59 protein-coding genes and 1 pseudogene (2 of these 60 cut by a window edge) are annotated in these 55,651 nt (G+C 66.4%); 32 read left to right on the top strand and 28 right to left on the bottom strand.

Annotation, left to right across the window (positions count from 1 at the left end):
• From AU192_RS14275 to AU192_RS14245, 7 genes are all read left to right on the top strand, one after another.
• A protein-coding gene (locus AU192_RS14275) for an amidohydrolase family protein (RefSeq protein ID WP_064397147.1) crosses the window boundary here: on the top strand, positions 1–539 show its 3' end. It extends 757 nt beyond the left edge of the window; 539 of the gene's 1,296 nt are visible here — the last part of the coding sequence; the start codon falls outside the window, past its left edge; it ends in the stop codon at positions 537–539.
• Positions 540–679: 140 nt separating this feature from the next.
• Positions 680–1,858, top strand: coding sequence for an acyl-CoA dehydrogenase family protein (locus tag AU192_RS14270; RefSeq protein ID WP_064397145.1), 1,179 nt, complete (start codon positions 680–682; stop codon positions 1,856–1,858).
• 17 nt (positions 1,859–1,875) lie between these two features.
• Positions 1,876–2,634: an SDR family NAD(P)-dependent oxidoreductase gene (locus AU192_RS14265; protein ID WP_064397144.1), complete on the top strand. Its 759-nt coding sequence runs from the start codon at positions 1,876–1,878 to the stop codon at positions 2,632–2,634.
• Positions 2,631–3,851, top strand: coding sequence for a CaiB/BaiF CoA transferase family protein (locus AU192_RS14260; RefSeq protein ID WP_082695018.1), 1,221 nt, complete (start codon positions 2,631–2,633; stop codon positions 3,849–3,851). The genes AU192_RS14265 and AU192_RS14260 overlap by 4 nt, the downstream gene beginning before the upstream one ends.
• Before the next feature lie 5 nt (positions 3,852–3,856).
• Complete coding sequence (locus AU192_RS14255) at positions 3,857–4,651, top strand: enoyl-CoA hydratase/isomerase family protein (RefSeq protein WP_094286430.1); 795 nt, start codon at positions 3,857–3,859, stop codon at positions 4,649–4,651.
• Positions 4,644–5,789, top strand: a complete 1,146-nt coding sequence (locus AU192_RS14250; RefSeq protein WP_064397141.1) for a thiolase family protein — start codon at positions 4,644–4,646, stop codon at positions 5,787–5,789. The genes AU192_RS14255 and AU192_RS14250 overlap by 8 nt, the downstream gene beginning before the upstream one ends.
• Positions 5,790–5,870: 81 nt before the next feature.
• On the top strand, positions 5,871–7,028 hold the full coding sequence (locus tag AU192_RS14245) for an acyl-CoA dehydrogenase family protein (protein WP_064397139.1): 1,158 nt from the start codon (positions 5,871–5,873) through the stop codon (positions 7,026–7,028).
• A 65-nt stretch (positions 7,029–7,093) separates the two neighbouring features.
• On the opposite strand, the pseudogene AU192_RS14240 reads toward AU192_RS14245, so the two are convergent.
• The 3 genes and pseudogenes from AU192_RS14240 to AU192_RS14230 form a co-directional block, all read right to left on the bottom strand.
• Positions 7,094–7,988, bottom strand: a pseudogene (locus tag AU192_RS14240) (TIGR03619 family F420-dependent LLM class oxidoreductase).
• Positions 7,989–8,089: 101 nt separating this feature from the next.
• The gene (locus AU192_RS14235; protein WP_064397137.1) at positions 8,090–8,929 is read right to left on the bottom strand and encodes a mycofactocin-coupled SDR family oxidoreductase; all 840 of its coding nucleotides are present in this window, start codon (positions 8,927–8,929) and stop codon (positions 8,090–8,092) included.
• A gap of 116 nt (positions 8,930–9,045) precedes the next feature.
• Positions 9,046–9,660 carry a TetR/AcrR family transcriptional regulator gene (locus AU192_RS14230; RefSeq protein ID WP_064397134.1) on the bottom strand — a complete coding sequence of 205 codons (615 nt, stop codon included), beginning with the start codon at positions 9,658–9,660 and terminating at the stop codon, positions 9,046–9,048.
• A gap of 123 nt (positions 9,661–9,783) precedes the next feature.
• On the opposite strand from AU192_RS14230, the gene AU192_RS14225 reads away from it, so the two are divergent.
• The 3 genes from AU192_RS14225 to AU192_RS14215 all read left to right on the top strand — a co-directional run bounded on the left by AU192_RS14225 (position 9,784) and on the right by AU192_RS14215 (position 12,334).
• Positions 9,784–11,073, top strand: coding sequence for a cytochrome P450 (locus tag AU192_RS14225; RefSeq protein ID WP_064397132.1), 1,290 nt, complete (start codon positions 9,784–9,786; stop codon positions 11,071–11,073).
• Between the two features lie 143 nt (positions 11,074–11,216).
• Positions 11,217–11,834 carry a TetR/AcrR family transcriptional regulator gene (locus tag AU192_RS14220; protein WP_064397130.1) on the top strand — a complete coding sequence of 206 codons (618 nt, stop codon included), beginning with the start codon at positions 11,217–11,219 and terminating at the stop codon, positions 11,832–11,834.
• Positions 11,831–12,334, top strand: coding sequence for a hypothetical protein (locus tag AU192_RS14215; RefSeq protein WP_064397128.1), 504 nt, complete (start codon positions 11,831–11,833; stop codon positions 12,332–12,334). The genes AU192_RS14220 and AU192_RS14215 overlap by 4 nt, the downstream gene beginning before the upstream one ends.
• 21 nt (positions 12,335–12,355) lie before the next feature.
• On the opposite strand, the gene AU192_RS14210 is transcribed toward AU192_RS14215, so the two are convergent.
• Genes AU192_RS14210 through AU192_RS14200 form a run of 3 tightly spaced genes read right to left on the bottom strand, consistent with a single transcriptional unit; the run spans position 12,356 to position 15,308 of the window.
• Positions 12,356–13,348, bottom strand: coding sequence for a phosphotransferase family protein (locus tag AU192_RS14210; protein ID WP_174522789.1), 993 nt, complete (start codon positions 13,346–13,348; stop codon positions 12,356–12,358).
• A 38-nt stretch (positions 13,349–13,386) separates the two neighbouring features.
• Entirely contained in the window at positions 13,387–14,700 is a 1,314-nt protein-coding gene (locus AU192_RS14205) for an acyl-CoA dehydrogenase family protein (protein ID WP_064397124.1), read from the bottom strand.
• A 29-nt stretch (positions 14,701–14,729) separates the two neighbouring features.
• Positions 14,730–15,308, bottom strand: coding sequence for a TetR/AcrR family transcriptional regulator (locus AU192_RS14200; RefSeq protein WP_064397448.1), 579 nt, complete (start codon positions 15,306–15,308; stop codon positions 14,730–14,732).
• Positions 15,309–15,464: 156 nt separating this feature from the next.
• On the opposite strand from AU192_RS14200, the gene AU192_RS14195 reads away from it, so the two are divergent.
• Positions 15,465–16,214: an SDR family NAD(P)-dependent oxidoreductase gene (locus AU192_RS14195; RefSeq protein WP_064397121.1), complete on the top strand. Its 750-nt coding sequence runs from the start codon at positions 15,465–15,467 to the stop codon at positions 16,212–16,214.
• A gap of 18 nt (positions 16,215–16,232) precedes the next feature.
• Positions 16,233–16,700, top strand: a complete 468-nt coding sequence (locus AU192_RS14190; RefSeq protein WP_064397119.1) for a VOC family protein — start codon at positions 16,233–16,235, stop codon at positions 16,698–16,700.
• On the opposite strand, the gene AU192_RS14185 is transcribed toward AU192_RS14190, so the two are convergent.
• From AU192_RS14185 to AU192_RS14175, 3 genes are read right to left on the bottom strand one after another with little or no spacing between them, the layout of a single operon-like run.
• Positions 16,631–17,599, bottom strand: a complete 969-nt coding sequence (locus AU192_RS14185; protein ID WP_064397116.1) for a TIGR03564 family F420-dependent LLM class oxidoreductase — start codon at positions 17,597–17,599, stop codon at positions 16,631–16,633. The two genes, AU192_RS14190 and AU192_RS14185, sit on opposite strands and share 70 nt — an antisense overlap.
• Positions 17,600–17,611: 12 nt before the next feature.
• Positions 17,612–18,355 (bottom strand): hypothetical protein, encoded by a 744-nt coding sequence (locus AU192_RS14180; RefSeq protein ID WP_064397114.1) that lies wholly within the window; start codon positions 18,353–18,355, stop codon positions 17,612–17,614.
• An 11-nt stretch (positions 18,356–18,366) separates the two neighbouring features.
• On the bottom strand, positions 18,367–19,281 hold the full coding sequence (locus tag AU192_RS14175) for an NAD-dependent epimerase/dehydratase family protein (protein ID WP_064397112.1): 915 nt from the start codon (positions 19,279–19,281) through the stop codon (positions 18,367–18,369).
• Positions 19,282–19,337: 56 nt separating this feature from the next.
• Between AU192_RS14175 and AU192_RS14170 the strand changes: the two genes are divergently transcribed.
• Entirely contained in the window at positions 19,338–20,513 is a 1,176-nt protein-coding gene (locus AU192_RS14170) for an acyl-CoA dehydrogenase family protein (protein ID WP_064397110.1), read from the top strand.
• Positions 20,514–20,538: 25 nt separating this feature from the next.
• On the opposite strand, the gene AU192_RS14165 is transcribed toward AU192_RS14170, so the two are convergent.
• The 3 genes from AU192_RS14165 to AU192_RS14155 are packed head-to-tail and all read right to left on the bottom strand — an operon-like array spanning position 20,539 to position 24,210.
• Positions 20,539–22,230, bottom strand: coding sequence for a nitric oxide reductase activation protein NorD (locus AU192_RS14165; protein ID WP_064397108.1), 1,692 nt, complete (start codon positions 22,228–22,230; stop codon positions 20,539–20,541).
• On the bottom strand, positions 22,227–23,048 hold the full coding sequence (locus AU192_RS14160; RefSeq protein ID WP_064397107.1) for a CbbQ/NirQ/NorQ/GpvN family protein: 822 nt from the start codon (positions 23,046–23,048) through the stop codon (positions 22,227–22,229). The genes AU192_RS14165 and AU192_RS14160 overlap by 4 nt, the downstream gene beginning before the upstream one ends.
• 1 nt (position 23,049) lies before the next feature.
• Positions 23,050–24,210: a spirocyclase AveC family protein gene (locus tag AU192_RS14155; RefSeq protein ID WP_064397105.1), complete on the bottom strand. Its 1,161-nt coding sequence runs from the start codon at positions 24,208–24,210 to the stop codon at positions 23,050–23,052.
• Positions 24,211–24,314: 104 nt separating this feature from the next.
• On the opposite strand from AU192_RS14155, the gene AU192_RS14150 reads away from it, so the two are divergent.
• Positions 24,315–24,917, top strand: a complete 603-nt coding sequence (locus tag AU192_RS14150) for a TetR/AcrR family transcriptional regulator (protein ID WP_064397103.1) — start codon at positions 24,315–24,317, stop codon at positions 24,915–24,917.
• Positions 24,918–24,943: 26 nt separating this feature from the next.
• Here AU192_RS14150 and AU192_RS14145 read toward each other — a convergent pair whose 3' ends face one another.
• Complete coding sequence (locus AU192_RS14145) at positions 24,944–26,389, bottom strand: aldehyde dehydrogenase (protein ID WP_064397101.1); 1,446 nt, start codon at positions 26,387–26,389, stop codon at positions 24,944–24,946.
• Positions 26,390–26,583: 194 nt separating this feature from the next.
• Here AU192_RS14145 and AU192_RS14140 point away from each other — a divergent pair, with 194 nt between their 5' ends.
• From AU192_RS14140 to AU192_RS14125, 4 genes are read left to right on the top strand one after another with little or no spacing between them, the layout of a single operon-like run.
• The gene (locus AU192_RS14140) at positions 26,584–27,849 is read left to right on the top strand and encodes an aromatic ring-hydroxylating oxygenase subunit alpha (protein WP_064397099.1); all 1,266 of its coding nucleotides are present in this window, start codon (positions 26,584–26,586) and stop codon (positions 27,847–27,849) included.
• Between the two features lies 1 nt (position 27,850).
• A complete protein-coding gene (locus AU192_RS14135; RefSeq protein ID WP_064397097.1) occupies positions 27,851–28,189 on the top strand; it encodes a hypothetical protein in 339 nt (112 codons plus the stop codon).
• Complete coding sequence (locus AU192_RS14130) at positions 28,186–29,448, top strand: metal-dependent hydrolase family protein (RefSeq protein WP_064397095.1); 1,263 nt, start codon at positions 28,186–28,188, stop codon at positions 29,446–29,448. The genes AU192_RS14135 and AU192_RS14130 overlap by 4 nt, the downstream gene beginning before the upstream one ends.
• A gap of 22 nt (positions 29,449–29,470) precedes the next feature.
• A complete protein-coding gene (locus AU192_RS14125; protein ID WP_064397094.1) occupies positions 29,471–29,923 on the top strand; it encodes a MarR family winged helix-turn-helix transcriptional regulator in 453 nt (150 codons plus the stop codon).
• A 5-nt stretch (positions 29,924–29,928) separates the two neighbouring features.
• Here AU192_RS14125 and AU192_RS14120 read toward each other — a convergent pair whose 3' ends face one another.
• A complete protein-coding gene (locus tag AU192_RS14120) occupies positions 29,929–30,999 on the bottom strand; it encodes an NAD(P)H-dependent amine dehydrogenase family protein (RefSeq protein ID WP_064397092.1) in 1,071 nt (356 codons plus the stop codon).
• A gap of 80 nt (positions 31,000–31,079) precedes the next feature.
• Here AU192_RS14120 and AU192_RS14115 point away from each other — a divergent pair, with 80 nt between their 5' ends.
• The 8 genes from AU192_RS14115 to AU192_RS14080 all read left to right on the top strand — a co-directional run bounded on the left by AU192_RS14115 (position 31,080) and on the right by AU192_RS14080 (position 37,342).
• Positions 31,080–32,093, top strand: a complete 1,014-nt coding sequence (locus AU192_RS14115) for a ferredoxin--NADP reductase (protein ID WP_064397446.1) — start codon at positions 31,080–31,082, stop codon at positions 32,091–32,093.
• Between the two features lie 30 nt (positions 32,094–32,123).
• Positions 32,124–32,867, top strand: a complete 744-nt coding sequence (locus AU192_RS14110; protein WP_064397089.1) for an SDR family NAD(P)-dependent oxidoreductase — start codon at positions 32,124–32,126, stop codon at positions 32,865–32,867.
• A 45-nt stretch (positions 32,868–32,912) separates the two neighbouring features.
• On the top strand, positions 32,913–34,184 hold the full coding sequence (locus AU192_RS14105) for an aromatic ring-hydroxylating oxygenase subunit alpha (protein WP_064397087.1): 1,272 nt from the start codon (positions 32,913–32,915) through the stop codon (positions 34,182–34,184).
• A gap of 2 nt (positions 34,185–34,186) precedes the next feature.
• Entirely contained in the window at positions 34,187–34,516 is a 330-nt protein-coding gene (locus tag AU192_RS14100; protein WP_064397445.1) for a hypothetical protein, read from the top strand.
• 13 nt (positions 34,517–34,529) lie between these two features.
• Entirely contained in the window at positions 34,530–35,375 is an 846-nt protein-coding gene (locus AU192_RS14095) for a TauD/TfdA dioxygenase family protein (RefSeq protein ID WP_064397085.1), read from the top strand.
• Positions 35,376–35,530: 155 nt separating this feature from the next.
• Positions 35,531–36,820 (top strand): cytochrome P450, encoded by a 1,290-nt coding sequence (locus AU192_RS14090; RefSeq protein WP_064397083.1) that lies wholly within the window; start codon positions 35,531–35,533, stop codon positions 36,818–36,820.
• Entirely contained in the window at positions 36,817–37,008 is a 192-nt protein-coding gene (locus AU192_RS14085; protein ID WP_064397080.1) for a ferredoxin, read from the top strand. The genes AU192_RS14090 and AU192_RS14085 overlap by 4 nt, the downstream gene beginning before the upstream one ends.
• A 46-nt stretch (positions 37,009–37,054) precedes the next feature.
• Entirely contained in the window at positions 37,055–37,342 is a 288-nt protein-coding gene (locus tag AU192_RS14080) for a DUF1330 domain-containing protein (RefSeq protein ID WP_064397078.1), read from the top strand.
• A gap of 76 nt (positions 37,343–37,418) precedes the next feature.
• Here AU192_RS14080 and AU192_RS14075 read toward each other — a convergent pair whose 3' ends face one another.
• The 10 genes from AU192_RS14075 to AU192_RS14030 all read right to left on the bottom strand — a co-directional run bounded on the left by AU192_RS14075 (position 37,419) and on the right by AU192_RS14030 (position 46,680).
• Positions 37,419–38,198, bottom strand: coding sequence for an alpha/beta fold hydrolase (locus AU192_RS14075; protein WP_064397076.1), 780 nt, complete (start codon positions 38,196–38,198; stop codon positions 37,419–37,421).
• Positions 38,198–39,403: a cytochrome P450 gene (locus AU192_RS14070; protein ID WP_064397074.1), complete on the bottom strand. Its 1,206-nt coding sequence runs from the start codon at positions 39,401–39,403 to the stop codon at positions 38,198–38,200. Before AU192_RS14070 ends, AU192_RS14075 begins: the two co-directional genes overlap by 1 nt.
• On the bottom strand, positions 39,400–39,600 hold the full coding sequence (locus AU192_RS14065; protein ID WP_064397072.1) for a ferredoxin: 201 nt from the start codon (positions 39,598–39,600) through the stop codon (positions 39,400–39,402). Before AU192_RS14065 ends, AU192_RS14070 begins: the two co-directional genes overlap by 4 nt.
• Positions 39,597–40,799, bottom strand: a complete 1,203-nt coding sequence (locus tag AU192_RS14060) for a cytochrome P450 (protein WP_064397070.1) — start codon at positions 40,797–40,799, stop codon at positions 39,597–39,599. Before AU192_RS14060 ends, AU192_RS14065 begins: the two co-directional genes overlap by 4 nt.
• Before the next feature lie 66 nt (positions 40,800–40,865).
• Entirely contained in the window at positions 40,866–41,708 is an 843-nt protein-coding gene (locus AU192_RS14055; RefSeq protein WP_064397069.1) for an NAD(P)-dependent oxidoreductase, read from the bottom strand.
• Positions 41,705–42,523 (bottom strand): NAD(P)-dependent oxidoreductase, encoded by an 819-nt coding sequence (locus AU192_RS14050; protein WP_064397067.1) that lies wholly within the window; start codon positions 42,521–42,523, stop codon positions 41,705–41,707. The genes AU192_RS14055 and AU192_RS14050 overlap by 4 nt, the downstream gene beginning before the upstream one ends.
• Positions 42,523–43,380 (bottom strand): alpha/beta hydrolase, encoded by an 858-nt coding sequence (locus AU192_RS14045; protein ID WP_064397443.1) that lies wholly within the window; start codon positions 43,378–43,380, stop codon positions 42,523–42,525. Before AU192_RS14045 ends, AU192_RS14050 begins: the two co-directional genes overlap by 1 nt.
• 38 nt (positions 43,381–43,418) lie before the next feature.
• Positions 43,419–45,074, bottom strand: coding sequence for a thiolase C-terminal domain-containing protein (locus AU192_RS14040; RefSeq protein ID WP_064397065.1), 1,656 nt, complete (start codon positions 45,072–45,074; stop codon positions 43,419–43,421).
• Positions 45,071–45,370: a ferredoxin gene (locus AU192_RS14035; RefSeq protein ID WP_231984718.1), complete on the bottom strand. Its 300-nt coding sequence runs from the start codon at positions 45,368–45,370 to the stop codon at positions 45,071–45,073. The genes AU192_RS14040 and AU192_RS14035 overlap by 4 nt, the downstream gene beginning before the upstream one ends.
• A gap of 8 nt (positions 45,371–45,378) precedes the next feature.
• Complete coding sequence (locus AU192_RS14030) at positions 45,379–46,680, bottom strand: NADH-ubiquinone oxidoreductase-F iron-sulfur binding region domain-containing protein (RefSeq protein ID WP_064397061.1); 1,302 nt, start codon at positions 46,678–46,680, stop codon at positions 45,379–45,381.
• A gap of 36 nt (positions 46,681–46,716) precedes the next feature.
• On the opposite strand from AU192_RS14030, the gene AU192_RS14025 reads away from it, so the two are divergent.
• Positions 46,717–47,190: a hypothetical protein gene (locus AU192_RS14025; protein ID WP_064397059.1), complete on the top strand. Its 474-nt coding sequence runs from the start codon at positions 46,717–46,719 to the stop codon at positions 47,188–47,190.
• Positions 47,191–47,278: 88 nt separating this feature from the next.
• Here AU192_RS14025 and AU192_RS14020 read toward each other — a convergent pair whose 3' ends face one another.
• From AU192_RS14020 to AU192_RS14005, 4 genes are all read right to left on the bottom strand, one after another.
• Positions 47,279–48,187 carry an alpha/beta fold hydrolase gene (locus AU192_RS14020; protein ID WP_064397057.1) on the bottom strand — a complete coding sequence of 303 codons (909 nt, stop codon included), beginning with the start codon at positions 48,185–48,187 and terminating at the stop codon, positions 47,279–47,281.
• Positions 48,188–48,278: 91 nt separating this feature from the next.
• Positions 48,279–48,671: a Rieske (2Fe-2S) protein gene (locus AU192_RS14015; RefSeq protein WP_064397055.1), complete on the bottom strand. Its 393-nt coding sequence runs from the start codon at positions 48,669–48,671 to the stop codon at positions 48,279–48,281.
• Between the two features lies 1 nt (position 48,672).
• Positions 48,673–49,815 carry an amidohydrolase family protein gene (locus tag AU192_RS14010; protein ID WP_064397053.1) on the bottom strand — a complete coding sequence of 381 codons (1,143 nt, stop codon included), beginning with the start codon at positions 49,813–49,815 and terminating at the stop codon, positions 48,673–48,675.
• A 37-nt stretch (positions 49,816–49,852) separates the two neighbouring features.
• Positions 49,853–50,947, bottom strand: a complete 1,095-nt coding sequence (locus tag AU192_RS14005) for an amidohydrolase family protein (RefSeq protein ID WP_064397051.1) — start codon at positions 50,945–50,947, stop codon at positions 49,853–49,855.
• 281 nt (positions 50,948–51,228) lie between these two features.
• Here AU192_RS14005 and AU192_RS14000 point away from each other — a divergent pair, with 281 nt between their 5' ends.
• The 5 genes in view from AU192_RS14000 to AU192_RS13980 are tightly spaced (at most 19 nt apart) and all read left to right on the top strand, a layout consistent with a single transcriptional unit that may run on beyond the window.
• Positions 51,229–52,221, top strand: a complete 993-nt coding sequence (locus tag AU192_RS14000; RefSeq protein WP_064397049.1) for an acyl-CoA dehydrogenase family protein — start codon at positions 51,229–51,231, stop codon at positions 52,219–52,221.
• Entirely contained in the window at positions 52,221–53,396 is a 1,176-nt protein-coding gene (locus AU192_RS13995) for an acyl-CoA dehydrogenase family protein (RefSeq protein WP_064397047.1), read from the top strand. Before AU192_RS14000 ends, AU192_RS13995 begins: the two co-directional genes overlap by 1 nt.
• A gap of 1 nt (position 53,397) precedes the next feature.
• Positions 53,398–54,624, top strand: coding sequence for an acetyl-CoA C-acetyltransferase (locus AU192_RS13990; RefSeq protein ID WP_082695017.1), 1,227 nt, complete (start codon positions 53,398–53,400; stop codon positions 54,622–54,624).
• Between the two features lies 1 nt (position 54,625).
• Entirely contained in the window at positions 54,626–55,405 is a 780-nt protein-coding gene (locus tag AU192_RS13985; protein WP_064397045.1) for an enoyl-CoA hydratase/isomerase family protein, read from the top strand.
• A gap of 19 nt (positions 55,406–55,424) precedes the next feature.
• A protein-coding gene (locus AU192_RS13980) for an acyl-CoA dehydrogenase family protein (RefSeq protein ID WP_064397043.1) crosses the window boundary here: on the top strand, positions 55,425–55,651 show its start. It continues 1,072 nt past the right edge of the window; the window shows 227 of its 1,299 coding nt (coding positions 1–227); the start codon lies at positions 55,425–55,427; its stop codon lies off the right edge, out of view.

Below are 55,651 nucleotides of genomic sequence, written 5' to 3'. Positions count from 1 at the left end.
TCAAGGAGTACCCGACGCTCAAGATCGCGTTGAGCGAGGGCGGGACGGGTTGGATCCCATACTTCCTGGAGCGGGTCGATCGCACCTATGAGATGCACTCGACGTGGACGGGGCAGGACTTCGGGGGCAAGCTGCCCAGTGAGGTGTTCCGCGAGCACTTCCTGACCTGTTTCATCGCCGATCCGGTCGGGGTGGCCACCCGCAACGCGATCGGGATCGACAACATCTGCTGGGAGGCCGACTACCCGCACAGCGACTCGATGTGGCCCGGCGCGCCCGAGCAGCTCGACGAGGTGCTCACCGCCAACAACGTGCCCGACGACGAGATCAACAAGATGACGTTCGAGAACGCGATGCGCTGGTATCACTGGGATCCGTTCACCCACATCACCCGCGAACAAGCCACCGTGGGTGCCCTGCGCAAAGCCGCCGAGGGCCACGACGTCTCGATCCAGGCCCTGTCGAAGAAGGAAAAGACCGGCGCGTCGTTCGCGGACTTCGCGGCCAGCGCCAAGCAGGTGACGGGCAACAAGGACTAAAGAGGTCTGCAAGTATCGGAAGTTCCGGCCGCGGGGCCGGAAGGAGCGTCTATCAGTGCGCCGGTGCGGAAGCTGCGTTCACGCGCCGGCGCACTGCTCTGCGAGACGATGACAAGAGGAGAACCACCGTGCCCGGCGGGATGAGTTTCGAGCTGACCGAGGACCAGGAGCTGATCCGCAAGTCCGTCCGTGAGTTGGCGAGCAAGTTCGACGACCACTATTGGATGGAAAAGGACCTCGCGCACGAATTCCCGCGAGAGTTCTACGATGCGATCGCCAAGGGCGGCTGGCTCGGGATGACGATCCCCGAGGAGTACGGCGGGCACGGCCTGGGCATCACCGAGGCGACGTTGTTGCTCGAGGAGGTGTCGCGCTCCGGGGCCGCAATGAACGGCGCCAGCGCCATCCATCTGTCGATCTTCGGGATGCAACCCGTCGTCAAGCACGGCTCCGACGAGCTCAAAGCCGAGACGCTGCCGCGGATCGTCAACGGTGATCTGCATGTGTGCTTCGGCGTCACCGAACCGGGTGCGGGGCTGGACACCTCGCGCATTACCACCTTCGCCAAGCGCGAAGGTGACAAGTACCGGGTCAACGGGCGCAAGGTGTGGATCTCCAAAGCGCTGGAGTCGGAGAAGATTCTGCTGCTGACTCGGACCGAGACGCCGGCCGACCTAGAAAAACGCGGCGCCAAGAAGACCGACGGGATGACCCTGTTCCTCACCGACCTCGATCCCGACCACGTCGACATCCGGCCCATCAAGAAGATGGGGCGCAACGCGGTCAGCTCCAACGAGGTGTTCATCGACGACCTGATGGTGCCCGTCGAGCACCGGGTCGGCGAAGAAGGCAAGGGCTTCAAGTACATCCTGGACGGCCTCAACCCCGAGAGGATGCTGATCGCGGCTGAGGCGCTGGGCATTGGTCGGGTCGCGCTGGAGAAGGCCGTGAAGTACGGCAACGAGCGGCATGTGTTCAACCGGCCGATCGGCATGAACCAGGGCCTGCAGTTCCCGCTGGCCGACTCGCTGGCCCGCCTCGATGCGGCCGAGTTGGTGTTGCGCAAGGCCACCTGGCTCTACGACAACGGCAAAGCGTGTGGGCGCGAAGCCAATACGGCCAAGTACCTGTGTGCTGACGCCGGTTTCGGCGCGGCCGACCGGGCCCTGCAATTGCACGGCGGCATGGGTTACTCGGAGGAGTACCACGTTTCCCGCTACTTCCGCGAGTCGCGGCTGATGAAGATCGCACCCGTGAGCCAGGAGATGATCCTCAACTTCCTCGGCGAGCACGTTCTCGGGCTGCCGCGCAGCTACTGACGATGGAGTCCTGACTGATGGTCAACTATTTCGACTTGTCGGGCCGGTCGGCCCTGGTGACCGGCGGGGCCGGCGGTATCGGCTCGGCCGTCGCGCAGGCCCTGGCCGACGCGGGCGCCGCGGTGCTCGTCACCGACATCGATAAGGACGCCGCAGCTGCGGTGGCGCAACGCATTTCAGCCGGCGGTGGGCGCGCCGAGGCCGCCGCCCTTGACGTCGCCGACCGGGAGTCCGCCGACGCGGCTGCCGCACAGGCGGCCGCTCTGGCCGACGGTGCCCTGCACATCGTCATCAACAACGCGGGCGTGACCAAGCCGGCGATGTTCGAGAAGACGACGCAGGAGTCGTTCCGCCTGTTGTTCGACATCCACGTGATGGGCGCGTTCAACGTCACGCAGGCCGCGCTGCCGCACATCCCGACCGACGGCACCGGCCGCATCGTCAACGTCACCTCGGCGGCCGGCCTGACGGGCACGCTCGGCCAGGTCAACTACTCGGCGGCCAAGGCGGGCATCATCGGATTCACCAAATCCCTTGCGCGCGAATTGGCGACCAAGAAGATCATGGTCAACGCGCTGGCTCCGCTGGCCGCGACACCGATGACCGAGACCATCCGCACCAACGAGAAGTTCTCGGCGAACATGATGAACCGCATCCCGATGAAGCGGTGGGCGGATCCCGAGGAGGTCGCCGGCGCGTTCGTGTTCATGGCGTCCGACGCCGCGTCCTACATCACCGGACAGGTGCTGCCGGTCGACGGCGGAATGGTGATGTGAACGCCGCAGCGCCACTGAGCGGCGTCACGGTCGTCGCGATGGAGCAAGCCGTGGCGGCGCCGATGTGTACCCGGGTGCTCGCCGACTTCGGCGCCCGGGTGATCAAGGTGGAGAACCCCAACGGTGGTGACTTCGCCCGCGACTACGACGACGTCGTCAATGGCCCCGGTGGGTTGGCCGCGCACTTCGTCTGGTGCAACCGCGGCAAGGAGTCGGTGACGCTGAACACCAAGGCGCCCGAGGGCATGGACCTTCTGCACCGCCTGTTGGATCGGGCGGACGCGTTCGTGTCCAACCTCGCGCCGGGCGCCACCGCGCGGATGGGCCTGGCCCCCGCCGACCTGGCCACCCGTCATCCCAACGTGATTCCGGTCGAGATCGACGGGTACGGACCCGGTGGGCCGATCTCCCACAAGCGGGCGTACGACCTTCTCGTACAAGCGGAGTCGGGATCCTGCGCGGTCACCGGCTACCCGGGAATGCCGGCCAAACCGGGACCGGCGATGGCCGACTTCTCGACGGGCCTGTACGCGGCGATCTCCATCCTGGCGCTGCTGGTCGGACGAGGCAGGGGTAACGACGCGGCCACGAGTCCGTCGGTGGCGCTGAGCCTGTTCGACGTGATGACCGACGTGATGGGTTATCAGTTGACCTACACCCAGCATTCGGGCATCGACCAGGAACCGCTCGGCGTCGGCTCACCCGCGGTCGCGCCCTACGGGGCGTTCCCGACGCGGGACGGTCAGACGGTGGTGCTCGGCACCACCAACGACCGGGAATGGCAGCGGGTGGCCCGCGAGATCATCGACCGCCCCGACCTCGCCGACGATCCCCGCTTCGCCACCAACCCCGACCGGTGCGCCCACCGCGAGATCCTCGAGGAGGCCATTGGAACCTGGTGCGCTCAACGTGATCTCGCCGAAATTCAGAAGATCGCCGACGACGCCGGAATCGGTAACTCGCGGTACAACGTGCCCAGCGAGGTCGTCGCGCATCCCCACCTCACCGCTCGAGACCGGTGGCGCACGGTCGCGACCCCCAAGGGCGACATCCGCGCGCTGCGCCCACCGCCGGTGATCACCGGCTTCGAACAACCGATGGGGGCGGTGCCCGGTCTGGGTCAGCACACCGACGCCGTCCTCGGCGAATTGGGCCTCACGGCGGAGGATCTCGCGCGGTTACGCGCGGACGGAGTGATCGGGCCCGCGTACTCGTGAGCGATGTGCTGTTGACCTCCGACAGCGACGGGGTGCGCACCCTGACGCTGAACCGGCCGGACCGTAAGAACGCGATCAACGCGCAGCTGTGGGAGGAACTGGCCGATGCGCTGCGGGTGGCCGCCCGTGACACCGCACTGCGCGCATTGGTCATCACCGGTGCTGGTGGGGCGTTCTGCTCGGGCGCCGACATCGGCGTACCCGAGGACATCCACCCGCGGCACAAGCTGCGTCGGCTCACCGACGTCGCGCTCGCGCTGCACGAACTGTCCGTGCCCACCATCGCCAAGGTGACCGGGGTCGCGGTCGGGGCCGGCTGGAACCTGGCGCTGGGTTGTGACTTCGTGGTGGCGACACCGGAAGCGCGCTTCTGCCAGATCTTTTCGAAGCGCGGCCTGTCGGTGGACCTCGGCGGATCATGGCTGCTGCCGAAGCTGGTGGGTCTGCAACAAGCGAAGCGCCTGGTGCTGTTGGCCGACATGATCGACGCCGAGGAGGCCCGCGTGCTGGGCTTGGTCACCTGGGTGAGACCCACGGACGAGATCGACGGCTTCGTCGCGGATCTGGCGGCACGGCTCGCAGCGGGCCCACCGGTCGCGTTGGCGCAGAGCAAGGCGCTGCTCAACGACGGAGCCAACGCGACACTGCGGGAGGCGCTGGCCAACGAGGCCCGCGCCCAACCGGCCAACTTCGCCACCGCGGATTCGACGGAGGCCTATGCCGCGTTCGCCGCCAAACGTGAGGCCGTATTTACTGGTCGATGGGCGCTGGGGCCCGGATCGGAGAAGAACAATGCGTGAAACCGTGATCGTGGAGGCCGTGCGCACGCCGGTCGGCAAGCGCAACGGCGGATTGTCGGAGATGCATGCCGCCGACCTGTCGGCGATTGTGCTCACCGCACTGGTGGAGCGTGCGGGTATCGACCCCGAGATCGTCGACGACGTGGTGTGGGGTTGCGTGTCTCAGGTCGGCGACCAGTCCAGCAACATCGGCCGCTATGCGGTGCTGGCGGCGGGTTGGCCCGAGACGATCCCCGGCACCACAGTCAACCGCGCCTGCGGGTCGAGCCAGCAGGCGCTGGATTTCGCCGTCCACGCGGTGATGTCGGGTCAGCAGGATGTCGTCGTCGCCGGCGGGGTCGAGGTGATGAGCCGGGTGCCACTCGGTTCGGCGCGCGCCACCGGAATGCCTTACGGGCCCAAGGTCCTCGAGCGCTACGGCGACTTCACCTTCAACCAGGGCATCTCGGCGGAGTTGATCGCCCAGAAGTGGGGCTTCTCGCGCACTCGGCTCGACGAGTACTCGGTGCGCTCACACGAATTGGCCGCCGCCGCGCAGGACAAGGGCGCGTTCGAATCGCAGCTGATGCCGGTGTTCACCGACGGTGAGCCCGTAGTGGCAGACGAAGGTGTGCGGCGGGGTAGCACGGTCGAGAAGCTCGCGGGGCTCAAGCCGGCGTTCAAGGACGACGGCGTCATCCATGCGGGCAACTCGTCGCAGATCTCCGACGGTGCCGCAGCACTGCTGGTGATGGCCGCCGACAACGCAGTGGCGCTGGGCCTGAACCCGATCGCGCGCTACCGCGCTGGTGCGGTCACCGGCGCCGACCCGGTGCTGATGCTGACCGGTCCGATCCCGGCGACGGAGAAGGTTCTGCACAAGGCCGGAGTGGCCCTCGACGAGGTCGGTGTGTTCGAGGTGAATGAGGCGTTCGCGCCGGTGCCGCTGGCTTGGCTGGCCGAGACCGGCGCCGACGAAAACAAACTCAACCCGCTCGGCGGGGCGATCGCATTGGGACATCCACTCGGAGCGTCGGGCGCGGTGCTGATGACGCGGATGCTCAACCACATGCGCGACAACGGGCTTCGGTTCGGCCTGCAGACCATGTGTGAGGGCGGCGGAACCGCCAACGCGACGTTGGTCGAACTCATCGCCTAGCGACCATCGCCTAGCGGCTTGATGAACCCATCGCTGGCGATGGTGACCCAACACGTCGCCTGACTTCACGGGAGGACCCGCGTGCAGAGAAGCCTGTTCACCGACGACCATGAGGCGTTTCGCGAACTCGCCCGTGACTTCGTCGAAAAGGAAGTGGTCCCGCACTATCCCGAGTGGGAGAAGGGCGGGCGCATGCCTCGCGAGGTGTTCAAACAGATGGGGTCGCTGGGCATGCTCGGCATGGCCATCCCTGAGGAGTACGGGGGAGGCGGTACCTCCGACTACCGCTACAACGTTGTGCTGCAAGAGGAGGCGGCTCGCGCACTGGTCACGCTGTCGACCGTGCGCACCCAACTCGAGGTGATCCTCCCGTACTTCCTGCACTACGCCAACGAGGAGCAACGGAAGCGGTGGTTTCCCGGGCTCGCCGCCGGTGAGCTTCTCACCGCCGTCGCGATGACGGAACCGGGCACCGGATCTGACCTCGCCGGTGTGCGTACCACCGCGGTGCGCGACGGCTCCGAGAACGGGGACTGGATTCTCAACGGCGCCAAGACGTTCATCACCGGTGGTATGCAGGCCGACCTCGTGATCGTCGTCGCGCGGACCTCGACCGACCCGGACAACCGGCGCAAGGGGCTCACGCTGTTCGTCGTCGAGGACGGAATGCAGGGCTTCACCCGAGGCCGCGAGCTGGAGAAGATGGGCTGCAAGGTCCAGGACACCGCCGAACTCTCGTTCGTCGACGTCCGCGTGCCCGCGGCCAACATGCTGGGCGTAGAAGGCGAGGCCTTCAGCTACCTCGGCCACAATCTTCCCCAGGAGCGGCTCACCGTCGCGGTCGGATCGGTCGCGCAGGCGCGCTCGGCGATCGCGGCTGCCATCGAGTACACCAAGAGCCGCAAGGCGTTCGGGACTCCGGTGGCGTCATTTCAGAACACGAAGTTCGAGCTGGCGGCCTGCTCGGCGGAGGTGGAAGCCGCACAGGCGATGCTGGACCGCGCGGTGGCCCTGCACGTCGACGGCGAGTTGTCGGGCGCGGATGCGGCCCGCGTGAAGCTGTTCTGCACCGAGATGCAGCAGCGAGTGGTGGACCGCTGTCTGCAGTTGTTCGGCGGCTACGGCTACATGATGGAGTATCCGATTGCGCGGTTGTACACCGACGCCCGCGTGGCGCGCATCTATGCCGGCACCAGTGAGGTGATGAAGGTGATCATCGCCAAGTCGCTCGGCCTTTAGCGATTTCGGTGCACTACCGGTCGCTGAGCGACACGTAGTGCACCGAAATACGTAGTGCACCGAAATCACTGGGGAAGCTGCGGTTTGATCTCTTCGATGACCCACTGCGCGTAGTCGAGGTACTCGTCGACGCCGCTCACGGGTGGTAGGGGACCCGCACTGACGGTGACGCCTTGTTGCGCGAGCCAGCCCAAGCGGTCGACGATCTCGGCGGCGCTCATGCCCGGCCGGCCATCGGGGTCGTCCTGCACGGTGTGGCCTTCGCCCACCCGGTTCGTTTGCAGCCCGTGCACCACGTCGAACGGGCGTCCGTCGTAGCCCGGCTGGGACTTGATGAAGTCGAGGCGCTCGGCGATCTTGTCGGGCGGGGTGAGAAACGACCACCAACCCGACGCGTACTTCGCCGCCCTGCGCAGGGCCGCGTCGGCATCGCCACCGATCCAGATCGGCGGATGCGGCTTCTGAATCGGCTTGGGCTCGAAGGCGATGTCATCGAAGGACACATACGTGCCGTCGAAGCTGGGCGAGTCACTGGTCCACAGTTCGACGATCGCAGCCAGATATTCGTCGGCGATGCGGCCGCGTTCGCGGAACGGCACACCGAGCAGGTCGAATTCGCGTTCCAGCCAGCCCACTCCGAACGTCACCATCATGCGGCCGCTGCTCATCCAGTCGGCGGTGGCCAGCGACTTCGCCAGCACGATCGGATGCTGCAGCGGCAGTATCGTGATGCACGAATTGAGCATGATGCGCTCGTGGCACCGGCGAGATACGCCTGCGCGACAGTCGACTGCAGATAGTGCGGACCGGACAGTTCGACGTGGTCGTTGGGGATCGCGAATGCTCGGGCACCGCGATCATGTCGTAGCCCCACTCGTCGGCGCACTTGGCCATCCGCGTCTGGTCGGCACCCGTCACCGATGCTTCCCACGGCTGCATCATGGCCTTGAGCCGCAGCATGTGCGGGAGGTTGAACACAAGCTTCACACGGACTCCTATTACGGGATTTGGGTGCACTTCGAGTCGCTGAGCGATACGTAGTGCACCGAAATCGCCCCGGGCTACTTGAGCATGCTGCCCGCATCGATCGTCACGGGAAGGCCCGTGATGTAGCGCGACTCGTCCGATGCGAGGAACAAAACGGCGTTGCTGACATCCTCGGGCTCCACCCAGCCGACCGGTAGCACGTGCATGAACTGTGCGGCGACGGCGAGATCCTCGGGTCCGGGGTTCTCGAGGTCGGGGCGGAACAGCTTCATGGTCCCCTCGTTCATGAACAGCGGCGTGTTCACGTTCGTGGGACAGACGGCGTTGACTCGGATCGAGTGCTGACCAAGTTCGACGGCGAATGTGCGCATCAAGCCGATCACGCCATGTTTGGCGGCGATGTAGTGGCCGGTATGGGGGTAGGGCTTGAGTCCGCCGACCGAGCTGGTGAGGATGATCGAACCGCCACGCCGGGCGGAAAGCATGTGGGGGACCGCGGCTTTCACGGTTTTCCACACGCCGGAGAGGTTGACGTCGATCATGTCGCGCCAGTCGTCTTCGCTGGTCTTGTCCAGCGTTGCGCCGCCGTTGCCGATGCCGGCGTTGGCGACGACGATGTCGAGTCGGCCCAACTGTTCGACGCCGCCGTCCACGACCGCCTTGAGTGCGTCGTAGTCACGTACGTCGACCTCGGCGGTGACGATGCGCCGGTTCAGGTTCTTGACGAGGTCGGCCGTCTCGGCGAGGTCATCGGGTGTCGCCCAGGGGATGTCGTCGTTGCTGGAGATCTGCTTGCAGACGTCCACCGCGATGATATCGGCGCCTTCTGCGGCGAGGCGCACCGCGTGGCTGCGGCCCTGACCCCGTGCCGCGCCGGTCACGAACGCGACTTTGCCCTCGACTCGTCCACCCATGTGTCCACCTTCTGGCCGCTCGAATTGATTGGTCGATCGATCAGGAGCGTGGCACCGATCGGCCCACGTGTCAACAGTCGGCCCTCATGAGAGGTCTTGCGCCCGTGGATGTCGCGTCAGCCAGGCGGAGGCCGCGACCCGCCGGTGGTCAACGATTCCTTCAGCGATTGCATCCAGCGCTGCATGAAGTCGCGCATCTCGTCGTGTCCGAGCGTGACGCCGACCGCATCCTCGTTGCACAGGCTGCGCGCGATCTGCACGATCAGCATCGAAACGGCGACCGGCGGATAGTCGTCGAGATCGACGCCGTGAGCACGCAGGGCCACCGTGACCGCGGCGGTCTCGATGTCGCGTACGCGCTCGGCGTATGTCTTCAGTTCGGCACGAATCACCTTTCGGTGGTTCGCCAACGCCATGAACTCGGTATTCAGGCCGGTCCGACGCAGATCGCTGTTGATCAGCCACAGCGTGCGCAACGGGTCGTCGTCGGTGAGCGCCGCGCGCATGTTCTCCAGGGACGCCTCCGCGCCTGCCCGCAACACCTCGACGAACAGGTCGTCCATCGTCGGGAAGTAGTAGTAGACCAGCGCCTGTTTGACGCCGGCTTCGGCGGCCACGCGTCGCGACGTCGCCGCGGCGTAACCCTCGTCGCGCATGACCTTCGCCGTGGCCTCGATGAGGCGTTGCCGTGCTCCCGCTTCGGCTGGTTTCACCTTTTCGGCGCGCGGCATCAACGACCCCCCGCCCGGATGCTTGACCCTCTGTCACGGCCCGTGATAGGCATGGCGCATCCTAACAGTTTGATCGATCGATCAGACTGCTTGCGGGCGCCAGAACCGGAAGGACGGCCGTCGATGACCGATCTCGCCTCGGTGGACTACTTCTCCGACCATGCGATCAGTCAGGACCCCTATGACTACTGGGACCACCTTCGCGGGCAGGGACCGGTGTTTCGGGAACCCAACTACGGCGTCGTGGCCGTCACCGGCTACGCCGAAGTGGTGGCGGCCTTCAAGGATCACGACTCCTTCTCGGCGGTGAACGCGATTGGCGGGCCATTCCCGCCGCTGCCGTTCGTCCCCGACGGCGACGACATCACCGACCAGATCGAGGCGCACCGCCATCTGTTTCCCATCCACGAACACATGGTCGTGATGGACCCGCCGGCTCACGAGCGGGCCCGGTCGCTGCTGACCAAACTCCTGACACCACGCAGGCTCAAGGAGAACGAGGACTACATGTGGCAGCTGGTCGACAGGCAGATCGACCAGATCATCGGCTCGGACTCCGAAGAAGGGCGCTGCGAGTTCCTTTCCGAATACGCCAAGCCCTTCGCCACATCGGCAATCATCGACCTGCTCGGCGTGCCCGAGGAGGACCGCCCGGACTTCCTGGCCGCGCTCGGTGTCGAGGAGCGCTACGGCACCCGCGTCGGCGCGCTCGACGGCGCCCCGGTGGGGCGCGACCCGCTGCAGTATCTCGACGACAAGTTCGCCGGCTATCTCGCCGAGCGTCGCCGCGAACCGCGCGGCGACGTGCTGTCGGGGATGGCCACGGCGGTGTACCCCGACGGTTCGACACCGTCGCTGATCGAGGTGGTCAAGCCGGCGACGTTCCTGTTCGCCGCGGGGCAGGAGACCGTCACCAAGCTGCTCAGCGCGGCGGTGCAGACCCTCGGGGACCGGCCGGACTTCCAGCAGATGCTGCGCGAGCACCCCGAGCGGATACCGGCGTTCATCGAAGAGGCGCTGCGCATGCACTCACCGACCAAGGTCGACTTCCGGCTCGTCCGCAAGAGCACCACGCTGGGCGGGGTGCCGCTGAAGGCCGGCACGATCGTGATGCTGTGCCTCGGCGCGGCCAACCGAGACCCGCGCAAGTTCGACGATCCGCACGAGTTCCGACCGGACCGAAAGAACGTGCGCGAGCACATCGCGTTCGGTCGGGGGATCCACTCGTGTGCGGGCGCGCCGCTGGCGCGAGTGGAGGGCCGCATCACCGTGCAGAGGTTGCTCGAATGCATGCGCGACATCCGGATCAGCGAGTCGGCGCACGGTCCGGCCGGTGCGCGCCGCTACAGCTACGAGCCGACCTTTTTGCTGCGCGGGCTGACCGAGCTGCACATCGAGTTCACGCGTCGATGACCCCGCCGCTCGCACACCCCACCGAAACAGGCGCTGACCTGGCGATGTGACAGCGGTCTAAACCCAATTTGGCTGAGACGCTTGTCACAGCGCTCAAACCTACCTACTGTGTGTTCACTAGGTTGGTTGAACGAAGGAGTTCGGTGTCCGCCACGGAGTCCGCGCGGCCGTATGCCACGCTCCTCGCCAAGGGCGAGGATCGTCGTCAGCGCATCCTCGCGGTGGCCGAACGCCTGCTCGCACGCAATGGGTGGCGCAACACCTCGCTGGCCCAGATCGCCAAGGAAGCCGGGGTCACGCCCGCCGGTCTGCTGCACCACTTCGAGTCCAAGGAGCAGCTCCTCAACGCGGTGCTCGACGCCCGTGACGCCGACGACGCCATCCACGCCGACTACCGCTCCGGCGACCTCGTCACCGAGCTCGGCCGGGTCCCCGAACGCTTCGACCGCGCGCCCGAACTCGTCGGGACATTCACCGTGCTGCTGGTGGAGAACATCGCGCCCGACGCGCCGCTGCACGACCGCCTTGTCAAGCGTTACCGCGACGCGGTCGACATCATCACCGCGATCATCGAGCGCGGTCAGCGCAGCGGCAAGTATCGCCAAGACCTCGACGCGGCCACTAAGGCCGTGGAAATCCTCGCCTTCACCTATGGAATGGAGACCCTATGGTTACTCGACCCATCGATTCAATTGGCCGAGGTGTTCAAGGGGTACGCCGAGTCGCTGGGACGCGAATTGGCGCCGCGGAGCTCGACATGAGGTACCGGCTCGACATCGTCGCCCCGACGGTGACGGACGCGGTGAAGTATGCCGGCGGCTGGATCTACGACCGGGTGATGGCCGGGTGGGACGTCACCGTGCTCGTCGGTGGTGACGAAGACGTTCGCCCGTTGACGATCCTCGGAGCCGAGACCCTCGACCTGGAAACGGTTCTCGCCGAGTGGGAGGAACGGCCGCATCCGGCCACCGTCGCTGTCGCGGCCAACATGATCGACCGCGACGCGCGGGTTCTCCAGCATGTGCGCAACGCGCTCGATCAGGGGGCGACCGAGGTGACGCTGTGGGGTGAGCGGATGCCCGCCGAGCTCGACAGCAGCGTCGATTCCGTCGAGCACCGCCTGAGCGCGGCGGCCAGGGCGTTCAAGGCCAAGGCGCTGGCCGCGGCCGGCGATCCCGGAGCCGCCGAGGTCGGCGGCTGCGAGATGTTCCGCTGCGGGATGATGGTCTCCGTCGCCGCGGATCTGGTGCCCGCCAGCTGATTTCGGCGGGCGCCGGCGGCGTCAGCGGTAGTCGCTGGATTCGGCCAAGTCGGCGGCCGAGCGCATCAGCTCGACGATGATCGGGCCGTAGGCGAGCAGCTTCGGGTTGTCGCCCGCGCGCTGGAAACCCTGCTCGAGCACGATGGCAAGCTTCCACTTCGCCAGCACCAGGTAGTAGTCGAGGTCGTCGACCTGACGCCCGGACACCTTCGCGTAGTGCTCGACGACGGCCGCGCGCGAAGGCATTCCCCGCATGTCGACGTAACCCATCTCCGAGTCCGCCGGCGCCGCGGTGTCCTCCGGCCAGCTCTGCACCATCCAGCCCAAGTCCAGCTTCGGGTCCCCGACGGTGCCCATCTCCCAGTCGACGATCGCCGCGAGCCGGGCGGGAGCCCCGTGCCGATACATCACATTGGCGAACTGGTAGTCGCCATGCATCAGGCCGGGAACGTAATCCAGCGGGCGATGCGTGCGCAGCCAGTCGGTGGCGACCTCCAAGCCCTCGATCTCGCGGCCCTTGATCCGCTCGAAGAACGCCGTCCAGCGATCGACCTGGCGTTCGTGGAAGCCATCGGGCCGACCCAAATCGTCTAGCCCCTTTGCTTTCCAGTCGACTTGGGACAGAAGCGCGATGCCCTCGGCGAGTTGATAGGCCAGGTCCCCGCGCGCAGACAAGTCGGAATCGAACGGTTCGGGCCACTTCCGATCCTCAAGATCCATCGGCGACCAGCCGTCAACGAAACCCATCAAATAGAACGGGCGGCCGAGCACCGCGGCATCCTCACAGACGGCGACGGCCTCGGTATGGGGAACGTCGGTGCCGTCGAGCGCCTCGATGATGCGCCACTCCCGCAAAATTCCCTTGTCGCGATCGGGCGGGGCGTCGGGCGGCGGCATCCGAAGCACACAGCTGTGTTCCCCGCGCCGCAACTCGTAGATGACGTTCTGGGTACCGCCCGACAGGAACCGGGTCTGCAGCGGCTCACCCTTACCGGGCAGCTCGGCTGCGTCCATCCAGTCGGTCAGGCGCGCAACGTCTATCGCGGTGTCGCTCACAGGTTCCCCACTTCATTCTCTATGGTGGCGCCCAGGTATCTGGCGAATTTGGCCCTGGCCTTCTCCCGCTTGGCCGGAATCCACTCGCTCGGCCACGTGCCGGTGCTGGGCGCATAGTCGCGCAGCACCTGCTTGGCCACCGTCGTCTTGTGCACCTCGGTGGGCCCGTCGGCCAGCCCCATCACCGCGGCGCCGGTGACCATGCCCAGGAAGGGCATCTCGTTGGTGACACCCAGCGCACCGTGGACCTGCATTGCACGCCAGGCGATGTCGTGCAGCACCGTCGGCATCACCACCTTGACCGCGGCGATGTCCTTACGGACCTTCTTGTAGTCGTTGTACTTGTCGATCTCCCACGCGGTGTAGAGCACCATCAGCCGGAACTGCAGCAGCTGCGCGTACGAGTCGGCGATATAGCCCTGGACGAACTGCTTCTCCGACAGTCTGCTGCCCTGGGTTTCGCGGCTCAGCGCGCGTTCGCACATCATGTCCAGCGCTTTGCGGGACAGCCCGATCGTGCGCATCGCGTGATGGATACGGCCGCCACCGAGACGGGTCTGAGCGATGACGAATGCCTGGCCCTCGCCGCCCAGCAGCGCATCGGCCGGCACCCGCACGTTGTCGTAGTGGATGAGAGCGTGCGAGCCTTCGTCGTCACGCTCGCCGTGCAGTCCGACATTGCGGACGATGTTGACGCCGGGCGTGTCCGTCGGCACCAGGAACATCGACATGCCCTGATAGGCACTCACGTCGGGGTTGGTGACGACCATGACGATCAGGAACGACGCGGTTCTGGCGTTGGAGGAGAAGAACTTCTGGCCGTTGATCACCCAGTCGTCGCCGTCACGGACCGCGGTGGTGTTGAACAGTGTCGGGTCTGCACCGGCGTGTGGTTCGGTCATCGAGTAACACGAGAAGATCTCGCCCTTCAGCAGCGGGCGCAGATAGCGCTCCTTCTGGGCGTCGGTGCCGTAGTGGGCGATGATCTCGGCGTTGCCGGTATCGGGCGCCTGACAGCCGAACACGATCGGTGCCCACTGGGAACGGCCGAGGATTTCGTTGAGCAGAGCGAGCTTGAGTTGGCCGTAACCCTGTCCGCCGAGTTCGCGGCCGAGGTGGGTGGCCCACAGCCCTCGTCGACGCACTTCATCCTTGAGTGGGTCGATAACCTTGCGGCGGTTGGCGTCCAAAGGAACGAACTGCTGATCGGGGAACGCCAAGTCGAGCGGTTCGACCTCCTCCCTGACGAATTCGTCGGCCCAGTCGAGCACCTTCTGATATTCGGGGTCGGTCTCGAAATCCCACGCCATCGTGGTCTCCTTTCGCGCTGGTTCAATCTTCAGCTGAGTGCGGCGTCGGTCTTCCTCGTGTTGAACCCGACGATCAGCGCCGCGATGTCGTCGGTGACGACGTCGGCGAACGACCGGTCACCGAAAGTGCCGCTCGCCCAATGCCGGACGCCTTCGCTGACGTGCATGCCGGCCAAGCGGGAGAGGTGTTCGACGTCGACGTGCGCACCGATCTTCCGGTCCCGCTGCGCGCGGGTGAACAGTTCGCCGAACATGTCGGCGTCGGCCGTGTCGTCGACGGCCTCACCCGCGAGGATCCGGTGTTCATGCCGGTAGCCCTCGAGGATCGTCTGGATGATCAGCTCGCGCGGATTGCGGGCCATCGACCGTTCGAGGCTGCGCAGCGCCTCACCGATGACCGCCTCGACGTCGTAGTCGGCCCGCAACAGCGCGCGCACCTTATTCTGCGCCGCCCGGGTCGACAGCAGACCGACCTCGAAGAGGATGTCCTCTTTGGCGGGGAAGTAGAAGTAGAACAGGCCCCTCGACACGCCGGCGGCCCGGCAGATGTCGGCTACGGTCGTCTTCGCATACCCGTTCGTGCGCCACAACGCCATGGCCGCCTGCACGAGCGCGCGCTTCGTCTCATGCGAACGAGCCCGCTGAAACGAAGCGCGTCGTTGACCACCGTCAGCAATCGCTTCGCCGTTGGCCTTGGACACTCCGGCACTGTAACAGGGCAATTGAGGCTTGCAAATAGTTGACGTTTGTCCAACTATCTAGGGATGGGCACGACACTGGACGGTAGGCGCATCTTGGTGACCGGTGGGGCCACGGGCATCGGCGCGGCGGCGGTGCACGTGCTCACCGAGGCGGGCGCCCACGTCGTGGCCACCCGTCACACCACGGCGCCACCCAACGTGGCGGGCGTGTCCTGGGTGCACTGCGACGTGCGTGACGCCGAAGCGGTCGACCACACCGTGCGGGCCGCGGCCGAGGAGATGGGTGGGCTCGACGTACTGCTCAATGCGGCCGGACTGTGGCAGCCGGGCATCCCCGGTCAGATCACCTCCGATGACATCGAGATCCTGTTCGACACCAACGTGAAAGCCACGATCCTGACCAACCAGTCGGCGTACGCGGTGATGCGCGACAACGGCGGCGGACGCATCATCAACTTCGGGTCCGCCGAGGCGGTCATGGGCAGCCCTCTCTCGGCGGTGTACGCGGCGACGAAGGGAGCGGTGGCCGCGTGGACACGCTCGGCGGCCAGGGCTTGGGCCGCCGAGAAGGTGTCGGTGATCGCGTTGGCGCCCGCGGTACAGACGCCAGGTGCCGACCGGCTGCGGCAATTCCTCGGGCCGGCAGCGGAGTTCCTGGACGAACAGCTCAAAACCTCGATTCCGCTCGGGGGAACACTCGGTGATCCCGTCGGCGATCTAGGCCCCGCACTGGTGTTCTTCTGCAGCGAGGGATCACATTTCATGACAGGACAACTCGTCGCCGTCGACGGCGGCCTGATCATGCTCGGATAGGCCCACGAAAGGCGAGACATGCCCAACTTGCACCACGTTGTCATGCGCAGCCATTCCGCGCACATCTTCACGGCGTTTCTGACCGAGGTGATGGGGATGGCGGTGCAGTTCCAGATGCACGTGCCCGGTGAGGTGCTGGAGAGAACGCTCGGATGGCCAACGTCGGACGGGGCGGAGGTCACCATGCTCGGCACCGGCGACACGGGGCTCATCGAGGTGCTCGACGTTCCCGAGCACCTTCGTGACGTCGTGCCCGAGGGGTTGGCAGCGCTGTCGTTCATGGCACCCCACTTCGCCGAAACACGCGCGAAGGCCAGCGCTTTCGCCAACGACGTCACGATGCTCGACACCGGTGTGCCTGGCGTGGACCTGTTCTTCTGCACGATGGGCGGGGTACCCATCGAGTTCATGGGAAGCTATGTCCCCGAGGCGAGCTCCGATACCAGCGACGCGACGAACGCCTCAGTGCGGCTGCGCGACGCCTGACGCTGGGCGGCATCCTGCCCGAGCGGAACCACGCGCGCTGCCAGATCGGTGACGCCGGCGTCGCGGTAGCGGCGCAACCGCGCCGCGACGGTTGCTTCGTCGCCGACGGCCATGGTGTCGCCGACGTCCTCGGCGTCGCCGTGTTCGAGCAGGCGCACGTAGTTGGGGGAGAAGTCGGCATGCCCCAGCACCTCGCTGGCGTACGCCCGGGCATCGTCGACCTCATCGTCGGCGCAGAGCGCGACGGGGACACCGGCGACGATGCGGATGTCTTCTCGGCCCGCCTCTTTGGCCGCCGTCGAGATCCGCGGCGCCACGTAGTCGCCGATCGCACGTTCGTCGGCCATCCACAGGATGGTTCCGCCGGTGCGTTCGCCGGCGATCCGGAGCATCGTCGGGCCGAGCGCCGCCACCAACACCGGCACGGTGAAGTCCTCAGTGACGTCGACAGGGGACCTCACGTGATACGTGTCGTTGTCGACGGCGATCGCGCCCGGTCCGCTGAACGCCGCGTCGAGCACCTCGAGATAGTCGCGCACCAGCCGCGCGGGTTTGTCGTACGGCAGGCCGAGCTGGTCGGTGATGATCCAGTGGTGCGACGGGCCGATGCCCAGGGTGAACCGTCCCTCGCAGGCGATCTGGGTGGTCAGCGCCTGCTGAGCCATGATGAGCGGATGGCGGGTCTGGATCGGCACCACGGCCGTTCCGATCTCGATGCGGTCGGTGGCGTTTCCGAGTAACGCCACGGCCGTCATCGCATCGAGATATCCAGGCACCTGCGGTATCCAGAAGGTCGCGAAACCCTGCTCCTCGGCGGCTCTTCCGTCGTCGATCAGCCCACTCAGTCGCTCAGCTCGCGGGCGCTCCTTGTCGGAGCCGACCATCAGACCGATGCGCATTCATACCTCCGGTCACGGTACATAGCGGTCCCATTCGTAGGGGACGACGGTGTGAAACGGTGCGGCGAAAAGCGGTTCGACGCCGTCCTGCTGCCATCGGGACCGCAGAAGCGGCCGGAGCCGCTCCGCGACCGCCACAGGGTCGTCGTCGAGGAAGCAGTACGTAATCGTCTGCCCTGCAGGGGCACTGGCCAATCGGCCCTCGACGGGCAGCGACATCGCCGCCCACGCGCCTGCCACCCCGTCGACGTCCACCAGTTCGTCCGGAAAACCTGTGCCTCGTTCCAGCAGTAGGTACACGCCTCGATTCGGCCACCACGGCAGCACGTCGGCGCCCACCTTGATCCGTGGCGCTGCGGCGCGCTGCCGCACGTCGTACACACCGCGTTCGACGGGCGGCAGCAGTGGCAGTTTGCGGCCCGCATCACCGAGCGCCTTGGATAGCGCGAGGAACGGTTCCATGCCCTCGACCCCGGTGAAGAAGTACGTCATCACGTGATCGATTTCGTCGTAGGGAGTTTCACCCGTCCCTCGTGCGGCCCGGCACTGCGGCGTGGACACCAGGCGCAGGGATGCGCGCACCGCCCGCATCCGGTGCTGTTCGGGGCGGTGGTCGAGGGTGTGCCAGCGCAGATAGTCCGCGTCCGCGCCGTCGGGGTGGCGTCGCGCCATCGAGACGAACATGGTGGTGATGTCCCCGTCTCCGTTGGCGAGCACCTCGGGAACCTCGTCCGACGGTCTGCCCGGTAGTTGCATCCTCGTCTCCTCTACACCGAATCCGGCTGTGCCAACGGGATTTCGGGATGGCGGGCCTCGACCATGCGGCGAAAGCCGTCACGCCATCCGATTGTCGTGCGGCCCAGCACCTCGTGCATGCGGGTGACGTCGGGCCACAGCGGTGTGTGGGCTTCGGGTGTGTACTCGAAAATCGGTTCGACGCCGACCAGTTCACCCATGTAGGTGCAGTACTCCTCGACGCTGACCGTCTCACTGCCCGCCCAGTTCACCACGACCGGCGGAGTGCCGGCTGCCTCCAATGCCCTGATCCCCAGTGCGACGTAGTCGTCCTCGTAGATCGGGTTGTAGTTGTTCGGCCGGTCCGGGTGCAGCCTTATCGGTCGCCGAGCCAGTATCGCGTCGAGACGGTCGGCGGGGGCGCCGCCTTCGGGCCCGTAGGTGGAACAGATTCTGATGATGGTCAACGGAATCTCGTACTGTCTGGCGACCCACGTGCAGACCGCCTCGGCGGCGACCTTGGAGAAGCTGTAGTTCGCCCGCAACGGCACCCCGGGCGGATCGGATTCGGTCAGCGGCCGCTGACCCTGGTACGCGTAGATCGAGCCGGTCGAACAGAGTACGAAGCCTTTTGCGGCGCGGTACCGGTGCAGCAGGCCGCCCGAACGCTGAGCGTTCGTCTCCAGGCAGCGCGTCCAGTCTCCGGCTCCGGGATCGACCGCGGCGTGAAACACGTAGGTGAAATCGTCGGGGAGCGCGGAGAAGTCGCCGTCGCCGATATCGAGGGCGACCGGAATGACACCGGCGGCGCTCAGCCTGTCGCGGCTGGCCGGCTCGCGCAGCCGGGCTGCGCCCCACACCTCGTTATTGCCTGCCAGCTCCCGCGCCAAGGGGAACGCGATCTTGCCGGTGGCGCCGGTGATGAGGATCTTCTCGCCGTCGAGCATCCCTTAAGTCTTAGCGCACCACGCCTCAAATGTTAAGTACTTGATATGTTGGCGGGATGCAGCTCACCTTCGATGCCGAGGTGGAGGCGTTCCGCACCGAGTTCGTCGCCTTCCTCGACGAGCACCTGCCGCCGCAGGCCGAGGCGGCGGAGCGGTCCCGATCGACGGCCCATGTGCCGCAGTGGGCACGCCGTTGGCAGCGGCTGCTGTTCGACCACGGATGGTTGCTGCCGGGAAATCCGCCGGACTTCGGTGGCCGCAACGCGGGCGTGCTCGAGCAGTTCGTCCACCGCGAAGAGCTGGCGCGGCGCCGGATCTATCCGGCCTTCAATCCGCAGGGCGTCGGGATCATCGCCGCGTCGCTGCTGACCTTTGGCACCGACGAGCAGAAGCAGCGGTGGGCGGTGCCGATTCTGCGGGCCGACATGACCGCATCGCTGGGCATGAGCGAACCCGGGGCCGGTTCGGACCTGGCGGGCCTGGCGACGCGAGCGGTGCGCGACGGTGACGATTTCGTCGTCGACGGGCAGAAGGTCTGGACTTCGGGCGCACACGACGCCGATGTCATCCTGGCGTTTGTGCGCACCGACCCGGATGCGCCCAAGCACAAGGGGATCAGCGCGCTGTTGATCCCCACCGACCTACCCGGAGTCGAGCGCAGACCGTTCGCTTCGGTCTACAGCCGCGAGGACCTGGATTTCAACGAGGTGTTCTTCTCCGGCGTGCGGGTGCCCGCCGAGAATCTCGTCGGTCCTTTGCACGAGGGTTGGCGCGTGGCCAACGGATCGCTAGGCCATGAACGCACCATGATGTGGATGGCGTTCGCCAACCGGCTGGATCAACTACTGCAGGACTTCCGCCCGGTGGGAGCGGTGAACCAAGACCGCTACGCGACCATCGCGATGGACTATCAGGCGCTGCGCCTGCTCGGTTCCGTCGCGCTGGGGCAGGCGGCGCGGGGTGAACGCGACATCCCCGGCGTATCGGTGTTGAAGCTGTTCGGATCGGAGGCCGAGCAGAAGGCGCTCGGGTATGCGCTCGACGCCGCCGGCGCAGGAGGCTTACGCAGTCCGGGGCTCACCGCGCCGTACAATCCCTACAGCCCAGGCCTTTTCACCGCCGACTGGTTCACCCGCTACATCAGCACCTATGCCGGGACGATTTCGGGCGGGGCGTCGGAAATACAGCGCAACATTATTGCCCAGCGGGTGCTGGGGTTGCCCGCCCGCTGACGAGTCCCGGAAGAAAAACCGGCGCTCAGCGCGGCGCCGGGGCCGCCAGTTCCCGTAGTGACGCCATGAACAACTCGTCCATCCGTGGGCTGAGCTCCGCCAACGAGGCGGCACCGGCATGGCCGACGGAACCGAAGACGCGGTCCAGCGCATCGGCACTAGCTGAAGAACCGATCGAAAGGCACAGGCATGCAACGCCGTCGGCGCGGAGTTCCTCGAGGGCCTTATGCGCGTCGGCCTCCGCATAGCGGCCTTCGTAACCGTCGTCGTAGGGGTGTCCGTCGGACAAGACGAGCAACAGCTTGTTGGGGGTGCCCGCCTCTTCCTTGAGGATCTCGGCCGCGCCGCGGATCGCCGCGCCGAGGCGGGTGTAGCTCGACGGTTGCAGCTGGTTGAGACGAGCGCGTCCGACCGCCCCGAAGCGCTGATCGAACTTCTTGATCGCCGGAAGGTGGACAGCATGGCGGCCCCGGGACCGGAACGCGTAGACCGCGACCCGATCGCCGAGGTCCTCGAGCGTGGCCGCCAGTGTGGCGGCCGCTCGCCGCTGGTGCTCGTGTACGGCCAGGCCGTCCGGGTCGGCGTCGGTCACCGAGCCGGACGCGTCGAGCAGGATCAGCACCCCGAGGTTCCTGGCGACCTTGCGGTGTTCGGTGAAGATGTGCTCGGGCGGGGAGAATCCGGAACGCAGGTCGACGGACAGATCGACGAGGGCTTCGATGTCGAGTTCGTCGCCGTCGGGCCGGCGCCGCAACACCCTGGGGCCCAACCCGATCCGGGAAAGCCGGCGGCGCAGGACGTCGTCGCGGGCGACGGCGGCAGCGTTGACGTCGGCGGGCGTGGTCAGCGGGTAGTCGATCACCCGGCACCAGTCCGGCCGGTACCGGCGGCGGAAGACGTCCCACTCGGGATGCAGCGCTCCGCCCACCCCGACGGCGGCACCTGGGCGTTCGTCGTCGGTGAAGTGGATCCGGTGGGGCAGCGGCCTGGCGTGCGGGCCGCCCGCGCGGACCCGCCGCACGGCTTCGGCCTGCGGATCCCCGCCTGCACTGTTGCCGGACGACCCCGATGTGCCGAGCAGTTTGCGCAGGAAGTCCCCGACCGTTTTCGAGTTGAACAGCGGGTTGTCGAACATCTTGAGGATCTTGCTTTCCTCCGACGGCCCCTCGTCATCGTCATCGTCTCCGTCCTCCACCGGCATGGCGGCAGGATCGGGTGTGAATCTCAGGTCGGCGTCGGAGGCGCGGGTGCCCGGTTCGGGGACCGTGCTCAGCAGTGCCGACGGTTTGAGGATGCCGAAAAAGTCGGGCGCATCGCTGACTCGTGTTCGGCTACGCGCGATTTCGAGGGACTGGGCGGCCGATGTGGAGCCATGCGGATCCTCGGGGTGCAGCGTCGCGGCCAGCGGCAGCCGCTGGGCCAGGTCGACGAGCACCCGGCGTCCCTCGACCGCCAGGTAGCGACGCGCGAGGGCCGGACGCGCACGCAACGGCCGGACCAGCGGCTCCTGCAGGCTACCCGCTCCGATGAGCGCGCTGTGCAACACCACTTCCCGCCGAATCTGCTCGTCCGAACCGCTGCCGGTGACGAAGATGGCCGTGCCGTTGGTGTGGGCGGGTTGGCCCTCCGGCGCAGCCGCGATGTCGATCGACCGACCGGCGACGAACGTCGCCAGAAACCGGAACCGATCGAGTTCGGCTGCGCCCGAGGCACTCACGGGCTCGGTAGCAGCGCATCGACGAGTTCGCCGAGCGCGCGCACGACGTCTCTGTCGTCGGACAGCGCCTCCACGATCGCGGCCTGCACGGCGCGCCGCAGACCGAGCCCCTCGGCAGCCAGGCCGCCGGCCAGGATGAGCATCCGCGTCGAGGACGCCTCGCGTAGCGGTGAGCCGTCGATGCCGCGGATCGCATTGCCGATCGCCACCAGGGTCCGTGCCATCTCGGCGTCGATTCCGGCCTCGTGCGCGACGATCTCGGTTTCCACCTCGGGCGGAGGGAAGTCGAGTTCGATCGCGATGAACCGTTGGCGCGTCGACTCCTTGATGTTCTTCAGCACGCTCTGGTAGCCGGGGTTGTACGAGATCACCAGTTGAAACCCGGGCGCCGCGGACAGGGTGGTACCGAGCCGGTCGACCGGCAGTTCGCGGCGGTGGTCGGCCAGTGGGTGGATCACGACGGTGGTGTCCTGGCGTGCCTCGACGATCTCGTCGAGGTAGCAGATCGCCCCTGTCCGAACTGCTCTGGTCAACGGTCCGTCGACCCAGACCGTCTCGCCGCCCTTGAGCAGGAACCGGCCCACCAGATCGGCCGACGTCATGTCCTCGTGGCCGGCGACGGTGATCAACTCGCGGCCCAGATCGTGCGCCATCGCCTCGACGAACCGGGTCTTACCGCATCCGGTGGGACCCTTGAGCAGCACCGGCGAACCTCGCCGCGCCGCGGCACGAAACACCTCGACCTCATCGCCGATGGGCCGGTAAAACGGTGCTCGCGACCGGCTTTCGAGTGTCGCCGCGTGGTTGTTCGCCGACACGTCATTCGCTCCGTTCGTGCGGTATGACGGCGGGCATCTCCACGCCCTCCGGCAGCACGAATTCGCCGTCGGTGTTGATGTAACCCGAGTGTCTGGTCGGAATCGGCAGCGACGGGTCGGGGCACGGCCGGTCGGTACCTTCGCCGCACAAACCCGAGGTGAAGTACGAACGCTTCTGCACATCCTCGGGCCACGGATCGGCATGGGTCGCCATGAACTGCGCGGGGATGATGTAGAAGACGAAGAACGATGCGCTGATTGCGGCGAAGATCGCGAGGAAACGCACGAACTGCTGTTTGGCGAATCCGCCCCGGACGTTGTCCAGGCCGCGCTCGACGACCGTGCGGCCGCGGTCGTCGGTGAAGAACCGCAGACAGCACAGCGCGGCTTGCACGCCGCCCCACATCAGGCCCTCGTAGATCGGCCACTGGTAGTAGGTGCCCGCGTTGATCGACAGCGCCTGGATGGCACCGGGGAACGTGTACATCCCGAGCGGCATCAGGACCAGGCCCTCCATGACGAAGTCGAACACGAAACCCCACGCGAAGGCGACGCCGATCAGACCCTTGGTGCCGAGATTCGGCCACCGCTGCTGGGCCTTTCGCATGACCCAGCAGCCCAGGATCGTGCACAGCAGCACGCCGTATGCGTATCCGGAAACGTTGATGCCCAACGGTTCTGCCACCTGGGCGCCAGGCCTCTCGGGTGAGAGCCATCCCGGGACGTGCGGAGCCCACGACCCCATGTTGAACGCCCACGCGTTGTAGGTGCACCACGTGTTGATGTAGTTCAGCAGCGGGTCCTGGAAGAAGAACAGGCCCGTGGACACCATGATCATGCCGTCCAACGTGATGCGACGTTCGCGACGCCAGGGCCGGACGATGAACCACCAGATCGCGACCGGGAAGAGCACCGGTGAACCGATCTGCCACATCATCAGCGCGACCTTCATGAAGGTCGGCGGCTCGGTCGGACCGGGATCGACCGGCGTGAAGTACGGGCCGGTGATCCACCGGATCCAGACGTAGATCTGGAAGACCAGGATCACGCCGCCCAAGGTCGCCCAGATCTTGACCCGGTTCGACGGCCGAGGCGACGCCTCTTCGAGTCGTCCCACTGTGCTGAGCGACTCAGTGGATGGCTTGTTCGACAGTTCGCTCACGACGCCTCCTCGATCGCGCCTCGTCATCGCGATCTCGAGAAAATATACCGGTCGGTATCTGGAGAACTCAATGGGATCTCAGATTCTTATGGCAGACTTCCGGCATGGCGGAGCGGTGGACCCGGGAGCGGCGGCTCGAGCACACCCGGTCCCTGCTGCTGGACGCGGCCGAGAACGTGTTCGCCGAAAAGGGTTTCACGGCAGCCACTGTCGACGACATCGCCTACGAGGCCGGTTACACGAAGGGCGCGATATACAAGCACTTCGCCACCAAAGAAGAGCTGTTTTTGGCCGTCAGCGACCGCTACTGGCGGCGCTACTTCGACACTTTCGCCGAGGTGATGTCGTCGTCGAAACAGGTGGGCGCCCGCGAGCGCGACGACATCGCGCAACGGTGGCGCCAGCTGAGCCAGGACCGCGGTGCCGAGCATGCTGCCCTCGGCCACGAGTTCACGCTGTACCTGCTGCGCAATCCGGATGCGCGAGAACGGGTGGTCGGCAAGCGCGCGGAGGTGGTCGAGGCGTTGGCTAAATTCATCGTCGACGGCATCGATCGGCTCGGCGCAACCCTGGTGATCCCGCCGTTGACGTTCGCCCAGGTGCTGATCGCCACCAGCGACGCCGTCGTGCTCGGCAGTGAACTCGACGACGTCGATCTGTACCGGCCGATCATCGACATGTACGTCTCGGCGATCAAATTCCCATGACGTGAGCCACTGGAACGGACCGAAACCTAGGCCGTGGCAATCGATATGGATTTGGTGTCGGTGTACCCGTCGATGCCTTCGCGTCCGAGTTCGCGGCCGTAGCCGCTGTCCTTGACGCCGCCGAACGGTGCGAACGGATCCATCGTGTAGCCCTGGTTGACGCCGAATGTCCCGGTGCGGATGCGCTCGGCGACGGCGACTCCGCGCTCGGTGTCAGTCGTCCACACCGATCCAGCCAAGCCATAGTCGGAATCGTTGGCGATCGCCACCGCTTCGTCCTCGTCGGCATAGGCGATGACGGTCAGGACGGGCCCGAAGATCTCCTCGCGCGCGATGGTCATGTCGTTGTCGGCGTCGGCGAACAACGTCGGCTTCACATACCAGCCACGGTCGAGCCCGTCGGGCATGTCGGCGCCCCCGACGACGAGGCGGGCGCCCTCGGACTGGCCCTTCTCGATATAGTCGCGCACTCGCTGCTGCTGACGTTGTGCGACGAGCGGTCCGACCTGTGTGGCCGGATCTGTCGGATCCCCGACGACGAGCGACGTCATCTCGGCGGCCAGGGCATCGGTGAACTCAGCCGAACGTGCCGCAGGCACCAGAATCCTGGTGAGCGCGTTGCAGATCTGACCGCTGTTGGACAGGCTTGCCGAGCGGACGCCGGCGGCGACGGCGGCGGGATCGGCGTCGGCGAGGACGATGGCGGCCGACTTGCCGCCGAGTTCGAGGCTGACGCGGCGCAGATCGACGGCGCACGCGGCGGCCACCGCCTTGCCCGCCGCGGTCGACCCGGTGAACGAGACCTTGTCGACCCCGCGATGTTTCACGAGGTACTCGCCCGCGGAGCGGTCACCCGGCAGCACGCTGACCACGCCGTCGGGGAGCCCGGCCTCGGCGATCATGTCGGCGAGCAGCAGTGCGTCCAGCGGTGACTCGGCCGCAGGCTTGAGCACGACCGTGCAGCCGGCGAGCAGCGCGGGAATCAGCTTGGTGACGATCAGGAACTGCGGCATGTTCCACGGCACGATGGCGGCGACGACACCCACCGGCTCGCGGCGGATACGGATATCGGTTCCATACATTCCCGGGCGGGATTCCTCCCACGGGTACGTATCGGCCAGATCGCAGAACGCCGACATCATCATCGTGGGCAGTCCGACCTGCGCGCGCTGGGCGAAGCTGATGGGCGCCCCGATCTCGGCGGTGATGGTCTCGGCCATCTCGCCGCGCCGTTCGCCGTACCGCTCGGGCAGCCGGCGCACGGCGGCGATGCGTTCGGCGGGGGCCAGACGCGGCCACGGACCGGAGTCGAACGCGGAGCGCGCGGCGGCGACGGCCCTGTCGATGTCCGCGGGTCCGGCGGCGGCGACGCGCGCGACGGGTTCCTCGGTGTGAGGAGAAATGACCTCGATGTGGTCCCCGGCGCTCGCTGGCGACCATTGGCCGCCGATGAACAACTCGTCCGATCGCATTGTCTGCTCACCTTTCCGCGCCGATGTCTGCACCACGGTTGTGGTCCGAATGGAGGTCTGACCGCGGTGCGTAATCGGTGTCGCTGCCCGGCCCCGGCCGGTCTGTATCAACTACTTGCGATTGTGACATGGAGCATATACCGTCGGCGCTGCAGCTCCCGGCACGGTCCAGGCCGGGCGGACAGGAGTAGGCAATGGCTCGCTTTCCCAAACCGCCAGAAGGAAGTTGGACGGAGCACTATCCCGAACTGGGAACCGATCCGGTCTCCTACGAGGACTCCATCAGCCCGGAGTTCTACGAGAAGGAACGCCACGCGATCTTCAAGCGCGCGTGGCTGAATGTCGGCCGGACCGAACAGGTTCCGCGCAAAGGCAGCTACTTCACCAAGGAGTTGAAGGTCGCAGGCACGTCGATCATCGTGGTGCGGACCACCTCCGGTGAGGTCAAGGCGTATCACAACATCTGTCGGCACCGCGGCAACAAACTGGTGTGGAACGACATGCCGCTCGAAGAGACCAGCGGGGTATGCAGGCAGTTCACCTGCAAGTACCACGCCTGGCGCTACGACCTCGACGGCAACCTCACCTTCCTGCAGCAGGAGGAGGAGTTCTTCAACCTCGACAAGAGCCGCTACGGGCTGGTGCCGGTGCACTGCGAGGTCTGGGAAGGGTTCATCTTCGTCAACTTCGCCAAGGAACCCGAACAGTCGCTGCGCGAGTTCCTCGGTCCGATGATCACCAACCTGGAGGGCTACCCGTTCGACAAGATGACGTCGCGGTTCCACTACCGGTCAGAGGTCAAGGCGAACTGGAAGCTCTACATGGACGCGTTCCAGGAGTTCTACCACGCGCCGGTACTGCACGCGAACCAGTCGCCGACCGCCTACTCGAAGGCCGCCGCCGAGGCCGGCTTCGAGGCGCCGCACTACCGCATCGAGGGTCCGCACCGACTGGTCAGCACCTCGGGTGTGCGCGCCTGGGAGATGGCCGACGAGATGCGCAAGCCGATCGAGGACATCTGCCAAAGTGGATTGTTCGGGCCATGGGACAAGCCGGATCTGGGGGAGATGCCCGCCGGCCTGAACCCGGCGAAATGCGATCCGTGGGGCCTTGATTCGTTCCAGTTGTTCCCGAACTTCGTGATCTTGTTCTGGGGGCAGGGCTGGTACCTGACCTACCACTATTGGCCGACGTCGTACAACACGCACCTGTTCGAGGGAACCGTGTATTTCCCGCAGCCGCGCACTCCCCGAGAACGCATCGCGCAGGAACTGGCCGCGGTGTCGTTCAAGGAATACGGGCTGCAGGACGCCAACACGCTGGAGGCCACCCAGTCGATGATCGAGTCGCGGGTGCTCGACGACTTCCTGCTCTGCGATCAGGAGGTGCTGATCCGCCACCTGCACAAGGAGACCGCGGCGTGGGTGGAGAACTACGAACGCAAGACGGCGGGTGTGTGAGATGACGACCACGACGGCCAAGTTGCCACCGGAATTCGCCGACTTGGAACAGTTTTCGGACTGGTGCCTGGGGTCTGAGGCCGAACGCTATGCCAAGCGGCTGTCCTCGACGATGACCGAGATGCAGGCCTTCTACGACGCGATCACCGCGCGCGCCGAGGAGGCCATCGCCTACTGCGACAAGTTCTCCCTGGACGAGCTGCCCGAGGACGTGCTCAACCTGATGCACCTGCTGTACTCGATGATTCAGGTGTCCTTCCCGGTCGAGTGCTGGAAGCAGCCGAAGGTGCCCGATTCGGGTGCCACAACGCTCGACTGCGTTTCCGAACCGGTTCCGTGACCGATCGAATCGTCCTGCGCGCTGCGCGCTGGGCCGACGTCGTGGCCGGTGAGGTGCGCTCGCCGGCCGTGGTGGTCGTCGAAGGCAACCGCATAGTCGCGGTCAATCCAGCGGAACCGCAAGACGATTCGGTGACCGAGATCGACCTCGGAGATGTCACGCTGTTGCCGGGCCTGATGGACATGGAGCTCAACCTCCTCATCGGAGGGCCCGGCGGGCCGGAGGGCTTGCCCAGCCCCATGCACGGTGTGCAGGACGATCCCGTCTATCGCACGCTGCGCGGGGCGGTCAACGCCCGCAGGACGCTGGAGGCCGGCTTCACCACCGTGCGCAACCTCGGCCTCATGGTCAAGACGGGCGGCTACCTGCTCGACGTCGCGTTGCAGCGGGCGATAGACCAGGGTTGGCACGTCGGCCCACGGATCTACCCCGCCGGGCACGCGGTCACTCCGTACGGCGGCCATCTCGATCCGACGGTGTTCCAGCGGCTGGCTCCGGGCATCATGCCGTTGTCGGTGGCCGAGGGCATCGCCAACGGCGTCGACGACGTGCGCGCGTGCGTGCGCTACCAGGTCCGTCACGGCGCCAAGCTGATCAAGGTATCGGCCTCCGGTGGGGTGATGTCGCACAGCACCGCTCCCGGCGCGCAGCAGTACTCCGACGCGGAACTCGCCGCCATCGCCGACGAGGCACACCGTGCGGGCGTCCGCGTCGCCGCACATGCGATCGGGGACAGCGCGATCCGTGCGTGCATCAAGGCAGGCATCGATTGCATCGAGCACGGATTCCTCGCCAGCGACGACACGATCCAACTGATGGCCGACACCGGAACCTTCCTCGTCTCGACCACCTACCTGACCCAGGCGATGGCCATCGACCGCATCGCACCCGAGCTGCGCAAGAAGGCCGAGGAGGTGTTTCCCCGCGCACAGGCCATGCTGCCCAAGGCCATTGCGGCCGGTGTGCGCATCGCCTGCGGCACCGACGCCCCGGCGATCCCGCACGGACAGAACGCCAAAGAACTGTGTGCGCTCGTCGAACGGGGCATGACCCCGATTCAGGCGATCCGCGCCGCCACCGTGACCAGCGCCGAGCTGATCGAGGCCGACGACGAGCTGGGCCGCTTGGCGCCCGGCTACCTCGCCGACATCATCGCGGTGCCCGGGGACCTGACCGACATCGCCGCCACCCTCGACGTGTGCTTCGTGATGAAGGACGGTCACGTCTACAGCACGAAGAGGGGTGACGGCGGTGGCTAGGGAAACAGACCCAGAACTGGGCATGGAACTCGGCGACAACATCCTGTGGCATCTGAAGCAGGCCTGGTACTTCGCGCTGACCGCCGTCAACGACGCGGTCGGCCAGCACGGCGTCAGCACCGCCCAGATCGGTGTGTTGCGGCAACTCGCCAATGAGCCGGGCCTGTCCGGCGCCGAACTCGCGCGTCGCCTGCTGATCACCCCGCAGGGGGTGCAACTGGCGGTCAAGTCTCTGGAGCAGCGGGGGCTGGTCGAACGCAAACCCGATCCGCACCACGCGCGAATCCTGAAGGCGTACCTGACCTCTGAGGGACGCAAGGTCGCAGGCGCGGTCGTCAGCGATGCCATCGCCGCCCACGAGGCCGTCTTCGGCGTCCTCACTCAAGAAGAGCAGCAGACGCTGCGTGACCTGCTGGCCCGGGTGGTCGTGAAGGGTACCGGGCACACGATGGCCGATGACCACATCAGCGACTGATCGACTCAGCCGTTGCCGAAACCGATGTGGCTGCGAATCAACGGAAGATCCGCTGTCGTCGCGAAGCCCGCGGGCGCGGCGACGATCGCCGGCACCGCGTTGAGCACCTGCATCGCCGTCGCCACATTCGCCGACCGCACGTGCTCGGCCATGCTCGCCTCGCGGCTGAAGCTGGCGAGGGAGAAGAAGTGGGTGCGCATCGAGGGATCACCCTCGATGGTCAGCGTCCAGCCGTGTTGTGGCTTCGGCCAGTGCGTGGGGTACTCGTTGCCGACCGTCCACAGCGTCTCGATCTCGACCAGCGTCTCACCGTCGCGTCGGCCCGACCACGTCCACCGTTGGCCCGCCGTCGTTCCCGCGGCCAGGACGCGGTCGAAGATCTGATGGTCGGACGTGGCCGCGACGGCGTCGACCGAGGCGGTCACCTCGTCGATGCCCGCGTTGAGCGCATCGGCGATGAGCCAGACCTGCTCGCTGAAGATCGCGCTGTTGAACGCGAGGAAGTCGGTGCCCGTGGGGCTGATGGTCTCGACGGGTTCTCCGAAGCACATGTTGTCGAACGTGATCGCCGTGCTGTCGTAGACCGACCAGTCGGCGCGCTCCTGCAGAGTCACCCTGTCGATGGTGCGGCTCATCCCCGACAACGCCAACGGCAGCACGCCGGACAGGTTGCCCGGATTCAGACCGCTTCCGTGCACGGTGCTGTTGCCGGTCTTGCACGCGTCGAGCAACCGATCGCGGTCCGCAGGCCGGATGCGACGCGGGTGGAACAAGAATGCGGTCGTGGCCACGTTCTTGCAGTTGGCCAGGATCGCGCACACCTCGTCGACTTCGGTGTTACGGGGCGTGTACAGCACGCAATCGGCGTCGAGGGCGAGTATCCGATCCACGTCCGTGGTGGCGGCGACGCCGATCGGGTCGCGGCCGGCCAGGGTCCCGACATCGACACCGTCCTTATCCGCGGAATACACACGCGCCCCGACCAGATCGAACGCCGACCGGTTGTCGAGCACCGCGGTGATCATCTCGACGCCCACGGCGCCGGTGCCCCATGCGATGACGCGATGCCGTTGCATTCGGTCACGCTACGTCATCGGCACACGGGGCCGCATCAAGTGCTTGAGATCAATCGCAAGTACTTGATACTGTGGTGACGATGTCCGACGACGAGTTCGCCCGACTGCGCATCAAACGCGTGGTGCACGAAACCAGCGACGCCGTGTCGCTGGTTCTCGATGTTCCGGCGGACTGCTCTGATCGCTTCGTCTACAAGGCGGGTCAGTTCCTGACGCTGCAGGTCAGGGTTGACGGAGACGACCACCGCCGGTGTTACTCGATGTCATCGTGCCCGCACAACGGCAACGACCTGCAGATCACCGTCAAGCGCGACCCGGGTGGGCTGGTCTCGAACTGGCTCAACGACACCGCGCAGGTGGGTGTCGAGATTCACGCTTCGCCACCCGACGGTCGATTCCTGCTCGGCGACACCGAGCGCGACATCGTCGCGTTCGCCAGCGGCAGCGGTATCACCCCGATCTTCTCGCTGATCGGCTCGGCGTTGGTGAGCACCCGCAGGCGGGTCAGGCTGTTCTACGCCAACAGAAGCCGCGATTCGGTGATCTTCGGCGAGCCGCTCACAGCGCTGGCCGCCGCCAACGCCGAGCGCCTGTCGGTGACCAACCACTTCGACGACGAAGCCGGCGTCGTGCAGGCCGCGGCGGTCGAGGCATTCGCATCGGCGAGCGGTGACGTCGACTACTACATCTGCGGTCCGGGGCCGTTCATGGACACGGTGGAGAACACGCTGTTGAGCATGGGCGTGCCGCGCGAGCGGCTTCACCTCGAACGGTTCACGGTGGCACCGGTTTCCGACGAGGTCGCCGCCACCTCGGAGCAAACCGAGGAGGTGGTCATCGAACTCGATCGCAAGTCCACCATCGCGCCCTACCGGTCGGGTAACACGCTGCTGCAGACCGCGCGCATGGCGGGGTTGCGTGCGCCCTCGTCATGTGAGACGGGTTCATGCGGAACGTGTATGGCGCGCATCGTGTCCGGAAGCGCTCGCATGCTCAACAACGATGCGCTCGATGACGACGAAGTGGCCGAAGGTTGGGTGCTGACATGCCAGTCGCTGCCGACGAGCCGAACGGTCCACATGATCTATGAGTAGAAGACGAGGTCGGCTGATGGGACGGACGCGATGACTCGGGTCGCGGTGGTGACTGGCGGTGCTTCGGGCATGGGGGAGGCGACGTGCCACGAGCTCGGCCGTCGTGGGCACAAGGTGGCCGTACTCGACGTCAACGGCGAAGCGGCCCAACGGGTCGCCGAGAAGCTGCGGGCGGACGGCGTGACGGCTCTGGGAGTGGCCGCCGACGTGAGCAATCGTCCGGCGGTCGAGGAGGCGTTCGCGAAAGTGCGGAGCGAGCTGGGGCCGGTGCACATCCTGGTCACCAGCGCCGGTGCCGTGGACTGGGCGGCTTTCACCGACATCACGCCGGAGGCGTGGCAGCGGCTCATCGACGTCAACCTCACCGGAACATTCCACTGCTGTCAGGTGGCCGTGCCCGACATGCTCGACGCGGGCTGGGGTCGCATCGTGATGATCTCGTCGTCCAGTGCGCAGCGCGGCTCTCCCCGGATGGCGCACTATGCCGCGTCCAAGGGTGCATTGCTCTCGCTGACCAAATCGCTTGCGCGCGAGTACGGACCGGCCGGGATCACGGTCAACAACATCCCGCCGTCGGCCATCGAGACACCGATGCAGCATGCCGGTCAGCAGTCCGGACACCTGCCGTCGAACGAGCAGATGGCCGCGACGGTCCCGCTCGGCCACCTCGGCACCGGCGAGGACATCGCCGCGGCCGTGGGCTTCCTGTGCTCTGAGGAGGCCGGTTTCATCACCGGTCAGATTCTCGGCGTCAACGGCGGGTCGGTGCTGTGATGGCCGCCCCGTTTTCCGCATACCGAACACGACACGGAGGTTTCCATGGCTAAGTGGCCAAAGCCCGCCGAGGGTAGCTGGACTGAGCATTATCCGCAGCTGGGGACCGGACCGATCTCGTTCCGTGACTCGATCTCGCCGGAGTTCTACGAGCTCGAACGCGAAGCGGTCTTCAAACGCGCCTGGCTCAACGTCGCGCGTGTCGAGGAGCTGCCGCGCGTCGGAAGCTACCTGACCAAGGAGATCGACGCCGCCAAGACGTCGGTGATCGTGGTGCGGGGTAAGGATCAGCAGATCCGCGCGTTCTACAACATCTGCCGTCACCGCGGAAACAAATTGGTGTGGAACGACTTTCCTCACGAAGAGGTCAAGGGCACCTGCCGACAGTTCACCTGCAAGTATCACGGGTGGCGCTACGACCTCAAGGGCGATCTGACCTTCGTGCAGCAGGAGGGCGAGTTCTTCGGTTTGGACCACCAGCGGCACGGGTTGAAGCCGGTGCAGTGCGATGTCTGGAACGGGTTCATCTTCATCAACTTCGATCCCGAGCCGCGGTGGACGCTGCGCGAGTTCCTCGGCCCGATGATCACCGCGCTCGACGACTATCCGTTCGAATTGATGACCGAGCGTTACGAATTCGAGGCGCGCAACAACAGCAACTGGAAGATCTTCGCCGACGCGTTCCAGGAGTACTACCACGTGCCCTCGCTGCACTCGCAGCAGGTGCCCAGCGCGGTGCGCCAGCCGAACGCGACGTTCGAATGCGGTTATTTCCAGATCGACGGACCACACCGCCTGGTGTCGACGGCGGGCACCCGGCGCTGGCTGCTCGACCCGGAATACATGTACCCGGTCGAACGGGTCACGCGCTCTGGGCTCGTGGGGCCGTGGCGCACCCCCGAGACGCATCAGTCGGCCGGCCTGAACCCCGGTGGCATCGAACCCTGGGGCATCACCAACTTCCAGATTTTCCCGAACCTGGAGATCCTCATCTATCACGGCTGGTATCTGCTGTATCGGTACTGGCCGACGTCGCACAACACCCATAAGTTCGAGGCCTACAACGCATTCCATCCCGCCCGCACCGTGCGCGAGCGCATCGAACACGAGGTCGCTTCGGTGGTGCTCAAGGAGTTCGCGCTGCAGGACGCGGGAATGCTCGGCGGCACGCAGGCGGCGCTGGAGTACGGCCTGGGGGAGCCGATCGTCGACGACTATCCGCTCAGCGACCAGGAGATCCTGGTGCGCCACCTGCACCACGAGGCCGTCAAGTGGGTCGAGGAGTACAAGGCCGAGCGCTCACCGGTGGGGGTGTGACCATGACGCGTCTGCCCGGTGCGTTCGCGGAGTTCGAATCGTTCGCCGAGACGTGGTGCCTGCCAACCGAAGCCGAGAGGTGGGCCACCCGGATGGCCACCCCGATGTCGCAGATCCGGGAGTTCTACGACGCGTTCACGCCGCGCTTCGAGGAAGCGATCGACTACTGCGACAAGTTCCCGCTCGACGACTTGCCCGAAGACGTGCTGAACCTGCTGCATCTCATCTACTCGATGATCATGGTGTCGATGGCCGTCGAGGTGTTCGGTACCCAGAAACCCGCCGACTCCGCCGACGCGGTGATGAACCGCGTCAGCGCGCCGGTGCCATGACGAAGGAGACACCATGAGCCTGCTCACCATCAACAAGCTGACCGCATCGGTCGGCGCGGAGGTGACCGACGTCGACTCCGACGCGCTGGCCCACGACGACGCGCTGGGCGCCACGATTCTGGATGCGTTGGAGGACAACGGCGTACTGGTGTTTCCCGGGCTCGGGCTGACGCCGGAGGCGCAGGTGGCGTTCTGCCGGCGGCTCGGCGAGATCGACCACTCGTCGGACGGCCATCACCCGGTCGCCGGCATCTACCCCGTGACACTCGACAAGTCGAAGAACGCCTCGGCGGACTATCTGCGGGCCACGTTCGACTGGCACATCGACGGATGCACGCCCACCAACGACGAGTGCCCGCAGAAGGCGACCGTGCTCTCGGCCAAGCAGGTGGCCGAGACCGGCGGCGAGACGGAGTTCGCGAATTCCTACGCGGCCTACGAGGCGTTCACCGATGAGGAGAAGGAACGCTTCGGGGCATTGCGGGTGGTGCACTCGCTGGAGGCCTCGCAGCGGCGGGTCACCCCCGACCCGTCGCCCGAGCTGGTCGCCAAGTGGCGGTCGCGACCCACCCACGAGCACCCGTTGGTGTGGACTCACCGCAGCGGCCGCAAGTCGCTGGTGCTGGGTGCGTCGGCGGATTACGTCGTCGGTATGGACGTCGACGAGGGTCGGGCGCTTCTCGCCGAACTCCTCGACCGCGCCACCCAGCCGCAGCTGGTGTACAGCCACCGCTGGTCCGTCGGCGACACGGTGATCTGGGACAACAACGGTGTTCTGCACCGCGCAGCGCCGTACGACCCGAACTCACCCCGCGAGATGCTGCGCACGACGGTGCTGGGCGACGAGCCCATCCAATGAGCGGTTTCGGTGCGCTGCCGATCGCTGGTCGACTGGTAACGCACCGAAGCCAACCCGCTCGCCGCGCGTTGACGCAGGCGTGCCGCTATGGAAATCTGATACCCAGATATGAGAATCACGTTCTCGTACCTTGAGATCGTCGAAATGGAGGGCGCATGACCGAGGACCTCACCACGGTCGACTTCTTCCGGGACGGGCGCCTGACGGATGACCCGTACCCGTTCTACGAGGCGCTGCGCAACAAGTGCCCGGTCGCCCGTGAGGACCACTACGGCGTGACGATGGTGACCGGCTGGCAAGAGGCCGTCGACGTCTACAACGACGCCGAGACCTTCTCGTCGTGCATCTCCGTGACCGGTCCGTTCCCGGGCTTCCCCGTTCCGCTCGAGGGTGACGACGTCACTGACCTGATCGTCGAACACCGCGACGAGATCCCGTTCAGCGACCAGCTGCCGACGCTCGACCCGCCGACGCACACCAACCACCGCGCCCTGCTGATGCGGCTGATCACGCCCAAGCGCCTCAAGGAGAATGAGGACGCGATGTGGCAGCTCGCGGACGACATCCTCGACGAGTTCCTCGCACCGGGTGAAGGCGAGTTCATCAGCGGGTTCGCGGGTCCGTTCACCCTGCGGGTGATCGCCGATCTGCTCGGGGTGCCCGACGAGGACCGGCCCGAGTTGCTCGAGCGGCTGGCCCGCGGCACGCACGGCGGCGGGCTGGGCAACGCCGACAAGACCCTGACGAAGACGCCGTTGGAGTACCTCTACGAGGTGTTCGCCGAGTACGTCGAAGACCGTCGTCGGGAACCGCGTGACGACGTGCTGACGGGATTGGCCACTTCGACGTTCCCGGACGGCACGGTACCGGAGGTGGCCGACGTGGTCCGCGTCGCCACCAACGTGTTCTCCGCCGGTCAGGAGACGACGGTGCGGCTGCTCTCGACCGCGCTGAAGGTGCTCGGCGACCGACCCGACATCCAGCGCAGGCTGCGCGACGATCGCAGCCTGCTGCCGAACTTCATCGAGGAGTGCCTGCGCATCGAGAGTCCGGTCAAGGGCGACTTCCGGTTGTCGCGAGTGCCGACGACGGTGGGCGACCAGGCCCTCGGCGCCGGATGCACCGTGATGGTGATCAACGGTGCGGCCAACCGCGATCCGCGCCGCTTCGAGGATCCGGACAACTTCGATCCCGAGCGCAAGAACGCCCGCCAGCATCTGGCGTTCGGCCGCGGCATCCACAGCTGCCCGGGCGCGCCGCTGGCCCGGGCCGAGACCCGTGTCGGGCTCGAGCGACTGTTGGACCGCACCACCGACATTCGGATCAGCGAAGCCCATCACGGCCCCGCGGGGGAGCGTCGTTACAACTACATCCCGACGTACATCCTGCGCGGGCTGACCGAACTTCATCTGGAGTTCGACGTGGTCTCGGGTGATGCCGAATGAAGGTCACCGTCGACGAGGATCGCTGCGCAGGACACGGCATGTGCCTGACGTTGTGCCCCGAGGTGTTCGAGCTCAACGACGACGGTTGGGCGGTCGCGAACCCGGAAGAGGTTCCGGCCGAACTGGAATCCGCGGCGCGCGAAGCGATCGACAACTGCCCGGAACGCGCGATCCGCGAGATCGACTGACAAGCGACGTCGGCGCGGTGCCGGCATCCAACACGAAGGAGCTCGAATGGCGAAGGCGTACATCCTCATTACCGAGGACGTCAAGGATCCCGACGGTATGGCGGAGTACGGCAAGGTGGCCAGCCAGACGATGGCCAGCGCGACGCTGCTGGCATTCGATCAGAAGGCCGAGGTGATCGAGGGCACCTGGCACGGCACGCAGACCGTGCTGCTCGAGTTCGAGTCCGAGGAAGCGGCCAAGGCGTGGTACTACTCCGATGAGTACCAGGCCGCCGCGAAGCTGCGTCAGGCCGCCGCCGACTGCAACGGCGTCATCCTGCACGGGCTGGGCTGATTCGCTGTCGCCCAAACCGACGTTTTGGCGGGAGAATTCGAGCAAAAGCCGCCAAATCGTTGGTCTCGGCGCGACTTCAGGCGGAAACCAGCGGGCCGGTCGGCGTCGTCGTGGTGGCGTGTACCAGTAACTCGGCGAGTTCTCGCGGTCGGCTCAGGAACGGCGAGTGCGAGGCGTCGATGGTCAACTGTTCAACGCCGAGGCGACGGCTCACCGTGTCGGCCAGCCAGCGCGGCATCGACCGGTCCTGCAGACAACGGATGAAGCTGCGGGGGAGATCGGCCTCCCAGAACCGCGGCACGGATACCGGCGTCACCGTCGTGTCGCCGAAGCGTTCGGGACCGAGGCGCTCGAACGCCCAGCGCGCGGTGGCCTCGTCGCAATCGTGGTAAAAGTACCGCCACGCGCCTTCGAAGTCGGCGAACCACATCGCGCCATCGTCGTCGAACTTCAGGTAGCCCAACATCTCTCCGACGTCGGCGTCGAAATCCTCGCCTAGTTCGTCGCCGTCGTCGCGCATCGCCATCGCTTCGGGGTAGGTGCGACCTTCACGGGGCAGCGCCGCCGCGAGGTAGGTGATGTGGCTGACCAATTCGGGCGCGGCGTCGGCCGCCAGCGTAGCGTCGAAGCCGCCGCCCGAATGTCCGACGAGAACGCTGCTAGCCGAACCGGCTGCCCGCAACGCTTCCACGATCGCGTCGCGCCGGTTGGCCAGTGTCGACTCCTCGTCGGCGCGTGCACCGTGTCCCGGGAGGTCCACCGCGACCGCGTCGTGGCCCATCGCCGTCAGCTCGTCGATCACGCGCTCCCAGCACCAGGCGGCGTGAAAGCCCCCGTGGACGAAGACGAATCGCATCAACTCAGGGCGCGCACCGGAACATGCGACCAGCCCGCGACGTTCTGCATCGCCACCCGACGGCAGTCATCCCACAGCACTTCATATTTGGGGATCAGGTCGAGCAGCCGCTCGAGTGCGATCGCCGTCTCCATCCGGGCCAACGCCGCACCGAGGCAGCTGTGAATGCCGTAGCCGAAGCCCAGGTTTTGCGCCTCGGTGCGGTTGCGGTCGATGTCGAAAGTGTCGGCGTCGGTGAATGCCTCGGGATCGCGGTGTGCCGAGGCCTGCAGGAGGAACACCGGCTTGCCCTCGGGGATCGTCACGCCGTGCAGTTCCACATCGCGCATCGAGCGCCGCACGTTGTAGTGCACCGGCGGCTCGTAGCGCAGCAGTTCCTCGACTGCGGCGGGAATCTTGCTGCGGTCATCGAGAAGCTTCTGCCACTGGTCGGGGTGACGGGCGAACGTGACCGCCGCGTTGCCGACCAGCTTGGTGACGGTCTCGGCGCCAGCACCACCGAGAAGCGTTGCGAATCCGGCGATCTCGAAGTCGTCGAGTGATTCCTTCTCACCATCCTCGCGGGTGATCTCGGCGGCCACCAGGCGGCTGAACATGTCGTCCTTCGGGTCAGCGCGCCGCTCCTGGATCAGTTGGAAGTACAGCCCCATGGCTTCGCCGATGGCCTGCATACCCTCTTCGGACATGTCGACCTGGCCGGGCTCGCGATGCAGCGACGCGTCGACCCATTCTCGGACCTGCTGCCGATGTTCCTCTGGCACGCCCAGCATCTGGGTGATGACTTCGACCGGGAAGAATGCGGAGAAGTCGCTGACGACGTCGAAGTGGGAGGGATCGGCCTTGGCGATGTACCTGTCGATGGTCTCGGTCACCATCGGTCGCATCGCCTCGATCGCCCGGGGGGTGAACACCTTGTTCACCAGGCTGCGCATGTGGCGATGTTCGGGCGGATCCATCAGGATGATCATCTTGGCCGGCATCGGCTCGTCAGAGCGAATGGTCGCCAGATCCAGACCGTATGCCGACGAGTAGGTGGCGAAGTCCTTGTAAGCCGCGGATACGTCTTCATGCCGCGACAAGGCGTAGAAGTCGAGTTCCTCGTTGTAGTAGACCGGTGCTTCTTCGCGCAGGCGCCGGTAGATCTCCCACGGTCCGTCGAAGTACTCCTGCGAGAACGGGTCGAAGACGATTTTCGACGTGGTCATGCGTCTTCGATCGAGATCGCCTGGCGCGGGCACTGTCGCACCGCTTCCCTGACTTGCTCCTCGTTCTCGGGCGTCACTTCTTCCTGAAGCACGTGTAGGTAGTCTTCCTCGTCGAGATCGAACACCTCGGGGATGATGCCCATGCACACTCCGTTGCTCTCACAGAGCCCGAAGTCGACGATGATCTTTTGAGTCACTTCAACACCTTCACCGGGACGTGGTGGTATCCGGCCACATTCTGCATGTGCACGCGTTCGAGGCCGTCGAAGTTCACCTCGTAACGCGGCATGAAATCGAGCAGGTGCTCGAGCGCGATCGTGGTTTCCAGGCGGGCCAGCGCAGCGCCAAGGCAGCTGTGAATGCCGTAGCCCAGTCCGAGGTTCGGTGACTGCGTGCGATCCCGGGTGATGTCGAACGTCTCGGCGTTGTCGAATGCGCGGGAATCGCGGTTGGCCGCCGCCTTCATCAGGAACACCGGCTTGTGCGCGGGAATGGTGCCGCTGGGCACCTCGGCTTCCTTCAGCGTGTAGCGCACGTTGTACTGCACCGGCCCGACGTAGCGCAGCAATTCTTCGACGGCGGCCGGCACCAGGCTGCGGTCGTCGAGCAGCATCTGCCACTGTTCGGGATGGCGGGCGAACTCGACCACCGCGCTGCCGACGAGCTTGGTGACCGTCTCCGCGCCGGCGCCACCGAGAAGTGCTAGGAATCCGGTGATCTCGAGATCGTCGAGCTGGCGCATCTCACCGTTCTCACCGGGAATCTCCGCGCGGATGAGCCGGCCGATCATGTCGTCCAGAGGGTTCTGCCGCCGCTCCTGAACGAGGCCGTAGTAGTACATGCCCGAGTCGATGTTGGCCTGCATGTTCTCTTCGGACAGCTCGAGCTGGCCGGGCTTGCGCTGGAGGCTGATGTCGATCCAGCGCCGGACTTGTTGACGAAACTCCTCAGGCACCCCCGCCATCCGGGTGATCACTTCTACCGGGAACGGACCCGAGAAATCCTGCACCACATCGAAGTTGTCGGGATCGACCTTCGAGAGGTACTGCTCGACGAGTTCGGTGATGTTCTCGCGCTGCGATTGGATGGCCCGGGGGGTGAAGGCCTTGTTGAGCAGGCTGCGCATGTGCCGGTGCTCGGGCGGGTCCATGAAGATGATCGACTTGTGCGGGCCTTCCTCCGAGCGCACCATCGCCAGGTCGCAACCACGAGATGAGGAGAACGACTCGTGGTCCTTGAGCGCTGCGGCCACGTCGGCGTGCCGCGTCAGCGCGTAGAAGTCCTGCTCCTCGTCGTAGTAGAGGGGCGCTTCGTCGCGCATCCGTTGGTAGATCTCGTACGGGTTGTCGAAGAACTCCTGCGACACCGGGTCGAACACGAGTTTGGGCTTGGTCATGGTCTCCTCTTTCGCGGCGGGCTGTCGACCGCTTCCGTTACGCGAGGCCGCAATAATGTAACGCCTCTAGTATGCCTCACCGGATGCCTCCTGGTAAGGGGAATCGCCGCTGTTTATGGCCAGGATCCCGGCATCGATGACCTCGTCGAGCAGGCCAAGGTCACTGCCCAGCTCGCCCGCCGTCTGGCGAACCACCGCGACGTCCTTGCCGATGAACTCGCCGACGTCGGTGACGAAGCCCTGAACCGAGCCCCGCGCGGCGATGAACTCGCCGACCCGGCTGGTCCCGCTGCCGTGGGTGAGCGAGGTGAGCAGCTCGGCCTCCTGGACGCCGAGGCGGGCGCCGAGGTCGACGGCGGTGCGCAGCAGACCGATCTGGGCGGCGAACAGGCTGTTGTTGACGAGCTTGACGGCCTGGCCCGCGCCGATCTCGCCGACGTGCAGGATCGGGTCGCCGTAGCTGGCCAGCACCGGTCGGACCTTGTTGACCGCGGCGTGCGCGCCGCCGACGAACAGGGTCACCTCGCCGGCCGCGATGTTGTGCGGGCCGCCGCTGACCGGCGCGTCGACGACGTCGATGTCGGTGAACTCGGCCGCCAGCCTTCGCGTGGTGGCCGGGCTGCCCGTCGTGTGAATGATCAGCGCACCGCCCGGTTGCATGGCCGCGGCCAGGCCGTCGTCCAGGCACACCTGGCTGACCTGCTCGTCGGTGAACACGCAGATCGCCACGGCGTCGGCCCCGTCGGCGACGTCGGCCGCACGGGTCACGGGCTGCGCGCCGATATCGCGTAGCGCGGCGCATTTCTCGTCGGTCCTGCCGAGTGCGCGGACCTCGTGACCGGCTTCGATAAGGCGGCGCACCATCGGCGCGCCCATGCGCCCCGCCCCGACGAAACCGACCCGCGTCACCGCGGGTGGTCCATGTTCTGCAGCGCCGTGTCGGCCACGGTGAACACCGATCCCTCCGGTGCCGATGCGGTGGCCGCGATGCTGGCCGCGTGCCGAACGTCCTTCTGCAGCAACGCGCCTGCGATGGGCGCCAGTGCCTCGACCGTGCCGCCGAACATCGCGATGCTGCCCAACGCCTTGCTGGTTGCCGATCCACCGTTGAGCACCTCGGCAAGGCGCACGCGCGGAATACCCAGGGACTCACCGAGATCGAGAGTGCTCAGCGCGCTGCCGAGATTGGCGGTGAACAGCAGGTTGTTCAGGATCTTGGTGACCTGTCCACTGCCCAGCGGGCCGAGATGCACGATTGGGTCGGCATAGGTCGCGAACACCGGGCGGCAGCGTTCGACGACGTCCTCCTCGCCGCCGACCATCACCAGCAGCTTGCCCTCTTCGACGGCGGGCCCACCGCCGCTCACCGGCGCGTCGATGACCGAAACACCCTGTTTGGCAGCGGCTTCGGCGATCTCCCTGCAGGTGTCGGGATGTACGGTGCTGTGGATGGCAATGGTTGCGCCGGAGGCCAGGCCGGCGAGCACACCGCTCTCACCGTTGAGGACTTCGCGCACGTCGTCGTCGCCGACCACGCACAGGCAGACCAGATCGCTGGCCGCGGCCAACTCCGCAGGCGTGCTCGCGGTCTTGGCTGCCGTGCCGGCATACGGTTCGAGGCTGGCCGCCCGACGCGCCCACAGCGTCGTCTCGAACCCGCCCTCGACGATCTTGCGGGCCATGGGGCCGCCCTGGCTGCCCAGTCCGATGAATCCGACGCGCATCAATCCGCCTCCACTTTCTGCTCGGCCTTGTCCTCGGCGCCTCTTCGGGCCGCGACGCATTCCTCGACGAACGACAACACTTTGTCGTGGTAGTCCGCGGCCGCGTAGGACAGCGAAATGTTGTGACCTGCGCCGGCCTGTTCGTTGAGGACGAAGCGGGGCGCGGCGGTGAACACCGCGGCGATGTCGGCCAGCGACTCGGGGTCGGTGCGCCACACCCGCTCGTGTTCGGCGACGGTGAACTGCACGGGCACCTCGACCCGCGCAGCCATCGCCGGAAAGTCCCGCCGCGGCCAGTTTTTCGTCATGTCCGCCTCGTACGGCGCGCCCGTCGACGAGTTCGTGATACCCGAGAGCACCTCGGGCGGATACAGGTCGGCGGGTTCCCACAGCAGGTCGCGAAGCCCCACCGGCCGCCGGGTGGCCGTCGTCGTCTTCAGGATCTGGGCCGCGGAGTCCGCATACCGCAACCCGGTACCGGCCAGGCCGAGTCCGAGCACCCCCGCCTGAGCGGCACGCTCGTCGGCGGCCATGCGCACCGCCAGTTCACAGCCTGCCGAGTGGCCGAGCAGGAACAGGCCTTCGCCGCGCGGGTTCTGGCCCAACACCTTGTCGACGGCACCATAGGCGAGCGCGACCCGCTGGTCGGGTTCGTGCATCGCCTCGGGATAGGGCGCCGAGCTGCCGTAGCCGGGTCGGTCCAACGCCACCACCGTGATTCCTCGGGCCGGACCGGCGCGCAGCAGCGACAGCTGAGGATGGCCGGGACAGTCGAAATACGCTGCGGTGCTGGCACCTCCGTGGAGGGCGACGATGACGGCGGCCGGGTTGTCGGCATGTGCGACAAGGCCCGACATGGGAACGCCGTCGACGAGGACGACGCGGGGGCGCGGGCTCACCCGTCGGTCCGCATCAGGATCGCCCCGCTTGGCGTGAGCCCGCCACTGCTGACCACCGCGACCTTGGCGTCCTTCACCTGGCGCTCGCCCGCGTCGCCGCGAAGTTGCGTGACGGCTTCGTGGATCAGGCCCATTCCGTGTGTCCGGCCGTGCGACAGCTGACCGCCGTGGGTGTTCAACGGGATCACCCCGTCGCGGGCGATGGCCTTGCCGCCGTCGAGGAAGTCCTTGGCCTCGCCGATACCGCAGAAGCCGAGAGCCTCCAGCCACGACAGGCAGTTGAACGAGAAGCCGTCGTACAGCTCTGCGACGTCGACATCCTTGGGCCGCAACGAGGTTCGAGTCCACAGATGGGCGGCCTGACCGAGCACCTGAGGTTCGTGGGTCAGCGTGCTCTGGTCCCAGTCGGTGCGTTCGACGATCTGCGTGCCGACCGCCTCGAACAACACCGGCTTGTGGGGCATGTCTTCTGCGGTTTCGACGGCCGAGACGATGACCGCGACGGCGCCGTCACAGGGAACGTCGCAGTCGTACAACCCGAACGGGGTCGTGATCATCCGCGCGTTGAGGTAGTCGTCCATCGTCATGGGGTCGCGGTAGATGGCGGTCGGGTTCAGCGCCGCGTTCGCGCGCTGGTTGAGCGCGATCCAACCGAGCGTTTCGCGCGTGGTGCCGTAGCGCTCGAAGTGGCGCTGGGCGTTGAGCGCCAGCGTGTGCGCGGCCGACATCGCACCGAAGGGCATCTGCCAGCTCGAGGTTCGGGCGCCGCCCGGCGGTGACGCCTTGCCCTCCTTCATCAACTGCTGGAACGTCGCCTCCCACAATGTGCGGAAGCACAGCACGTGCCGGGCCATACCCGTGGCCACCGCCATCATCGCCGCGATGACCGAGCCGCCGGGTCCGAAGGTATCCATGCCGCCGTTGATCCACGCCGGGCGTAGACCGAGAGCGCCCTCGAGCGCGGCGACGCCGCCTTCGCCCATGCCCGCGATGTCCAACCCGGGATAGGTCGACAGGCCGTCGATGTCGTCGAACGTCAGACCCGCGTCGGCGACGGCGGCCTCGCACGCTTCGATCGTCAGCGACAGCGGCGGCACCATCAATCGCCGACCGAGCCGCGACGCACCGATTCCGGTGATCGCCGAATGCTCTTCGAACCGTTGGCGAGTCAGCGGCTGGCTCACGTGACGGGCGAAGTCCTGTGGTGCGATCTCGTCCTCGGCGACCGGGCCACTCTGTTCGTCGGCGCCGGGTGTGAAGACGGGCAGCCAGACAGTTCCGGCCCCATCGCCGAGCTGTTGAAACGTCACCTCGACGACTTGACCGAGTTTCAGGTCGTCGGGGTCGCAGTCGACGATGTTGGTGGTCAGTCGAACTCGCGGATCCTCGACGATCGCCACCTGGGCCACCACGTAGGGCGGCGGCAGGTCCGGGAAGCCGAACCGGTGGTTGACGGTGAACGCCGACAGCGTGGCCTTGCCGGAGACGTCGCGAATGCCCATGTTGTGGCTCCGGCAGTACCGGCACACGGGTTGCGGCGGATGGATCAGCGCCGTGCAGTCACGACACTCCTGGATACGCAGGACACCGTCGGCGCCGGCGGTCCAGAAAAACTCGTTGAGTACCGTCAGCTCGGGTAGTGGTCTTGTCACCGCACGAATCCCGAGATCGCCTCGTTGTCATCGGTTTTGGGTTCGGGTTCGGGCACCTCGTGTGCCTCCTGATGCACGGCGGTGTCGTCGGACGGCCGGTGTTCGCCCATGTAGATGATCGCGTGCACCGGGCAGTCCAATAGTGCGCGCATCACCGCGTCCCTGTCCTTCTCCGGCACCGTGCCGTCGCCGATGAGGGAGGCGTACCCCCAGTCGTCCAGGGAGAAGTACCCCGGGGCGTGCTTGGCGCATATCCCGAAGCCGTCGCACAGCGTCCGGTCGAGCCGAATCCGCAAGCCGTCACTCATGATTGAGCCACCGCCTCCACTTCGTAAGGCCGCACGGCGGCGAACGCGTCGGCGCGACAGGCCGTGCAGTCGTCGGTGAGGTGGCGAGCCACCACTTGTGGGAACTGTCGCAGCAGGCTCGCGGCGACGTTGGTGGCGCCGTCGAGAGTGCCACAGGCGCCACGCCCGCGAAGCACCACCGACCAACGCTCCAGGCGGGTGACGTCCTCCTGGGTGGCTACGCCGTCGCGCAGCGCCGACGTGACCGCGGCCATGGCGGCGGTGCCGTTGAAGCAGGATCCGCACTGGCCCGCGTTCTCCCGGTCGAAGTACGACATCACCGCGGCCGCGACGGCGACGGGGCAGTCGTCGGTGAGGATCGAGATGGCCCCGCATCCCAGACCGCTGCCGAGCCGGCGAACCGACTCGTGGTCGAGCGTCGCGTCGAGGATGTCGGTGTTGACCAGGCCGGCGAAGTAGCCGCCCATCAAGACGCCGGTGACCGCGTCGCTGGTGACCCCGTGCAGGTGCAGCAGATCGGAGAACGATGCACCGTGCGGGATTTCGTACAGCGCGGCTGGTCGTCCGCCGCCGGTGATGGTCGCGAGAAACGTCCCGGGAGACATCGGCGTGCCGACCGAACGGAACTTCTCGGCGCCGTGCTCATGGATGTAGGGCAGGTTGGCCAGCGTCTCGACATTGCTGACCATGGTGGGGACGCCGGCCACGCCTTCCTCGAAGGGCCGTGGCGGTTTGTCGGTCGGCTTGGCGGGTCCGCCGTTGATGCGCCGGACCGCGGCGGTCTCTTCTCCGGCCACGTACCCGGGTTCGACTGTGACGACGGTGATCTCGGTCGCGCCGAACGTTTCTGGTGGCACTTCGCTGAGCGCGGCGGTGACGGCGTTCGCGGCGGGGGAGTCGGAGACGTAGACGTATGCCCGGCGGGCGCCTGCGACGGCCGTCGCCAAGCGCAGACCGTCGAGCACGAGATGGGGCCGGTTACGCAGGAGCCAGCGGTCTTTGACCGACGCGGGTTCACCTTCTTCGCCGTTGGCCACGACGACGGTCTCCGAGCCGCGCTGGTGGGCATTGTGCACCGTGCGCAGTTTGGTGCCGATCGGGAACGCGGCGCCGCCGCGGCCCAGCAGCCCCGACAGGTCGACCTGCGTCAGCAGCGCATCGGCATCGATCAGCGGCCGGTATCCGCCCGCCCGGGTGTACTCGGCGTAGTCCTCCGTGCCCGCCTCCGACGGGCGCAACAGCCGCGGCGCGCAATCCGGCCAGGCGGCGACGGCGAGATCGGTGGCAGTAGAGGTCATGGCTGGTCCTTCCGGCCCGCGGATAGGCTGACGGACATGAGGACTGCGGTCGTGCGCGTCGGTGTCGACACGGCGGGCGAACTCGGCCCGGCCCAACTCGACGACGGCCTTGCTCGGCTGAGGGATTCGGCGGCTGCGCACGGTATCGAGGTGGTGGCCAACGATCTGGCCGGGTTGCCGCCGAAACGCCGTGAGGTCGAGTTGTTGATCGCCGGCGACGACCAGGACGAACTCCGTCGGCTCGCGGTCGACCTGTGCGACAAGGCATTCGGCACCACACCGGTGCCCGGCGTGGTGACGTTCATCAGCCGCGGCACCGACGACGATGCGCACGGCGTCCTTGCCGGGTTCGGGCTGTCCGGGGAGATCGAACGGGTACCCGGCGACGACGGCTGGGACGTCATATATGTGACGTTGCGCAGGGCCGACCTCGAACGCGTTCCGGAGAGTCGGGTGCACACCGCGCTGGAGGCCTCACTCAACTGCGAGGTCCACATCCGTACGACGTAGTGCTTCCGGGCGAGCGCGCAGTCTCGAACACGAAGCGCCGTAGCCGGCGTACGAGGATGTGCCCTCACGGTTGTGGTGGATCCGCTCATCAACTGTCCAGGAACTTCAGAATTGCCGGCGCCGCCTGCACCCACGTGTCGAACAGGCAGAAGTCCTTTCCGCCGCTGGCCGCGAACTTCTCACCGGCACGCTCCCAGGCATCCTCGGGCCAGGGCGGGTCGATCAGCGTTGAGCCCTTGATCAGGCAGCTGACCTCGAGCGACGTGCGCTTCGGATGATCCCAGTCGTTCTCGCCGCCGCGGATGATCAATGTCGGCACCGTGATGTTGTCGAACATCTCGTCTTCGACACCGGGGATCGTTTGACCGGGCTTGGGCACGAAGGCGTTGAGCCAACGCAACATCACCTTCAGAAACTCGTCGACGTCGAGGGCTCTGAACCGCTCCTCGTTGCGAGGATTCTCGCCGATGCGCTCCTTCCACTCGGCGACGTGCAGCAGGCCGTCGATGCCCGCACCGCGGGCGGCCAGGATGCTCGGCACCACGTAGTGTCCGCCCAGTACGAAGGACCCGTATACGCCGCCGACGATGTTCCAGACCACCAGCTTTCGGACGATTTCGGGGTAGAGCATCGTCGTCAGCATCGAGTCCCGCGCCCCACCGGAACCGCCCGCGATGATGCACTGCTCGATGCCGAGACCGGTGAGCAGCGCGTGCAGCGTTTCGGCGCGCATATGAGATTCGCTCTTACCGTAGAACTGCACGTCCGACTTGCCACAGTTCGGCCGATCCCACAGCAGCACGCGGTAACCGCCCGATGCCAGCGCCTCCGCCAGTGGCCGTAGGCCGGGAATGTCCTTGCTGAATCGGCCGCCCGGCGTCAGTGCGATGAATTCGCCTTCGTTGCCTAGGATTTCGTAGACGACGTGGCCGCCGTTGATCTCGACGGTCTCTTCGCCCGGTTTGAGAGTGGGGCCCGCGGCCTCCGTGGTGGTCATGCTGAGCCTCCGCGAACGTGCGCAAACTGCTGAATTTTCGCGGCGTGTCGTGTGCAAACACGCACGCTCACGCCAACAAGGGAACCTGTGATCATGCCTGGACCAACACCTCGTTGCCGACCACCCGCACGGGGTAGGTCCGGATGCTCCACTCCGGCTTGACCGCCGTGGTGCCGGTGGCCAGTTCGAAACCCCACTGGTGCCACGGGCAGTAGATGTACTCCAGATCGCGCACCATCACCGCATCGCCGGGCACGCTGTCGTCGACCACGGTGCGGCCGCGGGCACGTCCGGAACACAGCGGTCCGCCCTCATGCGGGCAGTAGTTGGCGATCGCGTAGAACGTGCCGTTGACGTTGTAGACGCCCACGCCGTGGCGTCCGATCGGCACCAATTTGTGCTTGCCCGGCGGGATCTCGTCGACCGTGGCGACGACGTGCTCACGCCCCTGGGCCAGCCGGGGCGTCTTCTCCTGTTCGCTCAACTCAGAACACCCGAACCTGGCCCTCGAGGGCCGGAACCGTGTCGGGAAGGTGATACGTCGCGATGCCGTTGCGGAACATCACCGCTTCCCGGGCGTGCTCGGGCAGGTGCTTGACCAGCCAGCGCGGGTCGTCGAACGTCCAGTGCGGGTAGTCCGACGAGTAGAGCAGGATCTTCTCGCACTCCATCCACTCGAACGCGCGCGACAACTCCGTCTTGTCCTCGGGGTAGTCCAGCGGCTGGGTGGTGAACTTGATGTGGTCCTTGACGTATTCCGACGGTTTGCGCTTGATGTCCAACCACGACTTACGGGCCTCGTAGATGGCGTCCATCCGCCACATCAGCGGCAGAATCCAGGTGAAAGCGTGTTCCACCAACACGATTCGCAGTGTCGGGAACCGGTCGAAGAGCCCGTCGAAGACCATGCTCATCACCTGGTTCGCGGCCAGCAGCGAGTAGGTGACCATGAAATCGTGGTTGTAGCTGGGGAATCCGACCGGCGGGATCGGCAGCTCCTCGTGATGGCTGCGCGACAGGTGGCAGCTCACCGTGATGTCGTTGCGGGTCGCGGCCTCCCAGATCGCGTTGTACTTGGGATCACCCCACGCCGGGCGGGGTTCGGCCTTGATCAGGATCTGGCCCATGTAGGGGTGGCCGGCCCAGCGCTCGATCTCGCGGGCCGAATCCTCGGGCGCCTCGATCGCCACGCAGATCGATCCGCGCCACCGCTCGTGCCAGTTGTTCTTGCTGTCGAGCCAGTGATTGGCCTGCCAGTCGTTGAGCGCGACGCTCATCGCGTGGTTGACCTCGGGGAAGCGCGCCGGGTAGGCGGCGGGCTCGAGGATCGCGATATCGGCGCCCGCCTCCATGATCAGCTGCTTGAAGGCCAGTTCGGGGTCGCTGCCCGCGAAGTTGCCGTCCGAGGGGAAGGTGTCGACCCGCATCGCGTACGCGTGGGCGTAGTCGGGTGCGTCGTAGTAGATCTGGTCGCCGATCCGCCGCGTCAGGAAGTACTTGCTGCGCCACGGCTCCGGGATGTACGGCGTCAGCTCACCCGCCCTCGGTGTCGGATGAACGTCGGAGTCGACGCAGCGCACCGCGACGCGCTCCGCGGCGGGCTTGCGCTCTGTCACTGTCACCGTCATCGTGGCTCCCTGCCTTTCAACTGCGTCTCACGCCCTATCACTGTGCGCCCACTGCGGCACCGACGTCTATGCCGTAGAGCTCGGCGGCATTGCGCCAGCACAGTTTGTCGCGTTGCTCGTCGGAGTACGCCGAGGGCACCGTCAGCTCGTTGAGCTGCCAGTGCGGATAGCTCGACCCGTACATCACCATGTCGTCCTTGCCGGTGAAGCTCAACCACTCGCCGGCGTAGTCCACATCGCCCGGCCCGTCCATCGCGCCCTGCACGAAGTAGGTGTGGCCGGGCAGGTAGTCGCTGGGCATCCGCGGCGCCCACGGGGTCTGCTCCAGATGTGGGCGCCCGAAACAGTCCATCCGCCAGATGAACGGCGTCAACAGGTCCGCCGCCCCGTCGGCCCAGACGAATTTCAGCGTCGGCATCCTTTCGAATACCCCTTCGACGATGAGATTCATCAGGTGATACAGGTAGTTCAGCGCCATGAAGCTGACGTAGTTCTCATACGTCCTGGGCACGCCGGACGGCGTCGGCGCGAACTGGACCCCCGCCCCCACTTCGATGTGCACGGCGACCGGCAGATTCGCCTCGTTGGCGGCCTCCCACAGCGGCCAGAACTGGGGCTTGCCGTACAACTCGCGGGATTGCAAAGGCACGCCGATCTGCACGACCCGGGGATGGTCGGCATATTTGGCGATCTCTCGCAGCGAACCAGTGATGTCGTCGGGATTGACCCGGATGGTGCCGCGGAACTTCTCGGCGTACGGGTTGTCCTCGAGCCAGCGGCTGACCAGAATCTCGTTGTGCCCCGCCGCGATCGCGGTGCCCAGATGCCGGTCCGGCATGATGCCGCGGGTCATCGGATGCAGAATCGCGATGTCGACGCCGCGCTCGTCGAACAGCTGCCCGCCGACGAACTCGGGGTCCGAACCGGGGTAGCGGCGGTCGCCATCCGTGCCGGGGGCGTATTCGCCGCCGGGAGCGCCGTACCAGTCCATCTCGTAGTCGGGGAATCCGCGGCTCTTGAAGGGCTCGCGAAGGAAGCTGCGGAAGTCCTTGTTCGACTTGCTGAAGATGTGCACGCTGGCATCGATGACGGGGGTCGTGAAACCAGACCCGGTCCCGTCCTGAATATGCATCACCAAGGCTGTCCTCCGATGTCATCCGGCCGTCGGCAGGCGCAGAAGAGCGCTGCGCGAGCGCCGAACACCTCCCAGTGTAAAGCGTTGTTCTTCAATCGCAAGAATCTAGTTCTCTACAAAACGCTTACTTTTGCGCAGGTCAGGGTGTCTGCTGGTCAACTGCATGACACACGTTATGCGAAACGTGGTAGTCACATCGTGAGAACGGTTACGCCGCGATTGGAGAATGTTATTCTCGCTGCGACGCGTTGCCCATCTTCGAGGCCCCGGGAGGCTTGGTGTTACTGGAGTTCGACGCCGATCAGCGGCTCTGGCAGGAGACCGTGCGCGACGCGGTGACCAAGCAGTGCCCGGCCTCGCTGATCCGCGGCATCGCCGAGAACGGGGTAGACCCGACGCCGTTGTGGAAGACCTACGTCGACGCCGGTTGGACCGAGTTGGCCGACGCTGAGAACGCGGTCGAACTCGCGATCGTGCTCGAGGAGTTGGGCCGGGCCACCGACCCCACGCCGTTTCTGGCGACGCTGACCCAGTTCGCGCCGTTGGCCGGCGACCGTTTCGATGCGCAGCGGGCCGGCACGGCGGTGTACGACGGTGTGTCCGCCCACCGGGTCGACGACGGGTGGGTACTCGACGGCACCGCTCACCACGTGCTCGACGGTGACCGCGCCGAGCGCTTCGCCGTCGTGACCGACGCCGGCGTCTTCGTTGTCGACGCCGATCAGGTCACGTCGAGGCGCAGTCCCATCTTCGACCCGGTGCTGCATGTCGCGGAGGTGTCGTTCGTCGACGTACGCGTGCCGGACACGGTGCGGGTGCCCGCGGACGCCGAACGGGCCCGTCACGTCGCGCTGACCGGTATGGCGATCTCCACGGTCGGCGCCTGCCAGCGCATCCTGGACCTGGTGCTCGAGCACGTCAAACAGCGCCAGCAGTTCGGGGTCGCAATCGGCTCCTTCCAGGCGGTGCAGCACAAGGCCGTCGACATGCACGTCGCCATCGAACGGGCCAGGGCCCTGGCCTATTTCGCCGCGTTGACCATCGCCGAGGACGATCCGCGCCGACGCCTGGCCGCCGCCATGGCCAAGGCGTCGGCGGGGGAGGCGCAGGCGTTGGTGTTCCGGCACGGCCTGCAACTGTTCGGCGCCATGGGATTCACGTGGGAGAACGACCTGCAATTCGCGCTGAAGCGGGCGAAAGCCGGTGAGCTGCTGCTCGGTGGCGCCGCCGAGCATCGCGCGGTGATCGCCGCGGAGTACAGGACCAACTGATGCAGCTGACTTTCGATTCCGAGGTCGAACAGTTCCGCGCGGATTTCGCCGCGTTCCTCGACGAGCATCTGCCGCCCGAGTCGCAGACCCTGGAGCGGCCGAAGTCGGTGTCGCACATGCCGCAATGGGCCCGCGACTGGCAGCGTCTGCTGTTCGACAACGGCTGGCTTCTTCCGGCGCAACCGCCCGAGTTCGGCGGCCGGAACGCGACGGTGGTGCAGCAGTTCGTCCACCTCGACGAGCTGTGCCGGCGGCGGATCTACCACAGCTTCAACCCCCAGGGCGTCAACATCGTCGCCGCGTCGCTGATCACGTTCGGCACCGACGAGCAGAAGCACCGCTGGGCGGTGCCGGTGCTGAAGGCCGAGATGACCGCGTCACTGGGCATGAGTGAACCGAGCGCCGGGTCCGATCTGGCATCGCTGCGCACTCGCGCGGTCCTGGAAGGCGACCACTTCGTCGTCAACGGCCAGAAGGTCTGGACGTCGGGCGCCCACGACGCCGACTTCCTGTTGACGTTCGTGCGCACCGATCCCGACGCGCCCAAGCACAAGGGCATCAGCGCGCTGATCATCCCCACCGACACACCCGGCGTCGTCTGTCGGCCGTTCGCGGACATGACCGGTGAAGACAACCTCGACTTCAACGAGGTGTTCTTCACCGACGCGCGCGTGCCCGCCGAAAACCTCGTCGGCCCGCTCAACGGCGGCTGGGGTGTTGCGAACGGTTCGCTCGGCCACGAGCGCACGATGATGTGGCTCGGCTTCGCCGACCGCATCGACAACATGATCGCTGACTTCCGGCCTCGTACCGAACTCGAACGCGACCAATACGCCACGACGCTCATGGATTATCAGGCGTTGCGGGCCATGGGCTCGGCGGCGCTGGCGCGAGCCGCGCGCGGGGAGGCGGACACCGCGTCGGTCTCGGTGCTCAAGCTGTTCGGGTCCGAAGCCGAACGTCAGGCCATGGAGAACGCGCTAACCGCCGCAGGCGCCGACGGACTGATCCACCCGTCGACCTCGGGACCCTACGAGCACATGAACCTCGACCACTACTTCGCGAGCTGGTTCGAGCGCTATGCGCGCAGCTTCGGCGGCACCATCGCCGGTGGCACGTCGGAGATTCAGCGCAACATCATCGCCACGCAGGTGCTCGGGCTGCCGCGGCGCTGACATGGACGCCTGGATCGTCGACGCGGTACGAACCCCGAGGGGCCGTGGCCGGGCGGACGGCGCGCTGCACGGGATCCACCCGCAGGCGCTGTTCGCGCAGTGTCTGCAGGCACTCTGTGCCAGAACTGGTTTCGATCCGGCCGACGTCGACGACGTAGTCGCGGGCAACGGGATCCTCGCCGGTGAGCACGGCGACGACATCGCACGCCTCTCGACCCTTCTCGCCGGTTGGCCGGAGACCGTTCCGGGCATGACGCTCAACCGGTTCTGCGGGTCGGGCCAGCAGGCGATCACTGTCGCGGCGACCGGGGTGGCGGCCGGAGCGCAGGATCTGGTGGTCGCGGGGGGTGTGGAGTCGATGTCGCGGTGGGCCGTCAGCGTCGGGGTGCCGACGATCGACGGTGACAATCCCGCGTTCCGGGAACTGCATCCTACGGTGCCGCAGGGTATTTCGGCGGATCTGATCGCCTCGCTGGAGAAGTTCAGCCGCGACGATGTCGACGGGTACGCCGTCGAAAGCCAGCGACGCGCGGCCGAAGCGATCGCGGCGGGCCACTTCGACCGCTCCGTCATCGCGGTGACCGACGCGGCCGGTGAGGTTGCCCTCGACCACGACGAACACCCGCGGCCCGGTACGACCCTCGAGAAGCTGGCGAAGTTGCCGCTGGCGTTCGCGCGGATGGGCGCGGCGCGTGTCGAAGGCGAGGCCGCCACATTCGACGAGATCTGCCTCGACCGGTATCCGGAGTTGACCGCCGTCGACCACGTCCACCATGCGGGCAACAGCTCCGGTGTGGTCGACGGCGCGGCGGTGGCGGCGGTCGCGTCCCGACGATGGCTGGAGGTCAACGGCATTGCCGCGCGGGCCAGGATCCGGTGCACCGCGGCGATCGGCAGCGAGCCGGTCATCATGCTCACCGCTCCGGGACCCGCCGCGCAGCGGTGCCTGGACAAGGCCGGTATGCGGGCCGCCGACATCGACCTGTGGGAGATTAACGAGGCGTTCGCGGCGGTGCCGCTCAAGACCATCCGCGACCTCGAACTGGATCCCGAACGGGTCAACGTCAACGGCGGAGCGATCGCGCTCGGCCACCCGATCGGGGCGACGGGCGCCATGCTCATCGGCACCGTGCTCGACGAACTCGAACGCCGCGACCTGGCCACCGGCCTGGTCACGATGTGCACCGGCGGCGGTATGGGCACCGCCACCATCATCGAGCGGGTCTGACATGACCGAGACATTGGTCGTCGACCGTGATCGGACGGGCATCGTTGTCGTCCAACTGAACCGGCCCAAGCAGCTCAACGCGATCAACGAGGTCATGCGCGACGAACTGTCGCAAACCTTCACCGAGATCGCCGCCGACACCTCGGCCAACGTCGTCGTGCTGACCGGCGCCGGGCGCGGCTTCTGTGCGGGGATCGACGTGCGCAACTTCGGGCCCGAGGCGGTGAAGGCGTCGGCTCCGGCGATCGAACGCATGCGCTTTCAAGAGGCGATGGCCGCGCTGCCGCAGGCGATCCGGGCGCTGCCGCAACCGGTCGTCGCCGCCGTGAACGGGCCGTGCGTCGGCGCGGGACTTGCGTTGTGTCTGGCCTCCGACATCCGCATCTGCTCCGCCGCAGCGACTTTCGGCAACGCGGCGATCCTGCTGGGGCTCTCGGGCGCCGAGATGGGTATGAGCTACCACCTACCCAGGATCGTCGGCACCAGTGTCGCGGCGGATTGGATGCTGACCGGTCGCACGGTCAGCGCCGACGAAGCCGACCGGCGCGGGCTGGTCAGCGAGGTCGTCGCGCCGGAGCGGTTGACCGAGCGCGCTCTGGAGATCGCGGCGACCATCGCCGACCTCTCCCCGCTGGGTGTCCAATTGACGAAGCGGGCACTGCAAACCAACACCGACACCTCCGGTCTCGACGCCGCGATGGAGCTGGAGAACCGCAACCAGGTGCTCAGCCATGCCACCGAGGAGGCCGCGCAACGACGGCGGAAGTGGTCGGACAGCTGAGCGGACGGAAGGACGAACTGTGGCTTGGGATTTCTCGACCGACCCAGAGTGGGCCGAGCAACTGGCGTGGGTGGAGGAGTTCGTCCGCAACGAATGCGAACCCATCGACCTGATCGTCAAGGAGTCACACGATCTCAACGATCCGGTGCGCCAGGCGCTGATTCCGCCGTTGCAGGAGATCGTCAAGGCCCGCGGGCTGTGGGCCACCCACCTGGGCGCGCATCTCGGGGGGCCCGGCTTCGGCCA

It is taken from the genome of Mycobacterium lehmannii (assembly GCF_001499925.1).
Lineage (GTDB): Bacteria > Actinomycetota > Actinomycetes > Mycobacteriales > Mycobacteriaceae > Mycobacterium > Mycobacterium lehmannii.
The sequence above is the reverse complement of the archived record's forward strand: the minus strand, read 5'-3'. Positions and strand labels throughout refer to the sequence as shown.

Coding starts and splice junctions, on each gene's coding strand:
- AU192_RS14135 (WP_064397097.1), top strand. CDS start 27,851: ATGACGACCACGACGGCCAAGTTGCCACCGGAATTCGCCGACTTGGAA.
- AU192_RS14230 (WP_064397134.1), bottom strand. CDS start 9,660: ATGCCGCGCGCCGAAAAGGTGAAACCAGCCGAAGCGGGAGCACGGCAA.
- AU192_RS13990 (WP_082695017.1), top strand. CDS start 53,398: ATGGACGCCTGGATCGTCGACGCGGTACGAACCCCGAGGGGCCGTGGC.
- AU192_RS14085 (WP_064397080.1), top strand. CDS start 36,817: ATGAAGGTCACCGTCGACGAGGATCGCTGCGCAGGACACGGCATGTGC.
- AU192_RS14020 (WP_064397057.1), bottom strand. CDS start 48,187: ATGACCACCACGGAGGCCGCGGGCCCCACTCTCAAACCGGGCGAAGAG.
- AU192_RS14025 (WP_064397059.1), top strand. CDS start 46,717: ATGAGGACTGCGGTCGTGCGCGTCGGTGTCGACACGGCGGGCGAACTC.
- AU192_RS14080 (WP_064397078.1), top strand. CDS start 37,055: ATGGCGAAGGCGTACATCCTCATTACCGAGGACGTCAAGGATCCCGAC.
- AU192_RS14225 (WP_064397132.1), top strand. CDS start 9,784: ATGACCGATCTCGCCTCGGTGGACTACTTCTCCGACCATGCGATCAGT.
- AU192_RS14100 (WP_064397445.1), top strand. CDS start 34,187: ATGACGCGTCTGCCCGGTGCGTTCGCGGAGTTCGAATCGTTCGCCGAG.
- AU192_RS14030 (WP_064397061.1), bottom strand. CDS start 46,680: ATGACCTCTACTGCCACCGATCTCGCCGTCGCCGCCTGGCCGGATTGC.
- AU192_RS14115 (WP_064397446.1), top strand. CDS start 31,080: ATGTCCGACGACGAGTTCGCCCGACTGCGCATCAAACGCGTGGTGCAC.
- AU192_RS14075 (WP_064397076.1), bottom strand. CDS start 38,198: ATGCGATTCGTCTTCGTCCACGGGGGCTTTCACGCCGCCTGGTGCTGG.
- AU192_RS14125 (WP_064397094.1), top strand. CDS start 29,471: ATGGAACTCGGCGACAACATCCTGTGGCATCTGAAGCAGGCCTGGTAC.
- AU192_RS13985 (WP_064397045.1), top strand. CDS start 54,626: ATGACCGAGACATTGGTCGTCGACCGTGATCGGACGGGCATCGTTGTC.
- AU192_RS14235 (WP_064397137.1), bottom strand. CDS start 8,929: ATGGGTGGACGAGTCGAGGGCAAAGTCGCGTTCGTGACCGGCGCGGCA.
- AU192_RS14180 (WP_064397114.1), bottom strand. CDS start 18,355: ATGCAACTACCGGGCAGACCGTCGGACGAGGTTCCCGAGGTGCTCGCC.
- AU192_RS14195 (WP_064397121.1), top strand. CDS start 15,465: ATGGGCACGACACTGGACGGTAGGCGCATCTTGGTGACCGGTGGGGCC.
- AU192_RS14095 (WP_064397085.1), top strand. CDS start 34,530: ATGAGCCTGCTCACCATCAACAAGCTGACCGCATCGGTCGGCGCGGAG.
- AU192_RS14010 (WP_064397053.1), bottom strand. CDS start 49,815: ATGACGGTGACAGTGACAGAGCGCAAGCCCGCCGCGGAGCGCGTCGCG.
- AU192_RS14175 (WP_064397112.1), bottom strand. CDS start 19,281: ATGCTCGACGGCGAGAAGATCCTCATCACCGGCGCCACCGGCAAGATC.
- AU192_RS14105 (WP_064397087.1), top strand. CDS start 32,913: ATGGCTAAGTGGCCAAAGCCCGCCGAGGGTAGCTGGACTGAGCATTAT.
- AU192_RS14250 (WP_064397141.1), top strand. CDS start 4,644: ATGCGTGAAACCGTGATCGTGGAGGCCGTGCGCACGCCGGTCGGCAAG.
- AU192_RS14060 (WP_064397070.1), bottom strand. CDS start 40,799: ATGACCAAGCCCAAACTCGTGTTCGACCCGGTGTCGCAGGAGTTCTTC.
- AU192_RS14270 (WP_064397145.1), top strand. CDS start 680: ATGAGTTTCGAGCTGACCGAGGACCAGGAGCTGATCCGCAAGTCCGTC.
- AU192_RS14265 (WP_064397144.1), top strand. CDS start 1,876: ATGGTCAACTATTTCGACTTGTCGGGCCGGTCGGCCCTGGTGACCGGC.
- AU192_RS14210 (WP_174522789.1), bottom strand. CDS start 13,348: ATGGACGCAGCCGAGCTGCCCGGTAAGGGTGAGCCGCTGCAGACCCGG.
- AU192_RS14070 (WP_064397074.1), bottom strand. CDS start 39,403: ATGACCACGTCGAAAATCGTCTTCGACCCGTTCTCGCAGGAGTACTTC.
- AU192_RS14110 (WP_064397089.1), top strand. CDS start 32,124: ATGACTCGGGTCGCGGTGGTGACTGGCGGTGCTTCGGGCATGGGGGAG.
- AU192_RS14190 (WP_064397119.1), top strand. CDS start 16,233: ATGCCCAACTTGCACCACGTTGTCATGCGCAGCCATTCCGCGCACATC.
- AU192_RS14150 (WP_064397103.1), top strand. CDS start 24,315: ATGGCGGAGCGGTGGACCCGGGAGCGGCGGCTCGAGCACACCCGGTCC.
- AU192_RS14185 (WP_064397116.1), bottom strand. CDS start 17,599: ATGCGCATCGGTCTGATGGTCGGCTCCGACAAGGAGCGCCCGCGAGCT.
- AU192_RS14205 (WP_064397124.1), bottom strand. CDS start 14,700: ATGGCGTGGGATTTCGAGACCGACCCCGAATATCAGAAGGTGCTCGAC.
- AU192_RS14170 (WP_064397110.1), top strand. CDS start 19,338: ATGCAGCTCACCTTCGATGCCGAGGTGGAGGCGTTCCGCACCGAGTTC.
- AU192_RS13995 (WP_064397047.1), top strand. CDS start 52,221: ATGCAGCTGACTTTCGATTCCGAGGTCGAACAGTTCCGCGCGGATTTC.
- AU192_RS14145 (WP_064397101.1), bottom strand. CDS start 26,389: ATGCGATCGGACGAGTTGTTCATCGGCGGCCAATGGTCGCCAGCGAGC.
- AU192_RS14005 (WP_064397051.1), bottom strand. CDS start 50,947: ATGCATATTCAGGACGGGACCGGGTCTGGTTTCACGACCCCCGTCATC.
- AU192_RS14045 (WP_064397443.1), bottom strand. CDS start 43,380: ATGTCGGGCCTTGTCGCACATGCCGACAACCCGGCCGCCGTCATCGTC.
- AU192_RS14120 (WP_064397092.1), bottom strand. CDS start 30,999: ATGCAACGGCATCGCGTCATCGCATGGGGCACCGGCGCCGTGGGCGTC.
- AU192_RS14215 (WP_064397128.1), top strand. CDS start 11,831: ATGAGGTACCGGCTCGACATCGTCGCCCCGACGGTGACGGACGCGGTG.
- AU192_RS14140 (WP_064397099.1), top strand. CDS start 26,584: ATGGCTCGCTTTCCCAAACCGCCAGAAGGAAGTTGGACGGAGCACTAT.
- AU192_RS14050 (WP_064397067.1), bottom strand. CDS start 42,523: ATGCGCGTCGGATTCATCGGACTGGGCAGCCAGGGCGGCCCCATGGCC.
- AU192_RS14090 (WP_064397083.1), top strand. CDS start 35,531: ATGACCGAGGACCTCACCACGGTCGACTTCTTCCGGGACGGGCGCCTG.